The 54,751-nt window shown below is 61.7% G+C and carries 64 protein-coding genes and 2 tRNA genes (2 of these 66 running past the window's edge); 15 read left to right on the top strand and 51 right to left on the bottom strand.

The annotated features are described in order from the left end of the window. The 14 genes from ACX93L_RS09805 to flgB form a co-directional block, all read right to left on the bottom strand. Window positions 1–686, bottom strand: the 5' portion of a protein-coding gene (locus tag ACX93L_RS09805) for a flagellin N-terminal helical domain-containing protein (protein ID WP_459404673.1). The gene continues 280 nt to the left of window position 1, outside the view; only the first 686 of its 966 coding nucleotides appear in the window; its start codon is at window positions 684–686; its stop codon lies beyond the left edge, outside the window. Window positions 687–996: 310 nt separating this feature from the next. Further along, window positions 997–2,226, bottom strand: coding sequence for a flagellin N-terminal helical domain-containing protein (locus ACX93L_RS09800; protein WP_459404672.1), 1,230 nt, complete (start codon window positions 2,224–2,226; stop codon window positions 997–999). A 233-nt stretch (window positions 2,227–2,459) separates the two neighbouring features. Further along, a complete protein-coding gene (locus tag ACX93L_RS09795; RefSeq protein WP_459404671.1) occupies window positions 2,460–3,656 on the bottom strand; it encodes a flagellin N-terminal helical domain-containing protein in 1,197 nt (398 codons plus the stop codon). A gap of 310 nt (window positions 3,657–3,966) precedes the next feature. Continuing rightward, window positions 3,967–5,163 carry a flagellin N-terminal helical domain-containing protein gene (locus ACX93L_RS09790; protein ID WP_459404670.1) on the bottom strand — a complete coding sequence of 399 codons (1,197 nt, stop codon included), beginning with the start codon at window positions 5,161–5,163 and terminating at the stop codon, window positions 3,967–3,969. Window positions 5,164–5,402: 239 nt separating this feature from the next. Further along, the gene (gene fliP / locus ACX93L_RS09785; RefSeq protein ID WP_169590777.1) at window positions 5,403–6,140 is read right to left on the bottom strand and encodes a flagellar type III secretion system pore protein FliP; all 738 of its coding nucleotides are present in this window, start codon (window positions 6,138–6,140) and stop codon (window positions 5,403–5,405) included. Beyond that, window positions 6,137–6,661 carry a flagellar basal body-associated FliL family protein gene (locus ACX93L_RS09780; protein ID WP_169590779.1) on the bottom strand — a complete coding sequence of 175 codons (525 nt, stop codon included), beginning with the start codon at window positions 6,659–6,661 and terminating at the stop codon, window positions 6,137–6,139. Before ACX93L_RS09780 ends, fliP begins: the two co-directional genes overlap by 4 nt. Before the next feature lie 39 nt (window positions 6,662–6,700). Beyond that, window positions 6,701–7,414 (bottom strand): flagellar basal body L-ring protein FlgH, encoded by a 714-nt coding sequence (flgH, locus tag ACX93L_RS09775; protein ID WP_459404669.1) that lies wholly within the window; start codon window positions 7,412–7,414, stop codon window positions 6,701–6,703. Continuing rightward, entirely contained in the window at window positions 7,411–7,944 is a 534-nt protein-coding gene (locus ACX93L_RS09770) for a MotE family protein (protein WP_459404668.1), read from the bottom strand. Before ACX93L_RS09770 ends, flgH begins: the two co-directional genes overlap by 4 nt. After that, the gene (locus ACX93L_RS09765; protein ID WP_459404667.1) at window positions 7,941–9,062 is read right to left on the bottom strand and encodes a flagellar basal body P-ring protein FlgI; all 1,122 of its coding nucleotides are present in this window, start codon (window positions 9,060–9,062) and stop codon (window positions 7,941–7,943) included. The genes ACX93L_RS09770 and ACX93L_RS09765 overlap by 4 nt, the downstream gene beginning before the upstream one ends. Further along, window positions 9,059–9,541, bottom strand: a complete 483-nt coding sequence (gene flgA / locus ACX93L_RS09760; protein ID WP_459404666.1) for a flagellar basal body P-ring formation chaperone FlgA — start codon at window positions 9,539–9,541, stop codon at window positions 9,059–9,061. The genes ACX93L_RS09765 and flgA overlap by 4 nt, the downstream gene beginning before the upstream one ends. An 18-nt stretch (window positions 9,542–9,559) precedes the next feature. Further along, on the bottom strand, window positions 9,560–10,348 hold the full coding sequence (gene flgG / locus ACX93L_RS09755) for a flagellar basal-body rod protein FlgG (protein WP_169590789.1): 789 nt from the start codon (window positions 10,346–10,348) through the stop codon (window positions 9,560–9,562). A 19-nt stretch (window positions 10,349–10,367) separates the two neighbouring features. Further along, window positions 10,368–10,706: a flagellar hook-basal body complex protein FliE gene (locus ACX93L_RS09750; protein WP_459404665.1), complete on the bottom strand. Its 339-nt coding sequence runs from the start codon at window positions 10,704–10,706 to the stop codon at window positions 10,368–10,370. Continuing rightward, window positions 10,703–11,125: a flagellar basal body rod protein FlgC gene (gene flgC, locus ACX93L_RS09745; protein ID WP_169590794.1), complete on the bottom strand. Its 423-nt coding sequence runs from the start codon at window positions 11,123–11,125 to the stop codon at window positions 10,703–10,705. Before flgC ends, ACX93L_RS09750 begins: the two co-directional genes overlap by 4 nt. A gap of 2 nt (window positions 11,126–11,127) precedes the next feature. Continuing rightward, window positions 11,128–11,520: a flagellar basal body rod protein FlgB gene (flgB, locus tag ACX93L_RS09740; protein WP_459404664.1), complete on the bottom strand. Its 393-nt coding sequence runs from the start codon at window positions 11,518–11,520 to the stop codon at window positions 11,128–11,130. Window positions 11,521–11,636: 116 nt separating this feature from the next. Between flgB and ACX93L_RS09735 the strand changes: the two genes are divergently transcribed. Then, window positions 11,637–12,299 carry a phosphoribosyltransferase gene (locus ACX93L_RS09735; RefSeq protein ID WP_459404663.1) on the top strand — a complete coding sequence of 221 codons (663 nt, stop codon included), beginning with the start codon at window positions 11,637–11,639 and terminating at the stop codon, window positions 12,297–12,299. 21 nt (window positions 12,300–12,320) lie between these two features. Here the strand turns inward: ACX93L_RS09735 and ACX93L_RS09730 are convergent, their stop codons facing one another. Genes ACX93L_RS09730 through ACX93L_RS09715 form a run of 4 tightly spaced genes read right to left on the bottom strand, consistent with a single transcriptional unit; the run spans window position 12,321 to window position 15,822 of the window. Continuing rightward, window positions 12,321–12,890 carry a flagellar protein gene (locus ACX93L_RS09730; RefSeq protein ID WP_459404662.1) on the bottom strand — a complete coding sequence of 190 codons (570 nt, stop codon included), beginning with the start codon at window positions 12,888–12,890 and terminating at the stop codon, window positions 12,321–12,323. Between the two features lie 5 nt (window positions 12,891–12,895). Next, on the bottom strand, window positions 12,896–14,269 hold the full coding sequence (fliI, locus tag ACX93L_RS09725) for a flagellar protein export ATPase FliI (protein ID WP_459404661.1): 1,374 nt from the start codon (window positions 14,267–14,269) through the stop codon (window positions 12,896–12,898). 38 nt (window positions 14,270–14,307) lie between these two features. Beyond that, window positions 14,308–15,042, bottom strand: a complete 735-nt coding sequence (gene flgF, locus ACX93L_RS09720; RefSeq protein ID WP_169590806.1) for a flagellar basal-body rod protein FlgF — start codon at window positions 15,040–15,042, stop codon at window positions 14,308–14,310. Further along, window positions 15,043–15,822 (bottom strand): DUF1217 domain-containing protein, encoded by a 780-nt coding sequence (locus ACX93L_RS09715; protein ID WP_459404660.1) that lies wholly within the window; start codon window positions 15,820–15,822, stop codon window positions 15,043–15,045. Window positions 15,823–16,004: 182 nt separating this feature from the next. Between ACX93L_RS09715 and motA the strand changes: the two genes are divergently transcribed. The 6 genes from motA to ACX93L_RS09685 all read left to right on the top strand — a co-directional run bounded on the left by motA (window position 16,005) and on the right by ACX93L_RS09685 (window position 21,302). Beyond that, complete coding sequence (gene motA / locus ACX93L_RS09710; RefSeq protein WP_169590808.1) at window positions 16,005–16,883, top strand: flagellar motor stator protein MotA; 879 nt, start codon at window positions 16,005–16,007, stop codon at window positions 16,881–16,883. Then, a complete protein-coding gene (locus ACX93L_RS09705; protein ID WP_459404659.1) occupies window positions 16,880–17,830 on the top strand; it encodes a FliM/FliN family flagellar motor switch protein in 951 nt (316 codons plus the stop codon). Before motA ends, ACX93L_RS09705 begins: the two co-directional genes overlap by 4 nt. A 67-nt stretch (window positions 17,831–17,897) precedes the next feature. Next, entirely contained in the window at window positions 17,898–18,500 is a 603-nt protein-coding gene (gene fliN / locus ACX93L_RS09700; RefSeq protein WP_459404658.1) for a flagellar motor switch protein FliN, read from the top strand. Window positions 18,501–18,529: 29 nt separating this feature from the next. Next, a complete protein-coding gene (gene fliG, locus ACX93L_RS09695; protein WP_169590814.1) occupies window positions 18,530–19,567 on the top strand; it encodes a flagellar motor switch protein FliG in 1,038 nt (345 codons plus the stop codon). 206 nt (window positions 19,568–19,773) lie between these two features. Beyond that, the gene (flhB, locus tag ACX93L_RS09690; RefSeq protein WP_459404657.1) at window positions 19,774–20,856 is read left to right on the top strand and encodes a flagellar biosynthesis protein FlhB; all 1,083 of its coding nucleotides are present in this window, start codon (window positions 19,774–19,776) and stop codon (window positions 20,854–20,856) included. A gap of 5 nt (window positions 20,857–20,861) precedes the next feature. Then, window positions 20,862–21,302, top strand: a complete 441-nt coding sequence (locus tag ACX93L_RS09685; RefSeq protein WP_459404656.1) for a hypothetical protein — start codon at window positions 20,862–20,864, stop codon at window positions 21,300–21,302. A 15-nt stretch (window positions 21,303–21,317) separates the two neighbouring features. On the opposite strand, the gene visR is transcribed toward ACX93L_RS09685, so the two are convergent. The 15 genes from visR to ACX93L_RS09610 form a co-directional block, all read right to left on the bottom strand. Continuing rightward, window positions 21,318–22,067, bottom strand: a complete 750-nt coding sequence (visR, locus tag ACX93L_RS09680) for a transcriptional regulator VisR (RefSeq protein WP_459404655.1) — start codon at window positions 22,065–22,067, stop codon at window positions 21,318–21,320. 17 nt (window positions 22,068–22,084) lie between these two features. Continuing rightward, the gene (gene visN / locus ACX93L_RS09675; protein ID WP_459404654.1) at window positions 22,085–22,831 is read right to left on the bottom strand and encodes a transcriptional regulator VisN; all 747 of its coding nucleotides are present in this window, start codon (window positions 22,829–22,831) and stop codon (window positions 22,085–22,087) included. Window positions 22,832–23,182: 351 nt separating this feature from the next. Continuing rightward, window positions 23,183–24,868: a flagellar basal-body MS-ring/collar protein FliF gene (fliF, locus tag ACX93L_RS09670; protein WP_169590824.1), complete on the bottom strand. Its 1,686-nt coding sequence runs from the start codon at window positions 24,866–24,868 to the stop codon at window positions 23,183–23,185. A gap of 163 nt (window positions 24,869–25,031) precedes the next feature. Continuing rightward, window positions 25,032–25,421: a chemotaxis protein CheT gene (gene cheT / locus ACX93L_RS09665; protein ID WP_459404653.1), complete on the bottom strand. Its 390-nt coding sequence runs from the start codon at window positions 25,419–25,421 to the stop codon at window positions 25,032–25,034. A 14-nt stretch (window positions 25,422–25,435) separates the two neighbouring features. After that, entirely contained in the window at window positions 25,436–25,990 is a 555-nt protein-coding gene (cheD, locus tag ACX93L_RS09660) for a chemoreceptor glutamine deamidase CheD (protein WP_169590828.1), read from the bottom strand. Beyond that, entirely contained in the window at window positions 25,987–26,376 is a 390-nt protein-coding gene (locus ACX93L_RS09655; protein WP_169590830.1) for a response regulator, read from the bottom strand. The genes cheD and ACX93L_RS09655 overlap by 4 nt, the downstream gene beginning before the upstream one ends. Continuing rightward, complete coding sequence (gene cheB / locus ACX93L_RS09650) at window positions 26,377–27,426, bottom strand: protein-glutamate O-methylesterase CheB (RefSeq protein WP_459404652.1); 1,050 nt, start codon at window positions 27,424–27,426, stop codon at window positions 26,377–26,379. After that, window positions 27,426–28,331 carry a protein-glutamate O-methyltransferase CheR gene (gene cheR, locus ACX93L_RS09645; RefSeq protein ID WP_459404651.1) on the bottom strand — a complete coding sequence of 302 codons (906 nt, stop codon included), beginning with the start codon at window positions 28,329–28,331 and terminating at the stop codon, window positions 27,426–27,428. The genes cheB and cheR overlap by 1 nt, the downstream gene beginning before the upstream one ends. Beyond that, entirely contained in the window at window positions 28,328–28,795 is a 468-nt protein-coding gene (locus tag ACX93L_RS09640; RefSeq protein ID WP_169590837.1) for a chemotaxis protein CheW, read from the bottom strand. Before ACX93L_RS09640 ends, cheR begins: the two co-directional genes overlap by 4 nt. Window positions 28,796–28,799: 4 nt before the next feature. Continuing rightward, window positions 28,800–31,088 (bottom strand): chemotaxis protein CheA, encoded by a 2,289-nt coding sequence (locus ACX93L_RS09635; RefSeq protein WP_459404650.1) that lies wholly within the window; start codon window positions 31,086–31,088, stop codon window positions 28,800–28,802. Window positions 31,089–31,104: 16 nt separating this feature from the next. Further along, window positions 31,105–31,470 (bottom strand): chemotaxis response regulator CheY1, encoded by a 366-nt coding sequence (gene cheY1, locus ACX93L_RS09630; protein WP_136597829.1) that lies wholly within the window; start codon window positions 31,468–31,470, stop codon window positions 31,105–31,107. After that, window positions 31,467–31,766 (bottom strand): STAS domain-containing protein, encoded by a 300-nt coding sequence (locus ACX93L_RS09625; RefSeq protein ID WP_459404649.1) that lies wholly within the window; start codon window positions 31,764–31,766, stop codon window positions 31,467–31,469. Before ACX93L_RS09625 ends, cheY1 begins: the two co-directional genes overlap by 4 nt. Before the next feature lie 136 nt (window positions 31,767–31,902). Next, window positions 31,903–33,549, bottom strand: coding sequence for a globin-coupled sensor protein (locus tag ACX93L_RS09620; RefSeq protein WP_459404648.1), 1,647 nt, complete (start codon window positions 33,547–33,549; stop codon window positions 31,903–31,905). A 378-nt stretch (window positions 33,550–33,927) separates the two neighbouring features. Then, a complete protein-coding gene (locus ACX93L_RS09615) occupies window positions 33,928–35,295 on the bottom strand; it encodes an ATP-binding protein (RefSeq protein ID WP_459404647.1) in 1,368 nt (455 codons plus the stop codon). Beyond that, window positions 35,295–36,035: a response regulator gene (locus ACX93L_RS09610; RefSeq protein ID WP_459404646.1), complete on the bottom strand. Its 741-nt coding sequence runs from the start codon at window positions 36,033–36,035 to the stop codon at window positions 35,295–35,297. Before ACX93L_RS09610 ends, ACX93L_RS09615 begins: the two co-directional genes overlap by 1 nt. Window positions 36,036–36,215: 180 nt before the next feature. Here ACX93L_RS09610 and ACX93L_RS09605 point away from each other — a divergent pair, with 180 nt between their 5' ends. The 5 genes from ACX93L_RS09605 (at window position 36,216) to ACX93L_RS09585 (ending at window position 39,246) form a co-directional block, all read left to right on the top strand. Beyond that, window positions 36,216–36,524, top strand: a complete 309-nt coding sequence (locus ACX93L_RS09605) for a hypothetical protein (RefSeq protein WP_459404645.1) — start codon at window positions 36,216–36,218, stop codon at window positions 36,522–36,524. Window positions 36,525–36,622: 98 nt separating this feature from the next. Continuing rightward, window positions 36,623–36,913 (top strand): cysteine rich repeat-containing protein, encoded by a 291-nt coding sequence (locus ACX93L_RS09600; protein WP_459404644.1) that lies wholly within the window; start codon window positions 36,623–36,625, stop codon window positions 36,911–36,913. A gap of 147 nt (window positions 36,914–37,060) precedes the next feature. Beyond that, window positions 37,061–37,372, top strand: coding sequence for a DUF2934 domain-containing protein (locus ACX93L_RS09595; RefSeq protein WP_459405360.1), 312 nt, complete (start codon window positions 37,061–37,063; stop codon window positions 37,370–37,372). Between the two features lie 128 nt (window positions 37,373–37,500). Next, window positions 37,501–38,949, top strand: a complete 1,449-nt coding sequence (gene glgA / locus ACX93L_RS09590; RefSeq protein ID WP_459405359.1) for a glycogen synthase GlgA — start codon at window positions 37,501–37,503, stop codon at window positions 38,947–38,949. A gap of 21 nt (window positions 38,950–38,970) precedes the next feature. Next, complete coding sequence (locus ACX93L_RS09585; protein ID WP_459404643.1) at window positions 38,971–39,246, top strand: hypothetical protein; 276 nt, start codon at window positions 38,971–38,973, stop codon at window positions 39,244–39,246. 76 nt (window positions 39,247–39,322) lie between these two features. On the opposite strand, the gene ACX93L_RS09580 is transcribed toward ACX93L_RS09585, so the two are convergent. Beyond that, window positions 39,323–41,011 (bottom strand): HWE histidine kinase domain-containing protein, encoded by a 1,689-nt coding sequence (locus ACX93L_RS09580; protein ID WP_459404642.1) that lies wholly within the window; start codon window positions 41,009–41,011, stop codon window positions 39,323–39,325. 243 nt (window positions 41,012–41,254) lie between these two features. On the opposite strand from ACX93L_RS09580, the gene ACX93L_RS09575 reads away from it, so the two are divergent. Beyond that, window positions 41,255–41,521: a BON domain-containing protein gene (locus tag ACX93L_RS09575; RefSeq protein ID WP_459404641.1), complete on the top strand. Its 267-nt coding sequence runs from the start codon at window positions 41,255–41,257 to the stop codon at window positions 41,519–41,521. A 118-nt stretch (window positions 41,522–41,639) separates the two neighbouring features. On the opposite strand, the gene ACX93L_RS09570 is transcribed toward ACX93L_RS09575, so the two are convergent. From ACX93L_RS09570 to ACX93L_RS09495, 16 genes are all read right to left on the bottom strand, one after another. Then, complete coding sequence (locus ACX93L_RS09570) at window positions 41,640–41,894, bottom strand: hypothetical protein (protein WP_459404640.1); 255 nt, start codon at window positions 41,892–41,894, stop codon at window positions 41,640–41,642. A 101-nt stretch (window positions 41,895–41,995) separates the two neighbouring features. Next, a complete protein-coding gene (locus ACX93L_RS09565) occupies window positions 41,996–43,186 on the bottom strand; it encodes a hypothetical protein (protein ID WP_459404639.1) in 1,191 nt (396 codons plus the stop codon). Continuing rightward, complete coding sequence (locus ACX93L_RS09560; protein WP_459404638.1) at window positions 43,186–43,932, bottom strand: SDR family oxidoreductase; 747 nt, start codon at window positions 43,930–43,932, stop codon at window positions 43,186–43,188. The genes ACX93L_RS09565 and ACX93L_RS09560 overlap by 1 nt, the downstream gene beginning before the upstream one ends. 25 nt (window positions 43,933–43,957) lie before the next feature. Further along, window positions 43,958–45,295: an FAD-binding oxidoreductase gene (locus tag ACX93L_RS09555; RefSeq protein WP_459404637.1), complete on the bottom strand. Its 1,338-nt coding sequence runs from the start codon at window positions 45,293–45,295 to the stop codon at window positions 43,958–43,960. Then, window positions 45,288–45,707, bottom strand: coding sequence for a GtrA family protein (locus ACX93L_RS09550; protein WP_459404636.1), 420 nt, complete (start codon window positions 45,705–45,707; stop codon window positions 45,288–45,290). The genes ACX93L_RS09555 and ACX93L_RS09550 overlap by 8 nt, the downstream gene beginning before the upstream one ends. Further along, window positions 45,704–47,137: a UbiA family prenyltransferase gene (locus ACX93L_RS09545; RefSeq protein WP_459404635.1), complete on the bottom strand. Its 1,434-nt coding sequence runs from the start codon at window positions 47,135–47,137 to the stop codon at window positions 45,704–45,706. Before ACX93L_RS09545 ends, ACX93L_RS09550 begins: the two co-directional genes overlap by 4 nt. 278 nt (window positions 47,138–47,415) lie before the next feature. After that, window positions 47,416–47,491, bottom strand: a tRNA-Phe gene (locus ACX93L_RS09540). A gap of 200 nt (window positions 47,492–47,691) precedes the next feature. Then, window positions 47,692–47,904: a DNA gyrase inhibitor YacG gene (gene yacG / locus ACX93L_RS09535; protein WP_459404634.1), complete on the bottom strand. Its 213-nt coding sequence runs from the start codon at window positions 47,902–47,904 to the stop codon at window positions 47,692–47,694. Between the two features lie 2 nt (window positions 47,905–47,906). Continuing rightward, window positions 47,907–48,527, bottom strand: coding sequence for a Maf-like protein (locus tag ACX93L_RS09530; RefSeq protein ID WP_459404633.1), 621 nt, complete (start codon window positions 48,525–48,527; stop codon window positions 47,907–47,909). A 34-nt stretch (window positions 48,528–48,561) separates the two neighbouring features. Then, complete coding sequence (infA, locus tag ACX93L_RS09525) at window positions 48,562–48,780, bottom strand: translation initiation factor IF-1 (protein WP_004435948.1); 219 nt, start codon at window positions 48,778–48,780, stop codon at window positions 48,562–48,564. 133 nt (window positions 48,781–48,913) lie between these two features. After that, window positions 48,914–49,381 carry an arsenate-mycothiol transferase ArsC gene (locus tag ACX93L_RS09520; protein WP_459404632.1) on the bottom strand — a complete coding sequence of 156 codons (468 nt, stop codon included), beginning with the start codon at window positions 49,379–49,381 and terminating at the stop codon, window positions 48,914–48,916. A 4-nt stretch (window positions 49,382–49,385) separates the two neighbouring features. Continuing rightward, complete coding sequence (locus tag ACX93L_RS09515; RefSeq protein WP_459404631.1) at window positions 49,386–49,859, bottom strand: UPF0262 family protein; 474 nt, start codon at window positions 49,857–49,859, stop codon at window positions 49,386–49,388. Window positions 49,860–49,862: 3 nt separating this feature from the next. After that, entirely contained in the window at window positions 49,863–51,161 is a 1,299-nt protein-coding gene (gene hisD / locus ACX93L_RS09510) for a histidinol dehydrogenase (protein WP_459404630.1), read from the bottom strand. A gap of 51 nt (window positions 51,162–51,212) precedes the next feature. Next, the gene (locus ACX93L_RS09505) at window positions 51,213–51,650 is read right to left on the bottom strand and encodes a DUF2948 family protein (protein WP_459404629.1); all 438 of its coding nucleotides are present in this window, start codon (window positions 51,648–51,650) and stop codon (window positions 51,213–51,215) included. Between the two features lie 156 nt (window positions 51,651–51,806). Beyond that, complete coding sequence (gene murA, locus ACX93L_RS09500; RefSeq protein ID WP_459404628.1) at window positions 51,807–53,099, bottom strand: UDP-N-acetylglucosamine 1-carboxyvinyltransferase; 1,293 nt, start codon at window positions 53,097–53,099, stop codon at window positions 51,807–51,809. Between the two features lie 124 nt (window positions 53,100–53,223). Then, a complete protein-coding gene (locus tag ACX93L_RS09495) occupies window positions 53,224–53,496 on the bottom strand; it encodes a hypothetical protein (RefSeq protein ID WP_459404627.1) in 273 nt (90 codons plus the stop codon). A gap of 152 nt (window positions 53,497–53,648) precedes the next feature. Here ACX93L_RS09495 and ACX93L_RS09490 point away from each other — a divergent pair. Next, window positions 53,649–53,723 (top strand) — tRNA-Thr (locus ACX93L_RS09490). A 73-nt stretch (window positions 53,724–53,796) separates the two neighbouring features. After that, window positions 53,797–54,243, top strand: a complete 447-nt coding sequence (locus ACX93L_RS09485; protein ID WP_459404626.1) for a recombinase family protein — start codon at window positions 53,797–53,799, stop codon at window positions 54,241–54,243. Here the strand turns inward: ACX93L_RS09485 and ACX93L_RS09480 are convergent. Further along, window positions 54,183–54,751, bottom strand: the 3' portion of a protein-coding gene (locus ACX93L_RS09480; protein WP_459404625.1) for a hypothetical protein. Its footprint extends 586 nt past the window's final position; 569 of the gene's 1,155 nt are visible here — the last part of the coding sequence; its start codon lies beyond the right edge, outside the window; its stop codon occupies window positions 54,183–54,185. The two genes, ACX93L_RS09485 and ACX93L_RS09480, sit on opposite strands and share 61 nt — an antisense overlap.

The following is a 54,751-nucleotide window of genomic DNA, read 5'->3' as shown; positions in this document are numbered from 1 at the left end:
TCGGCAGTCGTCGCCATGCTGATCTCGATCTCGGTGCCGGTCGCCGGCGTGGTCGAGGAAATATCGAGGAGGTAGTAGTTGCGGGCGGTGCCTGTCGGGGTCGACATCAGGGCATCCGCATCGATATCCTTTGTCAGGAACCCGCGCCCCGCATCAACGCTGTCGAGCAGCACGGACTCGGCGGTATCGAAGTTCAGGGTCGTGACCTCGACGGAACCATCGGCGCCACGAACAAACGACGAGACGACCTGCTTGGTGCCGAGCGCTGCAGCATTGGTGTTGTAAAGCCAGTTCTCACCGGAAAAGGATGCCGATTGCGCCGAGGAAACCAGCTGGTTTTTCAGCTGTTTCATTTCCTCGTTGATCTTATCCTTGTCGACGCCGGGTTCGCTTGCAGCAACCAGCTTGGCCTTGATCTGCGTCATCACGTCGATGACGTTGTCGAGCGCCGTGTAGGCCGTGTCGACGGTCGCGGCGCCAAGGCCCAGCGCGTCGGCAACAGTCGAGAGTGCCGCATTGTCAGAACGCATGGTGGTAGCGATCGACCAGTAACCCGCGTTGTCCGCCGCGGTCTCGACGCGGTAGCCGGACGACACCCGCCGCTGCGTGGTCTCCAGATTCGTGTCGATCGAGCGAAGCGTCTGGAGCGCGGCCATCGCCGCAGCATTGGTCATAATACTGGTCATCTGATGCCCCAATTCTCAATGAAATCACATCCGGCAGACGTGCCGGAGGCGACAGGAGGGCATCATGCTGACAAGACGCAAAGCTGCGTCGTCCCCGTCACCGTTAACAAATCGTTAACGGTTGCAGTTAACAAATCGTTGCTTTCATTGGCAAGTCCAGAACGTGCTAACGATAGCAAAATCGGAAACACGTACAGTTTCGCGCAAGCCAAAAAAGGAAAACCCGCGCCCTTTCGAGGCGCGGGTCTCACCGAACACATCCGACATGTCAGCCCGGGACGAAGTCGCCCTTAGCCGAGGGCGCCGGTTACTAACGGAAGAGCGTCAGGATGTTTTCGGAAGCGGTGTTGGCGATCGACAGCGACTGGATGGCGAGCTGCTGCTGGGTCTGCAGGGCCTTCAGGCGGGTCGATTCCTCGTTCATGTCGGCATCGACGAGACGGCCGATACCGGAGTCAATCGAGTCGGTCAGCGAGGCGACGAACTCTTCCTGCATGCCGATGCGCATGGCGATCGAACCGAGATCGGAGCTCGCGCTGATCACCGTTTCGAGCGCGCGGTCGACTGCGCTGACCATGACGTCGAGTTCGTCGTTGGTGAGGGTCGTGATGTCCACCGTGTCGATCGAATTCGGCGCCGGGATGTTCGTGGCCGGCAGATTTGCCGTATCAACACCATAGTAGACGCCAGCCTCGTCGTGCAGGGCTTCCTGGCCGGTACCAGTCACGTCCGTGGCGAGGACCCAGGTGTCTGCGTCGGCCTGAACGAAGTAGCTGCCGTTGGTGATGACCGTGACGCCTCCGACGATCAGGTCGGCGGTTGCCTGGGCAAGCTGGGTCGTCGTGCTGCCAACGGTGTTGGTGGTGAAGGTTGCAGCCGAACCGATCAGCTGGTCGATGGTGTAAGCCGCTACCGTCTGGGAGGTGACGACACCATTGGTGTTGACATCCAGCGTGACGGCGTTCTGGGAAACGTTGTAGGTGCGGTCGAGGATGCCGGTGTCGCCGACGGTGTCGAAGAGCACGGTATCGCCATTGAGTTCGTAGTCAATCTTCTTGACCGAGACCGAGCCGTCTTCAGCGCGAACGAAGGAACCGACGACATTCTTGTAGACCGAACCGCCGGAGAGGTCCGCCTGGAGCCAGTTCTCACCGGAGAACGAGGCGGCGGAGGAGATGGTGCGCAGCTGTTCCTGCAGCTGGGCGATCTCTTCCTGGATCTTGGAGCGGTCAACGCCTTCTTCGGTGGCGGCGACCATCTTGGCCTTGATTTCCTTGACCACTTCAACTGCGGTTTCCATCGCAGAGTAGGCGGTGTCGACCTTTGCTGCGCCGAGGCCGAGGGCGTCCTGGACGGCGGAGAGCGCCATGTTGTCGGAACGCATGGTGGTCGCGATCGACCAGTAGGCGGCGTTGTCGGAAGCGGTACCGACGCGCAGGCCGGACGATACCCGTGCCTGGGTGCGTTCCATGCTGTCGTCGATCGAGCGGAGTGTCTGCAGTGCCGCCATTGCGGCGTTGTTCGTCAAAATGCTGGTCATGATATTGCCCCTGAAATTGGCTAGATAGAGGGACATCCCGGATCAGCCGGGAACGATGGGGAGGCCTTATGCCGTTAACCGTTTCTTCGTCTAGGTTAACCCATCGTTTCGATGGTTGCAGTTAAGACGGTGTTGGTTAACAAACCTTAAACGAGCATACAAAAAGATTACCGGAAAACAAAAAGGGCCGCGCCCCGGAGGGCGCGACCCGAATTCGGCTCGATACGCTAGGATTAGCGGAAGAGCGACAGAATGACTTCCGAAGAAGAGTTGGCGATCGACAGCGACTGGATGGCGAGCTGCTGCTGGGTCTGCAGGGCCTTCAGGCGGGTCGATTCTTCGTTCAGGTCTGCATCGACGAGGCGACCAACACCCTTGTCGATCGAGTCCGAGAGCGAGTTGACGAACTCGGTCTGCATGTCGATACGCATGCCGATCGAACCAAGGTCGGCAGCGGCGCTGGTCATGTCGGTCAGCGCTGCGTCAACACCCGAAATCAGGGCATCGAGGTCAGCATTGGCCATGCCGACGATGTCGATGTCCTTGATGGACGACGGTACAGCGATTGCGGCAGCCGGGCCAGCAGTTGTGTCGACACCGTAGTAGGTACCGCCTTCGTCGTGAACGGCTTCCTGGCCGGTACCGGTGACGTCAATGGCTTCAACCCAGTTGGTGTCGTCAACCTTGACATAGAAGGTACCAGCAACGTCTGCCAGCTGGGTGGTGGAGCTGCCGACGGTGTTGGTCGTAAAGGTCGCGTTCTGGGCGATCAGTTCGTCGACCGTGTAGGCGGCCACCTCCACTTCGGAAGCAACGCCATCCGTATTGACACTGAGCGTCACGCTCTTCTGCGAGACGGTGTAGGTCTTGTCGAGAATGCCAAGGTTGCTGCCCGAGGTGTCGAACAGAACGTTGTTGTTGGCGGCGGACAGGTCATAGTTGACCTTCTTGACCGAGACGCTGCCGTCGTCGGCGCGAACGAAGGAAGCAACAACGGATTTGGTCGTGGTTACGGTGAGGTCGGCCTGCAGCCAGTTTTCACCCGAGAACGAAGCAGCCGAAGCGATCGAGGTCAGCTGATCCTTGAGCTGGTCGAGTTCTTCCTGGATCTTGGCCTTGTCGACGCCGTCTTCGGTGGCGGCAACGAGCTTGGCCTTGATTTCCTTGACGACTTCGATGGCCGAGTCCATGCCGGAATAGGCGGTGTCAACCTTTGCAGCGCCGAGGCCGAGAGCGTCCGAAACGGCCGAGAGAGCCATGTTGTCGGACTTCATCGTGGTGGCGATCGACCAGTAGGCGGCGTTGTCCGAAGCGGAACCGACGCGCTGACCAGAGGAGACGCGGGCCTGGGTTTCTTCCATGCCGGAAGCGATCGAACGGAGAGTGGACAGAGCAGCCATTGCTGCGACATTGGTCAAAATGCTAGTCATAGTTGTATTGCCCCTATTGGCTTACTGTGAAGGGACATTCCGGCTTCACCGGAAACGGCGCACAGCGTCATGCTTATCAACCCGTTAATTTTTCAGGTTAACTCGCCGTTTCTATGGAGCCAGTAAACGGCAGTAAGGTTAATGAAGCGCTAAACGAAACAAGAATTTTCGCGAGCCGGAGAAAAATGGCAACACAGCCTTAGCGGGTACGCGCGCGTAACATGGAAGACTTAAAACAATGATAAAGCCGCACCCGTTTCCGGGTGCGGCTTCTTTTCTCAGGACCAGAAAGTTGGCCGACTCCGCGCGATTAGCGGAAGAGCGACAGGACGTTCTGCGTGTCGGAGTTGGCGATCGACAGGGCCTGGATGGCGAGCTGCTGCTGGGTCTGCAGTGCCTTCAGGCGGGTCGATTCTTCGTTCAGGTCTGCATCGACGAGGCGACCAACACCCTTGTCGATCGAGTCGGACAGCGAGTTCACGAACTCGTTCTGCATGTCGATACGCGAAGAGATCGAACCGAGCGTCGCAGCGGCGCTGGTCATGTCGGTCAGCGCTGCGTCAACACCCGAAATCAGTGCAGAGAGGTCAGCATTGGCCATGCCGACGATGTCGATGTCCTTGATGGACGACGGTACAGCGATTGCGGCAGCCGGGCCAGCAGTTGTGTCGACACCGTAGTAGGTACCGCCTTCGTCGTGAACGGCTTCCTGGCCGGTACCGGTGACGTCAATGGCTTCAACCCAGTTGGTGTCGTCAACCTTGACATAGAAGGTACCAGCAACGTCTGCCAGCTGGGTGGTGGAGCTGCCGACGGTGTTGGTCGTAAAGGTCGCGTTCTGGGCGATCAGTTCGTCGACCGTGTAGGCGGCCACCTCCACTTCGGAAGCAACGCCATCCGTATTGACACTGAGCGTCACGCTCTTCTGCGAGACGGTGTAGGTCTTGTCGAGAATGCCAAGGTTGCTGCCCGAGGTGTCGAACAGAACGTTGTTGTTGGCGGCGGACAGGTCATAGTTGACCTTCTTGACCGAGACGCTGCCGTCGTCGGCGCGAACGAAGGAAGCAACAACGGATTTGGTCGTGGTTACGGTGAGGTCGGACTGCAACCAGTTTTCGCCCGAGAACGAAGCGGCCGAAGCGATCGAGGTCAGCTGATCCTTGAGCTGGGTGATTTCTTCCTGGATCTTGGCCTTGTCGACGCCGTCTTCGGTGGCGGCAACGAGCTTGGCCTTGATTTCCTTGACGACTTCGATGGCCGAGTCCATGCCGGAATAGGCGGTATCAACCTTTGCAGCGCCGAGGCCGAGAGCGTCCGAAACGGCCGAGAGAGCCATGTTGTCGGACTTCATCGTGGTGGCGATCGACCAGTAGGCGGCGTTGTCCGAAGCGGAACCGACGCGCAGACCGGAGGAGACGCGTGCCTGGGTGTCTTCCATGCCGGAAGCGATAGAGCGGAGGGTGGACAGCGCAGCCATTGCGCTGCTGTTGGTGAGAATGCTGGTCATTAGTTTGTCCCTTAAAAACGAGATACAGAGGGGGACATACCGGGCTAAAAAAACTACCGGTCACGACAGTTCGGCATCATGCCATTCGGTAACTTTTTCTTGGGCTACCAGACCTGTTGTACGAGGATCAAACTCGCAGCCAATTATTGCCAAGACCTTAACCGGCCGGGGATCGGTAAACTTGGACAAATCTATGGTAAACAAGGAAGAAACGATTTCGCGGAGGGTGTTCCAACCCGTCAGGAAAAGGAGCGCACGAGGCTTCCGACCAGGAGATTCCAGCCGTCGATCAGGACGAAGAAGAGGATCTTGAAGGGCAGCGAGATCGAGGTCGGCGGCAGCATCATCATACCCATGGCCATGGTAATCGTCGCGACGATCATGTCGATGACCAGGAAGGGCAGGATGATCAGGAAGCCGATTTCGAAACCGCGGCGGATCTCCGACAGCATGAAGGCGGGAACGAGCACGCGATAGTCGATCTTGTCATCGGAAATCGTCGCCTGACCACGTTCGTTGGCGATGTCGACGAAGAGCTTCAGATCCTTGTCGCGCGTGTTTGCAGCCATGAAGGTGCGGAACGGTTCGGCGATCGCCTTCACGGAGTCCGCCTCGCTCATGCGGTTCTCGAGCAGAGGCTGCACGCCATCCGTCCATGCCCGGTCCATGGTCGGCGCCATGACGTAGAACGTCATGAACAGCGCCATGCTGGTCAGGATCATGTTGGACGGGGTGGAGGCGAGACCCATGCCAGAGCGCAGGATCGAGAAGGCGATGACGAAGCGCGGGAAGCTCGTCACCATGATGAGGATGCCGGGGGCAACCGAGAGGACCGTCAGAAGACCGAAGGTACGGATGATCCATGCAGCGACCGAACCGTCGATCGGCGCATTGAGAAGATCCGTGGGCAGTTGCTGCGCGGCAGCAAGCCCTGGCGCCATCGTCATGACGGCAAGAAGAAGGAGGAACCGAATCATTCGATCACAAAAGTCCTGAACATCACCTTCGATACGCGTCCTTCGGATCGAAGGTCAACACGCTCCTGGATGTCATCCTTCAAATACTGGAAGCCGCGCGGGCCCTCGATCTGCTGGAGGGAAACGGTGCGCAGGTAGGCAAGGATATCCTGGTGAACGTCCTCGGCGATCTTGACGTCCGGGGCGCCGTTGAAGAGCAGCGCGACCTCGAGCCGGATCCAGTTTTCTGAGGGATAGGCGAGATTGGTGGTGATCGGCTCGAGTTGGACGATGCCGTTCGCCTCGGTGGCGATGTGAGGAAGCCCCTCCTCGGCCTTGCCCTCGCCATGCGCGCCGGCCGCCTTGGCGGCTTCCGCCTCTGCCGCCTTGTTGGCATCCTCGACGGCCTTGATCTTCGGCGCGAGCATGGAGCCGATCACCCAGCCCCCTCCCCCGCCGACGAGCGTCAGCACGGCGATCGCGGCAATCAGCATCACCGTGCCGGACTTCTTTTTCGGTTCCGTCGCTTCGGCCTGTTCCATGTGCCTTGCCGTCCCTTCCAGCTTGCCTTGTTGCGCGCGTCAGAGCGGCGAGAAAAGATCGACGACCTGCTGACCGACCGGCGGCTGCTGGACTTCCGTCAGGCGACCGCGTCCGCCGTAGGAGATACGGGCTTCGGCGATGCGCTCGTAGGAGATGGTGTTTTCGGCATCGACGTCCTGCGGACGGACAATACCGGCAACGTTCAGGATCCGGATCTCGTGGTTGACCCTGACTTCCTGGGAGCCGCTGATCAACAGGTTTCCGTTCTCCAGGATGCCCGTGACCACGGCCGCGACGAGCAGGGTGAGCTTTTCCGAGCGCTCGGTGGAGCCCTTACCCTTTGTGCTGGTGTCCGAACCGGAGCTCAGGTCACCAGTCGTTGCCGGGACTTCGGTGCCGAAGAGGTTCGCCGCAGTCGACCAGGAAATCCCGCTCGAATTGTTACGACTGCGGTCCGTCTCGTTGTTGAAGGACGCCTTGTCGTTGATCTGGATGTTGACCGTCAGGATATCGCCGACGTTCAAGGCGCGCGCGTCCTTGAACAGTGCTGATTGGTTGTCGCTCCAGAGAGAATAGCCGCTCGCCACCGCACGCGGCTGCTTCGGATAAAGCGCCATCTGCGGGGTCTGGCTGTAACGCAGACCGCTGCCGATCGGCGACATGGACGGCGCGTTGCCGATTTCCTTCAGGGTCTGGCTCTGGCAACCGGCCAGAAACAGAACGGCCAGAATTGCCGGGAAACGCTTAATCATGACGGGTCCTTCGAAGTGGTCGGATCGCCGGCACTCGACATGATGGCCGCGACCATGGCGGCCTTGTCGGCCTTCATTTCGCTGAGGATGAGGCTCGACTGGCGGGCCGGGAGCTTCATGATGATTGCCGCGGCGAGGATCGTGTCGATCTCCTGCAGCTGGGGGGCGGCCGCGTCGGGCTTCATCTTCTTGTAGATCTCGACGAGGTTGCCTTCCGCCTGCTTCATGAAGGCGTTGCGGCGGGACAGCCAGTCTTCGTATTCCTCGCGCCGCTTTTCGAGCACGGCGATACGCGCGTCGACGTCGGCCTGCAGTTTTTCGAGTTCCTGCTTCTGCAGGAGGTAGCGCTGGTCGCGCGCCGAGTCGGCAATGCTGCTGCAGAACTGCTGGATCTCGTCCTGCGTCGCCTTGCCTGGAGCGGCCTGTTCCTGTGCACTTCCCGACGCCAACGGCAGGGCGGCGAGCGCACCAACGAGAAGGACATTGCGGGCGAACGACTTGATCATGAGCGAAGGTCTTGTGGTGGTCATTGCAGTACGAGCTCCGCCTGCAGGGCGCCGGCCGATTTGATACCCTGGAGTATCGCGATGATGCCGTCTGGTTTGACGCCGATGTTGTTGAGGCCGGCGACGAGGGTCCGAAGATCCGGACCTTCGACGATGGCGATCTTGTCTCCGGTCTTCGCGGCCATGATGTCGGTCTGGTCCTGGATCGCGGTCTGGCCGCGCGAGAAGGGTTCGGGCTGGATGACCTGCGGCGTCTCGGTGACCTGGACGGTCAGTGTTCCGTAGCTGACGGCGACCTTGGAAACCCGCACGTCCGCGCCGATGACGATCGTGCCTGTGCGTTCGTTGATGACGACCTTGGCCGGAGAATCGGTCTCGACCTGCAGGTTCTCGATATCGGCCATCAGACGCGCAAGATCAGCCGTTCGCGGCTTCTGGACCACGACTTCCTGGCTGTCGCGCGACTCGGCGATCGGCCCGCCATAGGTCGCCTTGGCATAAGCGTTTACAGTATCGGCGATGCGGATGGCGGTGGTGAAGTCGGGGTTACGAAGCTGCAGGACGAGATTGACCGAATCCTTGAACTTCGACGGCAGCTCGCGCTCGATGATGGCACCATTGGGCACGCGGCCAGAAGTCGTGATGCCCTCCTGAACGCTTGCTGCCTGGCCCTGGGCATTGAAGCCGGAAACGATGACGGATCCTTGAGCGACCGCGTAAATCTGGCCATCGGCACCGGTCAGCGAAGTCATGACGAGGGTGCCGCCGCGCAGCGACGTCGCGTCGCCAAGCGAGCTGACCGTCGCGTCGATGCGGCTGCCGGGGCTGGAGAACGGAGGTAGGTTGGCCGTGACCATGACGGCCGCCACGTTCTTGGCATTGGACTGGCCACCCTGTGTCGAGATGCCGAGGTTCTGCAGCATCGCACGCATCGACTGCTCGGTGAACGGCGAGGAGCGCAGACTGTCGCCGGTCCCCTGGAGACCAACGATCAGGCCATAGCCGATCAGCTGGTTGTCACGGCCGGACTGCAGCGAGGCGATATCCTTGATACGCGAGCCTGCGGCCTCGGCGCCGAGAACGGGCCAGAGGAACGCCGCGAACGCGACGAGCGCTATCCGGGACCAACGGAAAGTCTTCATTTCGCCATCACCTGTACTGTTCCGTCCGCCAGCACGGTGCCGGTGACGATTACGCCCGAATCGAGATTGCGAACCTTGATGACCTCGCCGATCGAGGCATCCGTGAGCGGCGTGCCCGATGCGGAGATGGTCATGTTTCCGATGGTGAAGGTCAGCCTGATGTTGGCACCGCGATTGATTGCGTAGGGCGGGCGCAGGCTGGCGACCGGGATGGTCCGGCCCGGCAGCAGCGTCCGCTTGGAAACCATGCCCTCGACCTCGGAGATCGACTGCGCATAACCTCCGGCCAGGTTCGGATTGGTGACCTTTACCTCTTCCAGTTGGGATGCGGACACGGTTTCGCCAGGATAGATGGTCTGTGTCGGCACGACCGCAAAGCCCTGCGCAAGCGCGGCGCCGGTCGTCGTAAGCACCGACGCAGCAACGGCCAAGGGGGCCGCCACGCGTGCCAAGTATCTGATCATCTGGCGAAACGTCATGTTTGCCCGCCTCCGTTCTTACTTCAGGTTCTTGCTGACGATCTGAGCCATTTCATCAGCGGTCTGGATGACCTTGGAGTTCATTTCGTAAGCGCGCTGGGCCGAGATCATGTCCGTGATTTCCTTGACGGAATCGACGTTCGACGACTCGAGGTAACCCTGCTTGATGTAGCCGAAGCCCGGATCTTCCGGCGCCGCCACGATGGCTTCGCCCGATGCCGCGGTTTCGGCGAACAGGTTGTCGCCGAGCGGCTTCAGGCCGGCCTCGTTGACGAAGTTCGCGATCGTCAGCTGACCGAGTTCGGTATAGTCGGAGCTGTTGCCGATGCGGGCCGAAACTTGACCGGTACGGGATACGACGACTTCGCTGGCGTCCTGCGGAATGGTGATGCCCGGGACGACAGCATAGCCATCGATCGTCACTAGCTGGCCGTCGGCATTGGTGTTGAAGGCACCGGAGCGGCTGTAAAGCGTCGTGCCATCCGGCGATTCGATCTGGAACCAACCACGACCGACGAGGGCCATGTCGAGTTCGTTCGACGTCTGTGCGAGCTCGCCCTGGGTGTGAATGTTACGGACAGCAGCCGTCTGAACACCAAGACCGATATTGGCCCCTTCCGGCACAATCGCCTGGTTGGCGCGGTTCGGCACGCCCTGGGCCCGCTCGGTCTGGTAGAGCAGATCGGCGAATTCGGCGCGGGCGCGCTTGTAGCCGGTCGTGTTGATGTTGGCGATGTTGTTCGCAATGACCTCGAGATTGGTCTGCTGTGCATCCATGCCGGTAGCTGCGATGGCGAGCGCTCTCATATGTTCGTCCTCAAATCCGCTAGATCTGCATCTTCGTTATTTCGAGATAGGCCGAGACAATCTTGTCCCGGAGCGCGATCGCCGTTTGCAGCGACTGTTCTGCTGCGAGGACCGCATCGACGACCTCGCGAGGGTTGGCCTTGCCGGAAATCCCGTCAAAGGACGTGGCCTCCGCCTGCTTCAGATTGTTGACGGCGCCGGTCGCCATCTCTCCCAGAACGCTGGCGAAACTCACGCCGGTCTGCGTGCCGGGGGTCGTGCCAACGGCGGACGAAGAGGAACTGACGGCATCCGTGGTTACGGTGCCGAGCCCTGCGGCCTTGGCCAGCGAACTTACGGTGTTGATTTGATCGATCATTGTGAGGCCTTCAGAAGGGCGATGGTCTGCGAAATCAGGTCGCGTGTCTGTTTGACGGTCTGGAGATTGGCTTCGTAGGTGCGGTTTGCTTCCCGCATGTCGCCCATCTCGATGAGCATGTTGACGTTCGGCATCTTGACGACGCCGTTCGCGTCGGCTGCCGGATGACCAGGTTCGTATTCCTCGATGAAGTCGGAATCATCGACGCCGAGCGTCTTGACCTTGACCAGATCGACGCCGCTTGCGCGGTCCAGCTCGGTACCGAAGGTCACCGTCTTGCGGCGATAGGGATCGGCACCGGGCGTGTCGCCGGTCGAACGGGCGTTGGCGATGTTTTCCGAAACGACGCGCAGGCGGGTGGACTGGACTTCCAGGCCGCTGCCGGCAATCTTCAGGGCGGATGACAAGGGATCAGTCATTTTTATCTCTTCACCGTCATAAGCATCATGCGATGGAAGGAAGCGACGAGCGACGTATTGAGTTCGCTCTGACGCTTGATTTCGCCGGTCTTGGTCAGTTCCTCGGCGATCGAAACGGAGTTGCCGGATTCCTGCATGCCGATTTCGTTGTTCAGTTCGGCCTCTTCGACGGCGATGTTTTCGTCGGTCAGGTCGCTCGCGGCCATATGGCCGGGCTGGGTCCGCGCCATCTGCGTCATGGTCGTGGTATCCAGGACCGCGCTGAAGGGCGTAATATCCTTGGCCAGATATTTCGGGGTGTTGGCATTGGCAATGTTGCCCGCCACGACCTCCTGGCGCACGGCGAGCCATTCGGCCTGCCTGGATGCCACGCTGAATAACTGGATGGGGTTCATAGACTTTACTCCGCCATTTTCTGTCCTGAACCTAGGGCGGTAAACTTGCGTGGGACTTACGGAAGAAGAAGCCTGGCATTCGACCGTCGAAAGCTTGCGAAGGAGGCGCGTGGACAATGTCGTTCAAGGACAGGATCGAAGCCGGGGAACGGCTTGCGGACGCACTCGAGCGCTTCCGGAACGAAGACGCGGTGGTCATCGCGCTGCCACGCGGCGGGGTGGACGTCGCCCTGCCAGTCGCCCGCCGGCTTGCCGCGCCGTTGACCCTGCTGCTGGTGAGAAAGATCGGCCTACCGGAGCAACCCGAACTCGCGATGGGGGCAATCGTCGACGGAGACCGGCCGATAACCGTCAGGAACGAGAGCGTAATCGGATTTTCGGGGGTGGATGATGCCACATTCGACGCGGTCGCCGAGCGCGAGCTGGCGGAAATCCATCGTCGCCACACACTCTATCTCGGCGGCCGCAAACCCGTGCCGGTCGCCGGACGCCTGGCAATCGTCGTCGACGACGGCATTGCCACAGGCGCAACCGTCCGTGCGGCGACCAAAGGCCTCAAGGCTCGAAAACCGAGGAAGATCGTGCTTGCAGTGCCCGTCGCGTCGGACGACGCGCTCACGCTACTGCGGGACGACGTGGACGAAATCGTCCGCCTCGAGCCGATGCACAGGTTGGGGGCGATCGGCTTCAGCTACCGGCATTTTCCGCAACTCACCGATGCCGATGTCATTGCCGCCCTGGATGCGGCGGAAGCCGAGCGGGATAGGCCGCAGACATGAAGGCCCCAAGGGGCCCTCCCATCAATTGTTCTCGTAAACCTCACCGGTCGAGGTCACGATCACCCACTTGCCATCACGCTGTTCAAGCGTCGCGACGCGACTGTTGTCCGGCAGGATCGAGCCGACACGCACCATATACATGCCCGATGTGTCCTCGATCAGCGCCCGACCGTTGGCAACATGCAGCAGCCGGAAGCCACTACGGCCAGGAAACGGTTGCGCTTCCGGGTTCTCGGGGCCTTTCAGCTTTTCCTCGCCGAGTTTCGACACGGTCGCGGTGACCAGCGGGTCGACCTGAGCGCCGGTTTCGCCCGGCGTGCCGTTGTCGTCCTTGTCGACGAGGGCAAGCGGCGAGACGCTGAAGACATTGCGGCCCGGGCCCTCCGGGAGGTCGCGCGTGCGTTCCCAGTTAGCGACGCGGACGCCGAACTTCTCCTCGTTGAAGAAAACGTACCAGGGGAAGAAGGCGGCCGCGCAAGCGAGCGCCACGCCAGTGGCGCCCAGAATGCGGTCCGTCAGCGAAGTCCGGCCACGTTCTTGCGGTACAGGCCTCAGCGGTGCTACGGGTTCGTCGGCTTCGATTTCGGTCACGATATTCACCTCGTTCTTCCTGCCGCCGCCGCATTACCGCCGAGGGCGGCCTTCAAGGCATTGGCGAGATCGGCATAGGCATCTGCCGCCGGCTTGTCGCTCGGCGTCTGTTTCAGTACGTCATAGATCACCGGCACCTGCCGGATCGCCATGTCGAGATCGGGATCGCTACCAGCGCGATAACCGCCGATGAGACGGAGATCGCGGGTTTCCTCGAAACGATGGATCAGCGTCTTGAGGCGGGAGACGAGCTTTTCCTGCTCGCCGTTCCAGGCCTTGCGCGCCAGTCGCGAAATCGAGGTGAGAGGATTGATCGGCGGATAGCGCCCTTCGTCGGCGAGACTGCGCTCGAGCACGATATGGCCGTCGAGAATACCGCGCACGGAGTCGGCGATCGGATCATTGTGGTTGTCACCGTCGACCAGGATCGAGATGATCGCGGTAATCGTCCCCGCTCCCTCCTCCCCCGGGCCTGCGCGCTCCAGCAGCCGCGGCAGTTCGGTGAAGACGGAAGCAGGATAACCGCGGGCAATCGGTGCCTCGCCGGCAGCGGTCGCGACCTCGCGAATTGCGTGGGCAAATCGCGTCACGCTGTCAGCGATGAACAACACGTTTTCCCCGCGATCGCGGAAGTGCTCGGCGATCGTCATCGCGGTCAGCGGCGCCATCTTGCGCAGCATTGGGCTCTCGTCGCTGGTGGCGACGACGGCAACCGACTTGGCCATGTTCGAACCGAGCGTATCCTCGATGAATTCACGCACTTCGCGGCCACGTTCGCCGACCAGCGCGATCACGACCTTGTCGAAGGCATCGGCCCGCGCAAGCATCGACAGGAGCGTCGACTTGCCGACACCCGAACCGGCGAAAATGCCGAGACGCTGGCCGAGGCAGAGCGGCGAGAAGATGTCGATCGCGCGAACGCCCGTACGAAAACCCTGCTCGACTCGCCGGCGCGTCATCGACGACGGGGCGCTGTTGGCAATGGCACGGCGCATGTCGCCTGGAGCGAGCGGACCGAGACCATCGATGGGATCACCCAGAGCATTGATGGTGCGCCCGCACCAACTGTCATCCGGCGCCACCCGGAAGGCACCCTTGCGGATGACCACGTCATGGATGCCGATCGGCTCACCCGGTTCGATAGGGCAGACATAGGCAAGGTCCGGCTCGACGCGGACAACCTCGCCGAGATGGATGCCGGTGCGGCTGCGATGGGCGACGAACTCGCCGAGCCGAACGTGACGGGAAAGGCCCGTCACAGTGTAGTGGCCGGCCGCGATGGTGCGTACGTGACCGCCATGGGTCACGGAGAATTCCGGACTGGCATAGCGGGCGGCAAGGCCTGCCATCTGGGCCAGTTTCGGGGATAGCACAGGCATCTGCGACATCTCTTCCGCCATTTTTCAAAGCCTCAAGGTCAGTTCGAGCCGCCGAGTACCTTGATGGCCTCGCTCAACGAGCTTTCGCTGTCGCGCATCAAAGAGCTGATGCTCTCGAAGGCGCGGTTCACCTGGATGAGTTGCGTCATCTCGCCTATGCCGTTGACATTGGAGTTCTCCAGATAGCCCTGCAGGACGGAGACTTCCGGATTGTCGACGACGGGTTGCGGTTCGTCGACGGTGGTCACGCCGCTATTGTCGTGGCGGATGAAACCCTTGCTGATATCGGCCGTGAAAAGGCCCAGAGATGCGACTTGGCGATCGTCCTGGAGGATCTTGCCGTCGGCGCCGACGACCGGCGTGCCGCCGCCACGGTTGAGCTGGATCGGGGCGCCGCCCGCGTCGAGCACCGGGTAACCGCGAACCGAGACGAGTTCGCCGGTATCCTTGATGGTAAAACGGCCGTCGCGGGTGAGAACCTGGCCTTCCGGCGTCTCGAGGGCGAACCATGCGTCACCCTTGATTGCGAAGTCGAGCGTATTGCCGGTGTTGGCCAGCTCGCCCGTCTTGGTCGACAGGTAGTCGTTACCCTGGTTGACGAAGGCGATCTTGGCGTTGATGTCGTTCTGCGTCTTGCTCAACACCTCGTCGAACTTGACCTCGGTGGAGCGAAAGCCAACCGTGTTGAGGTTGGCCATGTTGTCGGCGATGGTCGTCAGGCGACGTTCCAGAGCGATTTGGGACGAGAGGGATACGTATAGTCCGGATTGCACTCAACTGCCTCCGAGTTTCAGGGAATTGATGGAAATGAGCAGGTCCGCGGAAATGCCGTGGCCGGACGAAGCCCCGAACACCGCGAGCGGGTCGTAGGTCTCCGAAGGATTGTCCAGCTCCCACATCGCGGTGAAGCGCTCGAGGAATTTTCCGGTCTTCTCCGGATCCTGGAAGTCCTCGATGTTGAGGGCCTTTTCCAGGTATGCCGCCTGGCCATCGATGTCCGAGGCGGCGAAACCTTCCGGCAGTCCGAGCGTGGTGCGAACGACTTCGGCGAGCGCGTCGTCGGCGAGGATGTCCATGGCGGAACTGATCTTGGAGGCGCTGCGCTCGAAATAGAGCGCCAGCCGGACGCCGGTATTGTCGTTGCCTGCATCCTGTTCGAGCGTTTGGCGCATGAAGAGGTCGACGACGCCCTGGCGGGCTGCCTCGGACGACGTCGCCGCCTCGCCTTCTGCTGCGAAGTTGAACGTCTTCGCAAGATCGGCGTAACGGTTGTCGCTGAGCTGATTGGCAAAGGCATCCTCGCTCGCGACGCCTTCGGTCAGAACCTTGCGGATGAGCGCCTTGGCGTAGCCCATGTCCTCGAGGCCGTGCGCCTTCAGCGCGTAATTATAAAGACGGGTGTCCGCCATGAAATCATCGACCGACTTCACGTTGCCGATGTTCGCCAGATAGTATTCGGTCTCGCGCGCAACGTCCGGAGCTTCGGCGACGCGCTCGATCGATTTGTCAATGTTCTGCGTAATCAGCTTGTAGCTCGTATAGGTCGTCGTCACGGTCGTTGCGCCTTTCGATATGGACAATCGGAAAATGCGTCCGTTATCGCTCTTCTTGGGGCAAAAGGCTTGCGCGAAGCTGTCTGTAGGTTCACAAACCGTGAAGGCTCGGGGTTCAGCCTCACGCAAGGAAGCGCCCGTATCGCTTAGTCTGAAAAGCAACGTTCAGATGCGGGCACGAAATGAATATCATTATTGGATTTGTCATAACCGTCGGCTGTGTCCTCGGTGGCTTCATGGCCATGGGCGGCCATGTCGACGTTCTCGTGCAGCCCTTCGAGCTGATGATCATCGGCGGTGCCGGCGTCGGCGGCTTCATCATGGCCAACCCGATGAAGGTAGTTAAGGACTCCGGCAAGGCGCTGGGTGAGGCCTTCAAGCACGCCGTCCCGAAGGAGCGCGCCTATCTCGACGTTCTCGGCGTTCTCTATTCGCTGATGCGCGATCTCAGGACCAAGTCGCGCAACGAGATCGAAGCCCACATCGACAACCCGGACGAATCCACGATCTTCCAGGCCGCACCGACGGTGCTGAAGAACAAGGAACTTACCGCGTTCATCTGCGACTATGTGCGCCTCATCATCATCGGCAACGCCCGCAGCCATGAGATAGAGGCCCTGATGGACGAGGAAATCAACACCATCCTCTACGACAAGATGAAGCCGTATCACGCGATTACCGCGATGGGCGACAGCTTCCCGGCCATCGGTATCGTCGCGGCCGTTCTCGGGGTTATCAAGGCGATGAGCAAGATCAACGAATCGCCGGAAGTGCTCGGCGGTCTGATCGGTGCCGCACTCGTCGGCACCATGCTCGGCATCTTCCTGTCCTACTGCCTCTGCAACCCCCTGATCTCGCAGATCAAGGTGGTCCGCACGAAGCAGCATCGACTCTACATCATCGTGAAGCAGACGCTGCTTGCCTACATGAACGGCTCCGTTCCGCAGGTGGCTCTCGAATACGGCCGCAAGACGATCTCCGCCTATGAGCGGCCTTCGATCGACGCGGTCGAGCAGGAAATGATGAATCCCGGCGGCGGTGGCGACAGCAAGGCGGCATGACGATGACGGAACCCAAAACGAAAACCCCGGCGATCGATCCGGCGCTGCTTGCGCGGCTCACCGGGGCGCTTGGCGACCGAGCGACGCTCGAAAAGCTCTGCTCGGAGTTCGGCGATCTCTACACCGAATTCCTGCCGGACATCTTTCACAGCGAAACCGGTCTCACCATGGAAGTGAGCTATGCGGGCCACGATACCGGGCTGATGAACGACCTGATCGCCGATCTCGGCGACAACGTCGTTCTCGCCGACACCCAGCTGCGCAACTGGTGCCCGCGCTTTGCCCTTGCCTGCGGCAACAGCTTCGTCATCACCCTGATGGAAAACCTGCTCGGCGCCCTTCCCGAGACGATCGAGGAGCCGATTCATCGGCCGCTCTCACGCATCGAACTCGACCTGGCGGCGATGATCTTCGACAAGATCGGCAACGTACTGCGTTCCGGCGTAAACGCCGCCGGCGGCTTCGAGCCGCTGATCGAACGTCCGCACAACGCCGAAGACAGGCCGAAGCCCGAACCGGATCACGTCGACGAATTCGCCGCGACGATCAAGCTCAAGATCGAGCTCGGCAACGTGGCTTCCGAATTCTACCTGGTCGTGCCGCAGAAGGCGCTTCTGAAGACCACGGTCACCGTGCCGAAGTCGAAGAGCCAGATGTCGCGGAACAAGAAGGAATGGGCCGAGCAGATCGCCGAGCAGGTTCGCCGCTCGCAGATCACCCTCGAGGCGAAGATCCGTCTTCAGACCTTGACGCTCAACACCATCTCGCGCCTCGCCGCCGGCGACGTCATCGCCTTTCGCGACAAGGGCGATGTGATGGTCAATGTCAGCGCCAACGGGAAGGACATGTATCGCTGCGAATTCGGCCGCGCCGGCGACCACTACACGGTTCGGGTGAAGGACAACATCAGCAGCGAAGATGAAATTCTAAAACATTTGATGGGGTAGGCCCCCTCAACCGAGCCATTCACGGCAAGGCAGGTTGAGGCAAGTTTCAACGGGAATAATCAAATCCATGGCTACGAAGAAGACACCCATTATCGAAGACGACGCGCTGGCGATGCCCGGCAGCGGCACCGATTTCGACCAGGCGATCGACGATCTGCGTGGCGTGCTGAAGAATGATGCCGAAGGCACGCTGCCGGATCTCGGATCGGACTTCGGTGGCGGCCTCGGCGACGACTTCGCCATGCCCAGCGCCGGCTCGGATGCCCTTTCGTCCTTCGAAAGCGATTTCGGCGGCGGCGCGATCGGCGGCCCGACCACCGACTTTGGTTCGGACAGCTTCGGCGGTTCGAGCTTCGGCGACACCTCGTTCGGATCGAGCAGCGCGTCGGCCAGCCCGGAACCGGGCAGCGCGCTGACCGCCAATCTCGACCTGATCATGGACATTCCGATCGACGTTCAGATCGTGCTCGGCTCCAGCCGCATGCAGGTCTCCGGCTTGATGAATCTTGAGGAAGGCGCCATCATCGCGCTCGACAAGAAGATCGGCGAACCGGTTGAAATCATGGTGAACGGCCGACGCATCGCGCGCGGCGAGATTACCGTACTGGAGAATGACGACACGCGCTTCGGCGTAAAGCTGATCGAAGTAATGGGTAGCAAGATGTCCTGACCCCACCCCAGGGCCAGAGAGGAAAGACCATGATGGACTTTGACGATTTCGGCGGCCCGATGACGGGCAAGCCGCTTTCCCAGGCAGACAAGGCGGCCGCCGTCCTGCTTGCCATGGGAAAGGGCGTGGCCGGAAAGCTGCTGAAATACTTTACCCAGGCTGAGCTGCAGACGATCATCGCATCGGCTCAGACGCTCAGGACCATTCCGCCGGATGAACTCCTTCAGCTCGTCAATGAATTCGAGGACCTGTTCACCGAAGGTGCGGGCCTCATGGACAATGCCAAGGCCATCGAAAGCATCCTCGAAGAGGGGCTGACCCCGGAAGAAGTCGACGGCCTGCTCGGCCGTCGCACCGCCTTCCAGGCCTATGAGTCGTCGATCTGGGACCGCCTGCAGGACGCAGATCCGGATTTCATCGCCAAATTCCTGATGCGCGAGCATCCGCAGACCGTCGCCTACATCCTTTCCATGCTGCCGTCGTCCTTCGGCGCCAAGGTGCTGCTGAAGCTGCCGGAAAGCCGTCGGGCCGACATCATGAACCGTACCGTCAACCTGAAGGGCGTCAGCCCCAAGGCGGCGCAGATCATCGAGAACCGGGTCCACGACCTGATTGCCGAGATCGAGGCCGAACGCAACTCGACGGGTTCGGCGAAGGTGGCGGAACTGATGAACGAGCTGGAAAAGCCGGAAGTCGATACCCTGCTCAACTCGCTCGAGTCGATCAGCAAGGACGCCGTCAACAAGGTCCGTCCGAAGATCTTCCTGTTCGAGGACCTGCTCGCCATGCCGCAGCGCAGCCGTGTCATGCTGCTCAACGACATCTCCGGCGATATCCTCACCATGGCGCTGCGTGGCGCCAGCGCCGAGATCAAGGAATGCGTGCTCTCGGCCATCAGCCCGCGCGCACGCCGCATGATCGAATCGGATCTCTCGACGGGCACGACCGGCATCAACCCGCGCGAAATCGCGATCGCCCGTCGCGCCGTCGCACAGGAAGCGATCCGTCTCGCCAATGCCGGCCAGATCCAGCTCAAGGAAGCCGAAGGCGACCAGCAGGCCGCCTGAGCCCGCTCCGCTGTTGAAAACCCGCTCTCTGCCGCGCCCGCCGATTGAATGACAATCGGCGGGCGTCTAGCGTTTTTGGCACAGATGACGGGTGCCATACCGAATGAACGGACGGCGCCCGAACCGGGATCCGGGCGAAGCCTACGGAGTGCAGGACGGCAAAGGCGGTGCCTTGCCGTGCATTCCTGACCAAAGGGGAAGAAGGCGTGTCCGACGATCAGGACAAGGACAGCAAAACAGAAGACCCGACAGAGAAAAAACTTCGCGACGCGGCGGAGAAAGGCAACACGCCGTCATCACGCGAAGTCCCGATCTTTGCTTCCGCCCTGGCCTTCTACTTCTATCTGGTCTTCTTCCTGCCGTCCGGCATGGCGCGACTTGGCGAGACCTTGCGCGACCTTTTCGAGCAGCCAGACCAATGGAAAATCGCCACCGCGACCGACGTGATCTCGCTCTTCACCCATCTCGGCTGGGAGGCGAGCGCCCTTCTGCTTCCGGCGGTGGCGCTGTTCATGCTGTTCGGCGTCGGCTCGAATGTCATTCAACACATGCCGGGCTTCGTGCTTGAGCGAATCAAGCCGCAGGCTTCGCGCATTTCTTTGGTGAAGGGCTGGGAGCGCCTTTTCAGCCTTCCGGGCCTCGTCGAGTTCGGCAAGTCGGTGTTCAAGATCGTCATCGTCTCGATCATCATGGTCTTCGCGCTGAAATCCGAATATTTCGGCACGCTCGACGCGATGTTCTCCGATCCGCAGGTCATCTTCGTCAAGTTCGCGGCGATCCTGAAGAAGATCATGATCGTAATCCTGATGGCGACCGCCGTGCTCGCCGTCATCGACTTCTTCTGGACGCGGCACCACTGGTACACCCAGCTGCGCATGACGAAGCAGGAAATCAAGGACGAATACAAGCAGGCGCAGGGCGACCCGATCGTGAAATCGCGCCAGCGCTCGATCGCGCGCGACCGCGCCCGCCGTCGCATGATCAACAACGTACCGCGAGCAACCCTGGTGATCACCAACCCGACTCACTACGCGGTTGCACTGCGGTACGTCCGCGAGGAGAACGAGGCACCGGTCGTCGTCGCAAAAGGACAAGACCTTGTCGCCCTCAAGATACGAGAGATCGCCCGAGAGAACGATATCCCCATTTTCGAGGATCCGCCGCTTGCACGCTCCATGTTTGCGCAAGTCTCGGTGGATAGTGTCATCCCGTCGGTATTTTACAAAGCCGTCGCGGAACTCGTGCATCGGGTCTACGCGGCAAAGACAAAGAAGAGACGGGTACGCTAGCTGCGATGAAGAAATGCCCCTACACCACTCAGCGTGAACGCATCGTGGCCGAGGCGATCAGCCCGGTCGCCAGCGAATTGCGGTTGCTCGATGCGGCAGACCTGATCTCCCTGTTGCGGTTCGAGCTCTACGGCAACATCTCCGACCTGGTTTCATCGGCGGCGGAGCTCTATTTCCATCCGGGCACCGTCAACTTCGGCGCCGGTGGCGAATACCGCCTCGAATGGGGTGGCCCGCCGGAGGTCATCCTCGACCTCGAAATCAAACCGAAGGGCATCACGATCTATGCGCAGCTTTCGCTGGCGCGCGACCATGCAGGTCTCGAGATCAATCACATTGCCTTCCAGAATTCATCCGGCGACCCCGACGAGAACACGCGCATTCTGGAACGGCGCCTGCGCGAAGCGCGCTTCGTGAAATCGAACTCTGACGCGCTCTATTCCTGACAGAAACGGATTGTTTCAGGTGATGTAGCCGAGGCGAATAGCCTTGGCGATCGCCTGAATTCGATTCACGGAATCAAGCTTGATGGTCGCCGAGCCGAGATAGGCGTTGACGGTGTGCACCGAGAGCTTCAGCCTTTCAGCGATCTCCTCGCTGATCCGACCGTCACCGGCAAGTTGCAGACAAGCGATTTCGCGATCGCTCAGCGTCTCCGACGGCATCGAGCGTCGCTCCTCGAGCGACAGGATATCCATCATGACCGAGCAGCAACGGCCGTGCACGTCGAGGATCACCTCGCCGGGCAAGTCCACGGCACCCGTCGTCGCGAAGACAATGTAACCGTTGCCGACCGCCCCGAGCCGAACCGGGAAGGCCACACCCGAGTAGTCCAGCACCCGCGATTCCAGCTGCACCACGAACGGCACGAAATCGGAGGCCTCGGCGAAGCTGGCACTATCCTCGGCACTCCAGAGAACCGGCAGGAGCGAGGACTCGATGTGATTGATCAGGGTCTCGCCATAGGCTGCTATGAAGGGTTCACATCCCGTGCCCAGTGCGGCCGCCCAGTTTTCATATTCCGCGACGAGACGGCGCTTCGACGGCATTCCACCGCCGGCGACCTTCAGGACCGCAAAGCTGCGCGCATTGAGTGCGCGCTGAAGGGACACGAGCTTCGGGAAGATATCCGAACGGGACGTCACCTTGCGAGCGGAAGACGGTCTGCTTTCCTCCCGCGTGGTATCGAACGGCCCTTCCGTAGACGCCATGCCCCTTTTCCCTTTCCCTAGACGAGGTTGTTGCGGACCGCGTAGGCGATCGCTTCCGAGCGTGTCTTGGTCGCAGTCTTGCGCATGACGCTGGTGATGTAATTATTGATCGTGTTGCGCGAAATGCCGAGAATGGTGGCGATCTCGTCGCTGGTCTTGCCTTCCGCTATCCAGAAGAGGCATTCAAGCTCACGCTCCGTGAGGTCGAATTCGCGATCGCTCTTCTGTGCCGTACCGGTCGAGAGGCTGACACAGTAGCCCGTCAGCAAAGCAACTTCTCGCAACCTTTCCGGCGACAACACGAAATTCTCGTCAAATAGCAGCATCAACGACAGGCGTGTCCGGCCGACACTCACCGTGAGCGAACAGTATTGCCGACCAATACCGGCCGGGACAGACGCGTCGTCCGGCAGAAGATCGAATTTTGGCTGCAGCACCGAAAGACATTTTTCCAGCTCGGTGGAGCGGGAATAGGTCGCGGCAATTTCGCTCTCCAGACGCCGAACCAGATCGAAAGGCCAATTGGAGGAAACGACGAAATCCAGGCCGTGTTCCTGAACCAGGTCATAGCGCGCGAGCAGGTAGTGGGACGCCCCGACATATTCGCCGAGTATCGCGAGACTGGCACTCATATGTCCCGCCTGCGACACTGTCGCCAGGCGGCGAATAAGCTGGTCCCTCGAAGAAAGCCGTTCGGAGGCGTCGGCCGCCACAAGGGGCGCCCTCCGGCTTCCGGCTTTGTCCTCGGATAGCTCCGCATCCATTTAATTGCCCCCTTGAGGACATGCGCGTCGATGGCCCCGACCGCATCGATATCCGGATTTTCCGCCGCCCGAATATCGCCCCGTTTTGTTCCCACCGCTAACGAATCACAGTCACTCCCGAAGATAAAGAGCCAAAGATCACAGTTGCGGGTCATCACCTTCCGCTACGGAAGAATTCCCCAACATTCGAATCAAGGCGGGTCCACGGGGGCTTTGTGAGCGAATTCTCACATTCTAGACCCACCCCGCGGGCGCGTACACCCGTAACGTTCGTTGTAGTTCCTTCGTGGGACAGAAAAACCGCGCCGGAAACCGGCGCGGTCCATATTCTGCCTTGGCTTTCTGTCCTGCTCAGGCGGCCTTGTCGACGGCCCACTTGCGCAGGATCTTGGCGGCGCGCTCTTCCGAAATCTCCACCATGCGCGAGAGGCGGCGTTCCGGGCCTTCCTTGACGCGGCGGTTGAAGCCGCCATTGGCATCGTCGTCCATGGTGAGCAGGTCGTCGGTGCTGTCGAAGCCGAAGTCCGATCCGAAGCCGTCCATGAGCGCGCCTCCGGTCGAGGCGCCTAGGGCGGGAGAGAAGTCCGGCAGCTCGAGGCCGGCGCCTTCTTCGACACCGCCGGCGATCGCTGCGGACCCGCCGCCTGCAGCGCGGACCATCGGACGGATGCCCATCCAGACGATCAGGAATGCCACGGCAACGAAGGCGAGCGAGTTGATGATGCCACCGAGGTTGCGGCTGAACGTTTCCATGATGCCAGGGCCGGCTGCCGCTTCTTCGAGAAGCTGGTTTTCCAGGAAGTCCATGGCAGTCAGCGTGACCATGTCGCCACGAGCGGTGTCGAGACCGGCTGCGGTGGAGACGATCTTCTGCATCTCGGCAAGATAGGCGTCGATCTTGGCCTGATCGACCGGTTCGCCAACCATCTTGGCGATACGACCCTTGTTGACGACCACAGCGACCGAGACCTTCTCGACGGTGTAGCTGTTCTTGACCGTGGCTACCGTCTTGCTGTTGATCTCGTAGTTGGTCTGCTCTTCCTTCTTGTCCTGCTCGTCGGACGATTCCGGTCCCGGGGTGGCGCCCTGAACGTCACCCTGCGGGATGTTCTGTTCGACGGTGGCGGCCGAGTCGGACTGCTTGCTCTGGGACTTCTGGTTTTCCTTGGTCACACGAACCGAACGTTCGACACGTGATTCGGGATCGTAGGTCGTCTCCTGGATCTGTTGGGTATCGGTATTGAGCTGGGCCGTGACCGACGAACGGAAGTTGTCCATGCCAAGGAAGGGCGCCAGCGCCTTGTCGATGTTCTGTTCGATTTCCTGCTGGACAGACTGGACGACGCCGAGCGAACGGGTCGCGGCACCACCGGTTTCGTCGCCTGAAGCGAGAAGCTGGCCGGTCGAATCAAGAATCGTCACGTCCTCGACATCGAGGCCCGGGACGGACGATGCGACCAGATGACGGATGGAGGCGGCGGCCTTGCGACCCGTCTCGGTCGATGCGCGGACCATGACGGATGCGGTGGGCTTCTGCTCGCCACGACGGAAGTTGCCGACGTCGGGCATGACGATGTGAACGCGGGCGGCCGCGATGCCGCTGATCTGCTGGATGGTGCGTGCGACTTCACCTTCCAGAGCGCGGACCCGGGTCACCTCCTGCATGAACGAGGTCAAGCCAAGCGAACCAACGTTGTCGAAGAGCTCATAGCCGGCATTGGCGCTGTTCGGCAGGCCGCGCTCGGCGAGGAGCAGACGGGCCTTGCCGGTCATGCCGACAGGCACCTTCACGCTCTTGCCATCGGTGCCCACTTCGAAGTCGATACCGGCTTCGGCAAGGGCGATGCTGACCTGATTGAGATCGGTTGTTTCGAGACCTACGTAAAGGGTTTCGTAGGCTGGCTTGTTGACAAAAATCGCAGCGGCGATGATGAGCGCGAAGGAAACGACGGTGATGCCACCAATGGCCAGCAATCGCGTCTGGCCTAGTGACGCCATGTTCTTAAAGAACTGAAGTAATTGATTTAACAGATTCATTCTGTCTCGCACCATCAACAACAAGGGTTTTCGGGCATTTGCCCTTGGCGCGACAATAGAAATCGAAACTTGTGCGAACGTTTCGTAGCTGGAGAAATGCCGATGTCATTTCGGCACGTCGTCCCAGACATAAGCCCTGATCAGCGGGCTTGCGGAAGGGAAATCAGAAGAAGTCGAAGTCGCCGGCCGCCTTGCTCAGCGGCTGGGAATGGCCGTGACGCAGGCCAGCACCGAGCGCCTTCTGCATTTCGGCAAGCTTGACCAGGCTCAATGCCGTGGTCATGTCTACAACCCAGTCGGACGGGATGGAGCCCGTGATGGTGTCGATGAATTCGGCCAGGCCACGCGTCTTCTGCACGGCAAGGTCGATGCCCTGCAATACCTTCAGGCTGTCGGGATGCTCGAGAACGCTGTTGCCACCCAGTTCCAAGAGCTGCGGCTCGATGCGTTCGATCAGGTAGGCGACGTCGTGCAACTCGGTCACGATGCGCATCATGATCTCCGGCAGTGCCTCTTCCGCGACAGCCTTGTCTGCTTCGATTTCTTTTAGCATCCGGTTTCCAATACTTAGAAAAATTCGATTGAGCTTTCCACGGGCTTCGACACGGGAGCCGGACGCTGCTCGAGCGCGACGGTCTTCTGCGTTTCCGCCCCTGTCAGGGGATATTGCCTTGCCCGACCGCTGACCGGCCAGAATTCCAGTTTGCGGCCATGCTCTCCGCCCGTGGACGAGCCGACCACTTTAATGCCTTCGTCTCGCAGGAACTGCATGGCGAAGGCGGCATTCTGTTCGCCGACGTTCGAGAACGTTGCGATCGTCTTCGCTCCGCCGAAGACCTTTGCCTCGAGGCGGTCTCGGCGGGCCCCCTGCTTCAAGAGTCCGTTGATCAGGAGTTCCATCAGATGAACCCCATAGCGGGTAGCGTCGCCGCCCCCCGAACCCGGATTGGCAGAACCCGGCAGGAGGAAGTGATTCATCCCCCCGACGCCCGCAACCGGATCACGCAGACAGGCAGCTACGCACGAACCAAGGATGGTCGACAGAACGACATTCGGGTCATTGATGACCTTGTACTCACCTTGAATAATATGGACGCGCCTAGCTGCACTGTCGTCGATCATTTCAACGCTCCGAATACCGCTTCGATGGCGGCCTTCATCTTTTCGATGGTGAAGGGCTTGGCGAGAACGTTGTTCGCCCCGAGCTGGGCGGCCTTCTGCACCAGCGCGCGGTCGCCCTGCGCGGTCAGAATGATGAAGGCGGCCTTCTTGGTGTTGGGGTTGGTGCGCACGTGCTGCAGGAAGACCAGCCCGTCCATCTTCGGCATGTTGAAGTCGGAGATGACCAGATGATGCGGCTGCTCGGTCATGATCTTCATACCCTGCTCACCATCGCCGGCGGCGGTGATCTGCTTGAAGCCGAGCTGGGTCAAGGCATCACTCAGGAGCAGACGGCTCGTGACCTGATCGTCCACGATCAGAACTTTGATTTTTTCGGCTAGAGACATTTAATCGATACCTTCTTTTCGGGCGGCAGTAAGTTTGAGGATTTCCTCCCCAATGGAACCAAGCGGCAGTTGCTGCTCGACGGCGCCTAGTTCATGGGCGACGCGGGGCATCCCATAGACAACGCAGGTCTTCTCGTTCTGACCGATCGTGCGCGCACCAGCGTGGCGCATCTTCAGCAGTCCGGAAGCCCCATCGCGGCCCATGCCGGTCAGGATGACCCCCACAGCATTGCGTCCCGCCAATTCCGCAACCGAATCGAACAGCACATCCACCGAAGGACGGTGCCCGTTGACCGGCGGTCGTTCGACCAGCCGGCAGCTCGGAGCGGAGGCATTGACCACCTGCAAATGGCGGTCGCCGCCCGGGGCGAGATAGATCTTGCCGATCTCAAGTCTGGCTCCATCGGTCGCTTCTTCCACGACCGGGGCGCAGAGACGATTAAGCCTTTCTGCGAAACTTTTCGTAAACGTCGGCGGCATGTGCTGCGTAATCACCGTGGGAGGGCAATTTCGCGGGAATTTTTGCAGAACTGTGATTAACGCTTCCACGCCACCGGTCGACGACCCGATGGCGACGATCTTGCGACCGACGCGGAAATCCGTGGCCGGGGTCGGCGCCGGCGGTGCAGCAGCGGTCGCACCGTTGTTGAAACGATGCATCGAACGGGCGGCGGCCTTGACCTTATCGGCGAGGTCACCGAAGGGCCGGGCGTCACCGGGAATCGGCTTGCCGACGCAGTCGAACGCGCCGATCTCAAGCGCCGCCAAGGTCGCTTCCGCGCCGCGATGGGTCATGGTCGACACCATGATGACCGGCATGGGCCTGAGCTTCATGATCTTGTCGAGAAATTCGAGGCCGTTCATGTTCGGCATCTCGATGTCGAGCGTGACGACATCGGGATTGAGCTGCTTGATGGCGGCGCGGGCCTCCATCGCATCGCCGGCCTGGCCGACGACGCTGACTTCGGGATCGGCATTCAACACAGCCGTGATCAGGCCGCGCATGGTCGGGCTGTCATCGACGACGAGAACGCGTGCAGGCGCCGGCATTATTTGCGCCCTCCCTGCTTGCCCAGGTAGCGGTAGGTGGTGATGCCGATATTGTCGAAGTCGTTCTTCGAGTCGCCCGACACGCGTTCGGAATGACCGATGTAGAGATGACCGCCTACCGGAAGAAGATCGGCAAAACGGGTCCAGATGCGCATCTGGGTCGGCTCGTCGAAATAGATGACGACGTTACGGCAGAAGATGACGTCGAACTTGCCCTTGAACGGCCACTGGGCCATCAGGTTGAGCTCGTTGTAGGTGATGAGACGCTTCAGGCGATCGTCCACCTGGAACTTGCGACGTCCGCCGATTTCCGTTTCCTTGAACCACTGCTTGCGCATCGCCGGCGACACGGTTTCGAGTGCCTGTTCGTCATAGGCGCCCTGGCGGGCGATCGCGAGGATCTTCGGATCGATATCGGTGGCGAGGATCTTGAAGTCGTAGTCCAGCACGTTCGGGAAGGCCTGGAACACGGTCAGCGCGATCGAATAGGGTTCCTGACCGTCCGAGCTCGCAGCGGACCAGATACGGACGCGGCCACCCGACTTGGCACGGGCGATCAGACCCGGCAGGACCTCGTCGCGCAGGTGCTCGAAGTGATGGTTCTCGCGGAAGAAACGGGTGAAGTTCGTCGTCAGGTGCGACAGCATCTCACGACGCTCGGGTGCGCCCTCGGGCGACGAGACGAGCTGGCAATAGGCGCGAAAGCCCGAAAGGCCGAGATTGCGGATATGCTTCGACAGGCGCGAATAGACGAGCGAAGCCTTCGATTCGTTCAGGGAGATACCGGCGTCCGAGTAGATCATCGCCGCAATCTCGTTGAGGTCGCGGCGGGTCAACGGATATTCGCCGCTGGCCAGGACCTCGTCATCCGAGTGGCGGGAAGATGTATTGAGGGCAACCGTCATGCGGCCTCGCTTTCGGATTCAGGGAACAGGGCACCGAGTTCGACGAGGCAGATCATCCGCTTGTCGATCGCGAGAATCCCGCGTGCATACTGCTTTTCGAGGTCGGAGGAGATCTCCGGCACCGGCTGGATGTTTTCTTCGGTGACAGTCAGGATGTCGGATACGGCTTCGACCAGCAGGCCGACGACCTTTGTCTTGACCTGAGCCACAATGATGACATGGCGGGCGGTCGGCTCGGCCGGCTTCATGCCGAGCCGGACCGAGAGATCGATGATCGGCAGAACCGCGCCGCGCAAATTGATCACGCCGATGACGTAGGATGGCGAATGCGGAAGCGGGGTCGCGGGTGTCCATCCCCGGATCTCGCGAACCGACATGATGTTCACGCAGAACTCCTGATCGCCAATGCGAAAGGCGATGAGTTCGCGTCCTCCCTCGACCAGGTTTTTCACCGCATACGACATGACACTATCCTGCGACTGCCAACGACATTTCCTGCTTGAGCGACTGGCCACGCGAGGCGGCGACGACAGCATCGACGTCGAGAATGAGCGCTACGCGGCCATCCCCGAGGATCGTTGCAGCGGCGATGCCGGGCACGTGGGTGTAGTTTGCCTCGAGGCTCTTGATGACGACCTGGCGCTGGCCCTGGATCGCATCGACCATGAGGGCGCGCTGGCCGCCGCCTTCCGATTCGACCAGCAGCGCAACACCGTCGATCGGATTGGCCTGCGTGCCACGGAAGTTCAGGATCCGGCCGACATCGACCAGTGGGCAGAACGAATTGCGGATCGAGATGAGCCGCTGGTTGGCGCCGAAGGAGTGGATGTTCTGCGCTTCGGGCTGCAGCGTCTCGACGATCGCGGTCAGCGGAACAACGAGGGTCTGGCCGGCCACCGTGACCACCATGCCATCGAGAACGGCGAGCGTCAGCGGAAGGCTCATGGTGAAGGTCGAGCCGAGGCCCGGACGCGAGGTGATCGAGATACGACCGCCGAGAGCCTGGATCGAGCGCTTGACGACGTCCATGCCGACGCCGCGGCCGGAAATGTCGGAGATCTTGTCGGCCGTGGAGAAACCGGGCGCGAAGATCAGGTTGTCGATCTCTTCGTCCGTCAGATTGGCATCGGCAGCGATCAGCTCGTTGTCGATCGCCTTCTGCTTCACGCGTTCGCGGTTGATGCCGGCGCCGTCATCGACCAGTTCGATGACGATACGGCCTGAACGATGCTTCGCCGTCAGCTTGATCGTGCCTTCCGGCTCCTTGCCTGCGGCCGCACGCTTTTCCGGGCTTTCGATACCGTGGTCGACGGCATTGCGGATCATGTGGGTCAGCGGCTCGGCCAGCTTGTCGATGACCGTCTTGTCGACTTCGGTGTTTTCACCTTCGGTGACGAGGCGGATCGACTTTCCGACCATGTCGGCCACTTCGCGAACGATACGCGACATGCGCTGGAAGACCGGCTTCACGGGCTGTGCGCGGATCGCCATAACCGAGTCCTGGATCTCGCGGGTGAGCTGCTGCAGCTCCTCGAGGCCCATGTTGACGGCGGAGGTACCGTTGTTGTCGTTTTCGATGACGCTCTGCGAGAGCATCGCCTGATTGATGACGAGCTCGCCGACGAGGTTGATCAGGCGGTCGACGCGATCGAGGTCGACGCGGATCGTCTGGCCGGCGGCGGCGTTGTTCTGGGCGGCAGCCGCAGCCGCGGCAGCAGCGGCCGCGGGCGACTCTTTCTTTTCCTTGGCACCACCGGCTGCGAGCTTCACGACGTTGCTTGCGGTCTCGGCTGCTTCGACGGCGGCAGCGACGGTCGCATCGCTTCCATGCTCATCGGCATGGGCTCCTTCGGAGGCGTCGCTGGAGTCGTCAAGGATGGAAAGGTCAAAGGGAACGGGAACCATCGGCGGCTCTTCGCCGGCGGCGGACTCGTTCTTCTCCTCGTGCAGTTTGATTTCGAGGTCGCAGTCCCATTCGGCGAATTCGAAGACGCTGCGGATGCCTTCTTCACCCTTCTCGGTGGTGATCTGGATCTTCCAGGCGAAATAGGCTTCCTCTGCATCCATGTCGTCCAGCGACGGCAGGCTGTCCATGTCACAGTGGATGCTCATCTCGCCGATGCGCGACAGGTCGCGCAGCAGCAGTGCGGCTTCATTGCCCTTGGCATAGAGATCGCGGCGCGGCTTGAAGGAGACGTCATAGGTCGATGCAGCAGCCGCCGGTTCTTCGTCGCCCATATCGTCGAAGGAAAACGGGATCGGCTGGAAGCCGCTGTCATCCGTCGGGGCAGGCGCGGCAGCCACCGGAGCGGCGGCGGCCTTTGCGGCAGGCTTCGGTGCCGGGGCCGGGGCAGGAGCGGATGCCGACGGCAGTTCGCCGTTGGCGAGCGCTTCGAGTTCCTTGACCAGGCCGCTCGACCGCGAAGGATCGACGCTGCCGCCGTCACGAGAGGCGCTGACCAGGTCGGCCAGCACGTCGGCCGACTTCAGCATGACCTTCATGACTTCCGGGCCAGGTTCAAGCTTGTTGGATCGAACGCAATCGAGAGTCGTCTCAAAGACGTGTGCGAAGGCTACCAGGTCGTCGAGACCGAAGGCGCCAGCACCGCCCTTGATGGAATGCACGGCGCGGAAAACAGCGTTGACTGTTTCCGGGTCGCGATCCCCGTCATTCATTTTCAGAAGACCGGATTCCAGTTCGGCGAGCTGCTCCTCGCATTCCTGGAAAAAGATCTCTTTGATTTCGTTCATATCCATAGGAGAAATTCCCGGCTTAGGCGGTTACACGCTCGATGGCATCAATCAGCTTGGTCGGATCGAAAGGCTTTACGATCCAGCCGGTGGCACCAGCCTGGCGAGCGCGGTTCTTCTTTTCCGCATCGCTTTCGGTGGTCAGGACCAGGATCGGCACGGCACGATACTTGTCGTTCTTGCGGACGCCTTCGATGAAGCCGAAGCCGTCGAGACGCGGCATGTTGATGTCCGTGACAATCACGTCCGGATTGCATTCTTCGAGAACTTCGAGGCCCTCGACGCCGTCTTCCGCCTGGATGGTTTCGAAGCCGGCATTGTTGAGGGTGACCAGAAGCATGTTGCGGATGGTTCTGGAGTCATCCACGGTAAGTACTTTTTTCTTCACTGCCGGATCTCCTTAGCGAGCAGATGGTCTACATTTACGCCGATGAGTTGAAGCGTCTTGAGGAAGGCATCGGAGGCCTTGACGAAGGAGAACGGCTTCTTGTCCGCTTCCCACGCCTTTGCCCCGGCCATCAGGATCTGCACGCACTGCGCGCCAACCCGCTCGACACCAGAAGCGTCGATCGCCAAACTGCCGCCCCGCAGGGACATGAGATTAGCCTTCAGGTTGGAGGCCTCGTTCAGGTCCAGTACGGCGGGCAGTTTCAAGCTTTTCTGTTCGCTTTTCTTTGCTGCCATCAGTTCTTTCCTTGTCTTGCGAGCTCATGGCAATTTGTCCGTTCCTTGCCGAGCCAGGACCCTTGATCCATCGCCCGAACGGTCGCACTGCCCGCCCCAATGACCCATTTGTATCTGAAGTTGGTAAACAATCCCCTCAACCTCCGAGCCCCGCAATGTGCACCGGGAAGCCGAAATCCTCGTCGAATGCGGGGGGGGCGAGCTCCATCGGCTCATGGACGGCGTGAGTGCGGACTGGCGCCGGCACGGCGCCCGAAATGCGCATTTCGGGGCGGGACGAGCGGGTGGCACCCGTCTGCCGTTCGTAGTGGAATTCACGCACGGTCCGGCCAAGTTCAAGGATAACCGTGTGGAGATCGTCCGTGCCGCCACTCGACTGGCGTGCAAGAGCGGCGCTTTCGAAGAGCTCTCCGCCGAGGGCGGAGACATTGCCCGAGACGACCTCGAGTTCGCCGACATGGCCGCCGGCCTCGCGCGCAAGATCGGACACCGTTCCGCTGATGCCGCCGACCTGCTCGACAATGTCACCGATCGCCTTCTGCGTCCGCCCGACGATTTCGACCCCGGCCTCGACCTGAGACTTGGTGGTCGCAACCAGCGTCTTGATTTCGCGCGCGGCATCGGCCGAGCGCTGGGCGAGTGCACGCACTTCCTGGGCAACGACAGCAAAGCCGCGACCGCTGTCGCCGGCACGTGCAGCTTCGATGCCCGCGTTCAGTGCCAGGAGATTGGTCTGGAAGGCGATTTCGTCGATCGCCCCGATGATCTGGCCGATCTGCTCGGCCGAGGCCTCGATATCCGACATGGCCGAGATCGCCTGGCCGGCAACCGTTCCACTCGCTTCGACGGACTTCTGCGTCGCGGCGACATGGCCTTCGGCTTCACGGGTCTTTCGGGCGCTGTCGCGCACACCCGACGTCAGAGCTTCGAGTTGCTGTGCCGCATTGCCGAGACGGCTGGCCTGGTTCTCCGCCCGATCAGCAAGCCCGCCGGTCGAGGTGGCAAATGACGATGTCGACGTCTCTGCGCGTGTCAGGTGCTCCTCCGCAGCAAGCACGGTCGACTGCATGTGTTCGACGGCAGCATTCAGATCAGCTGCAAGCGCCGCATAGTGCTCCGGGACGTCTTCGGCGACGCGGACTGTCAGGTCCTTCTCCGCCAGCCCGCGCAGGACAGGGCCGAAGATTTCCTCGACCTCTCGGTGGTCCTTGTCGCGCTGGGCGACGAGATCACGATGGTGCTTGACCCGCAGTTCGTTAAAGCGCAGCGAAACGGCGATTTCGACATCGACCATGATGAGCCGGACGATCGCGCCGACGAGATCGGCAATCTCGCGGGTGCGCTTGCGACCTGTCCCGAGCAGATTGCGACTGCCAAGGTCGGCCATGACCGCATGCAGCAGGTGCTCCATGACAACGGCATGGCCGGCAATGTGCCAGCGCGGGTCGAGCCCCATGCGGCTCTCGGTATCGGAGAGAACCTTGACGCGTTCTGCATAGAGCGCGTCGAAGCGTGCGTCTGTCAGCACATCCCAGTGGGAGGCGAGCAGATCATGGAGACGATCGAACTGCCGCTCGCTGGTGAAGTTGCGCGCCGCATCGGGAAAGGTCTGCAGGCGCTGAAAGAGATCGCGCAGGCCGGTCTTGAGATTGGGTTCCAGCACATGACGGTACTGGCGCAGGAGATCGCAATCGGCATCGTTCAGGCCGGCAAAGCGGAGACGGTCGCGCAGGCTGCCTGCCTGTGCGTTCGTCGCCCTGTCTGTCGGCGAAACCTGCCCCACTGCCTATCCCCATAGACGACCGACCCATGACGAGCCCGTCAGTTGAAAAATGCCCTCGGGATCCGATCGGGACTGCAGAACAGGAAGATGGCATGAGGGTCATGACCGCCTGTCCGCACTCACCGAAGGTTTCTTCCGGAACCGCTTCAATGAATTCATACCGGACCAAGACCGGTGCGACGGGATGGCGTCATGCCCGACGGGAAACTCACCAAGCGGCAAGTCCCACTCCGACGTGTGCTTCAATCTTTATGGTTAATTCCTTGCCTGAAGGTTAATAAATCTTCAATCGCAAGCACAATCGCGCGTCTAAACAGCACATTCGACAACGGCAAACAGGGAACGCGCAACCCAAGGAAAGCGCATCACAATTTCCTGCTACCGGCCAGTGTCCCCCATAAGGAACAACGGAAACAAGACAACAAAGCGCGCGCCTCCGCCGGGGGCTTCCGTCACGGCTATCGATCCCGAATGCGCCTCGACAAGATTTCGGACGACGGCGAGCCCCAGGCCGGCTCCTCCGGTCTTTCGGGCCCGCGAGGGGTCCAGTCGAACGAAGGGCTCGAACAGACTGTCGCGGTTCTCCTGCGCGATGCCCGGACCTTCGTCATCGACCGTCAGGACAATCGACGAACCCTCGACATCCAGCGACACATGCGCGACGCGTCCGTACTTGACGGCATTGCCGACGAGGTTGGCGACGATGCGGCGGAGCGCCAGCCGGTCCCCGATCAGCATGGCCTTGCGGGCAGCGAGCGAGATCGACAGTGTGCGCGACGATGCCGGGATCTCGCCTTCGAGGACCTCCGTCTCGACGATGGAGGCAAGTTCAAGCAGTTCCTCGTCGAGCGAGCCGACACCGGCTCGGCCGGCCAGCAAGGCATTGTCGAGCAGCATGATCATATCGCCGATGTCGGCAACGGCACGCTCGCGTTCTGCCTCATCGTGAATTTGCTCCACGCGCAGGCGAAGCCGGGTGGCGAAGGTGCGAACGTCGTGCTGGATGCCGCCGATCAGGGCGAAGCGCGCGGCGATCACCGAATGGAGACGGTTCTGCAGGCGTTCGAAGGCGCGGACCAGGGTACGTGTTTCGGGCGCGGAAAAACGGACATCCGGGACGGGCACCGGAGCCGCAGCCGGATCCATCTGGTCGACGGCGGCGGCAAGGCGCCTCAGGGGCTTCAGCTCCCGGTGCAGCATGAGGATCGCGACCAATGCGGCCAGCGTGCCGAAAAGACCGGCGCCGAGACCGGCGGGCAGGCCGTTCGATGCAACGAGAAACGGTGTGCGGGTCTCCAGGATCAGCACGGTGGTTCCTTCAAGCGCCACAGTGAATTCGACGGGATTGTTCGGGCCGCCGAACAAGCGCGGCAGGGAAGAACGTTCGCCGTTGCGTGCCAGAAGCGTGACCGCCAGAAGCCGGTCCCCCAGCAGGTCGCGATAGGGCGCGAAGCGATCCTCCGACATCACGTCCACGTCGATCCCCGCTCCTGAATACGTCAGATCGTCTTCGATACGCAGGTCGAGAATGGCGGAGTTGAAGGCAGCCAGGAGCGCGGGGCGCCGCCCGACCTCGGTCTCCCGCACCACCGACGCGATCGCTGCCACCTGTTGCGGAGCAGGCAGCGCCGCGGCCCGGCGCAGACCGTTCGAAAGGTAGTAAGACGAGAGCAGGATGATCCAGACAGCCAGAAGCGCCGTGACCACGATAGCCGCGAGCCGGGCCGAGAGGCTGAGGTTCGGCATCACGACACCTGCCGGACCGGCGCCGTCAGCAGATAGCCGTTGTTGCGCACAGTGGTGATCAGCGCCGAACCGGGGCTTGCTGCATCGAGCTTCTTACGCAGGCGTGAGACGAGCAGGTCGACGGTGCGATCGAACGGATCGGAAAGCCGCCCGTGGGTCCAATCGAGGATCTGGTCGCGGGAGAGAACACGACGCGGGCGCGTCACGAAACAGGCGAGAAGATCGAATTCACTGCTGGTCAGCGAGACCGGCCGACCGTCCTCGAGGTTGACGAGGCGCGCATCGAGATCGACGACGAAGCGATCGAAGGCAAACCGGCGCGACGGCGCCGATCGCGGCTGCGCGCCAGCGCGGCGCAGCAGTGCCCGGATGCGGGCCAGCAGTTCGCGCGGACCGAAAGGCTTCACAAGGTAGTCGTCGGCGCCTAGTTCCAGACCGACCACACGATCCGTCTCGTCACCCTTGGCGGTGAGCATCAGGATCGGCGTGTCGGCGTCGGCCCGAATGCGGCGGCAGATGCTCAGGCCGTCCTCTCCCGGCAGCATCAGATCGAGAACGACCAGATCAGCGGGAACACGACGCAGGACGTCGTCGAATTCCGAACCGTCTCCGGCAAGCTCGACCCGATATCCCTCGCGCCTCAGGAGATCGGCAACCAGACGGCGGATTTCGACGTCGTCGTCAACGATCAGGATGGTCTGGGCTTGGGTGGTCGAGTGAACGGACATGAGTCTCAGCATGCGAGCAAGCGCGCGGCGGATCAAGCGGCCTGGGGCGTTTGCTACAAATTGCTACAGTCGGGCGACAGGTCGCCACAAAACGACACCTGGCCGCCACAAGGGCCCGACATCCGAGGGCTAGCTTCGGGTCGTCATCGCCAGTCGATGAAGAGATCAACACGGACCGACGAGGATCACCCCATGATGAAGCAGATCGCGACCGGATTGCTCGCGGCAACGGTTACAGTCATCGCCGTATCGGAAGCCAATGCCTGGAGCCGCAACCGCACGGTAACCACCAATCGCGGCACCCATTCGCTCAGTGCCAGCGGCTCCTGCGCCAACAACACCTGCACACGCAATGCAACACGGACCGGTGTTTACGGCGGTACTGCGACGCGGTCGGGGTCGGTCACCTGCGACCCGGCGTCCAACTCCTGCAGCGGGTCTCGTACAACGACCGGCCCGAACGGCGGGACGATCTATCGTGAAGGCGAAGTCCATTGGTGACGCCCCCACCGCCTTCATGATGGCCGGCGGCGGGTACTCTCCACCTAGACCCGCCGCCGGCCTCGCGAACAGCCAACGACAATGCCGAGGAACCGACGATGACCACGCATACCCGCTCAACCACAGCCCTGATGTTCGGCGGACTTCTCGCCCTGCCCTTCCTTGCGATCAGCGCCCATGCGCAGACGGCGAACCAATCGCAGTTTCAAGCCACCCCCGAAATGCGCGCCAAGGTCTACAAAGTCGCTCGGGCCTGCAAGGCCGACATCAAGCAGTACTGCAAGGGGATCGAGTACGGCGGCGGCCGCATCGCAAGCTGCCTGAAGACCAATGAGACCGCGATCTCCGAGGGATGCAGGACGGCGATGATCGAAGCGATGGTCCGCTAGGACCGCAATGGGCGTCTCCCCGACCTATCTTTCGCGGTTTGCGGCGGCAGGTTCAAATTGCTGTCGTCTCCCTTTGTCAAACTGGTGTCATGGCTTTTGCCGCCGGCTTCCTGCGAGATCGAATTTCGACGGCCAGTGAAGGAACAGATGGTCCGCCATCGGCGTTTCTGCTGCGGCGACGAGGGAGAAGCAAACATGGTAGAAAGAGACGAGGACTGGATAGCCAAGCGGGCTTATGCTCTCTGGGAGGAGGAAGGCAGGCCCGACGGCCGTCACGAATCCCATTGGCAAGAGGCTGCACGCGCCTGGGAGGCGCTTCACGTGAGCGCAAGCCAAACAAGCGCCAATGCGGTCCGGCGTATCCGGAGTGCCAAGATCATTGCGGAACAGGAGGGACTGCCGCCACAGCCCGCCCCGATCCCCACCCCACGTCGGCCCCGCGCGCCCAAAAAGGGCTGAGGCTGATGGGCACCTTGAGGCTCTCTCCGGCCTATCAAAGGCTTCACCTTCTTCAGCGTGTGCGGGAAACCGTCACGCCCTTGGTCACCCGCCCTGCAAATACAAATAGAATCGCCGCGAGACCGCAGATCAGGGTCCTGGCTGCGACTTCCGAGATCTATCCCTTGATCAAGACCGGCGGCCTTGCGGATGTGACCGGCGCACTGCCGAAGGCACTGGCCGGATTCGACATCGAGACGCACACGCTGGTTCCCGGGTATCCTGCGCTCCTGACGGCCGCGCGCCTGTGCCCGCCCCTGATGGAATTCGACAACCTTCTCGGCGAACGGGCAACCCTTCGTCACCTCCTGGTCGAAGATCTCAGTCTCCTTGTGCTGGACGCGCCGGCACTCTACGAGCGGGGCGGCGGGCCCTACGTCGACCAGGATGGCAACGATCACCCCGACAACTGGAAAAGGTTTGCCGTCCTCTCCCTAGCGGCGGCCGAGATTGCCGCGGGCGTCCTGCCCGGCTGGCAACCTGACCTCGTGCACACCCATGACTGGCAGACTGCATTGACCTCGGTCTACATGCGCAGCATGGACTGCCGACTACCGGTGGTCCTGACGATCCACAACATTGCTTTCCAGGGGCAGTTCTCCCCCGCGATCCTGCCGGAAATCGGGCTACCGCCGGATGCGTACACGCCGGAATGCATGGAATATTATGGTGATGTCAGTTTCCTCAAGGGCGGCCTGGCAACTGCCGACCATATCACTGTGGTCAGTCCGACATATGCACGCGAAATCCTGTCAAGACGCTTCGGGATGGGGCTGGATGGCGTGCTGCGCAGCAAGCTCGACCGCCTTCAGGGGATCGTCAACGGGATCGACACCGATGTCTGGGATCCGGCAAGCGATCCCGCTCTTCCCTTTCCGTACGATGCAAGATCGCCCGGCAACAAGAAACGGAACAGGGAAGTGCTCCTCGATCGGTTTGGCCTCACGGACGGCAAGGGTCCGCTCTTCTCGGTCGTCAGCCGCCTGACCTGGCAGAAGGGCATGGACATGCTGGCGGATGTCGTCGACGAGGTCTTCGCGGCCGACGGACGGCTGATCGTTCTGGGTCAGGGTGACCACGACATCGAGCAGGCGCTGACCGCCAAGGCCTCACACCATCCGGGTCTCATGGCAGTCTCCATCGGCTATGACGAAGCGACGGCCCACCTGATCCACGGCGGCTCCGACGCCATCATCCAGCCTTCCCGCTTCGAGCCTTGCGGGCTGACGCAACTCTACGGGCTGCGCTACGGCTGCATTCCCGTCGTCTCGCGCACCGGCGGGCTCTCCGAGACCATCATCGACGCCAATGATGCGGCGGTTTCGGCGCGTGTCGCCACCGGCTTCCAGTTCCATCCAGTCCATTCGGACGGACTGCGCCACGCCATCCGACGGGCATGCCAGGCCTATCGCGACAAGCGAAAATGGACGAGGATGCAGTCACAGGCGATGCGTGCCGACTATTCCTGGGACCGAAGTGCGTCGAGCTACGCGGCGGTCTATGCCGGTCTTGTCAAGGCAGCCGCTACCGACGGGTAACACCGAAAGGAGGAGACCGCCATGACCCAAACCGCCCTCCAGGAGATCGAAGGCAAGCTCAATGCGCACCGGGAGCTGCTTGTGGCCCTGCTCGCAGCAGCCTTGCTCGATCCGGAAAGCGTGTCGCGAACAGTGCAGAACCTCGAACAAGAACTTTTGTCCGGGGATGGGTCGGAAGATCCGGGGGCAACACCCTCGGCCGGTTTTGCACGCGGCGCCGAAAAGTCGGAAGAGATCCGCACAATTCTCGCGCAAGCCCGCGAGCGAGCCGCCGGCATGGCGCGGATGCGAAGCTGACACCGGCAAGCACGCCGGGGGCCGTCATGAAGCTAGGGGGTAGCGGACGCAGCCTCGATCAGCATGCCGGGCCGGGCTACTGCTCGCCATGAACATTCGGATTTTCGAAGGCCGCGAGGGGTGCCGTCAGCACCCAGCGCAGGCCGCGGCTGTCGAAATCGACGGCCACCTTGCCGCCGAACGCGGCCGCGGCGTGGCGTTCGATCACCGTGGAGCCGAAGCCCCGGCGGCGTGGTTCGACAACCGGCGGGCCACCACTCTCCGACCAGCTCAGCCTGAGCGCGGCCGTGTCCTCGGGATCATCCGCCTGAAGGACCTGCCATTCGATCAGAATGCGGCCTTCGGGTGCGGACAGCGCGCCGTATTTCACGGAGTTGGTGGCTAGCTCGTAGAAGACCAGCCCGAGGTTCTGCACCGCGTTGGCATTGGCGAGGAAATCCTTTCCGCGCAATTCCACCCGTCCGGTCGATCCCGTTACCGTCGAAAGCTGCATCTCGATCATGGACGAGAGAGGAATACCGCCCCATTGCTGCTTCGCCAGCGCCTCGATCGACTGGGCAAGCCCGGCAAGACGCCCGCCGACAGCCTTCTGCAATTCATCGACGCTGTCCGTTCCACGGGCCAGCTGGCGGATCATGGCCTGGACCAGCGAGAGGATGTTCTTGGTGCGATGGACAAGTTCCTGCAGGATGAAGTGGACCCTCTCTTCCGCCTCGGCGCGGTCGAAGGACGCATTGGACAGCGCGACGGCGACCTGATTGGCCTCGATCACCTTGGTGAGCTCCGGCGACACGATCTCGCCGCGGCCGATCCGCTCCGCCATGCCGGCGATCTGGCGGATCGAGCGTCGCAACTGATGGGCGGCGGCAAGCACGATGGCGAGGCTGAGGGCAAGAAGCACGAGACTGCCGTAGAGGAAATTCTGCCAGGTGCTGGCGAGGGTGGCCTGCGCGGAGGCGACCGGTCCCCAGACGGCCACGCGCCAGGGCCAATCCGCCACCCGGGCATACCCCATCATGATCTCCTGCCCACCATGACCGGAGACCGCACTGCTGTTCGAGCCGACAATCAGGCCGCGAAGATCGTCCGGATAGGACAAACCGGACGCCATATTTTCCGGGCCGCTGGAGACGATGACCTTGCCCTCGGCATCGATGATGGCCGCCGACCAGCCGGGCGGCAGGATGTCGGTGGCCGTCAAACCGGCCAGGTCACCGGCATTCTGGGTCAGCACAAGGGCTGAGCCGGAGGCGGCGAGCTCTTTCGGAAGCGGCATTATGACGTTGAAAACCCATTGCTGGCTGGTCGCACCGAAGAAGACACCGGAGGCCTGGGTCTCGCCGGTGCCGAGCACCTTTTCCAGCGTGGCGATATCGGACATTCGGCGCAGAGGCGTGCCGAAGGGCACGCGGGTGTTGAGCCGCTGCGTGCCGTCGCGGTCGACGAGCAGGACATAGAGCGATCCCGCGCCCAGGCTCGAAGCGGTCCGTTCATGGAAGGCCGCGAGGTCGCCAGCCGCCAGTTCGGCGGCTCCTCCGAGCAGCCGAAGGGTGGTGGACATGTCTTCCAGTTCGCGCTCGACATTGCGTCCGATCGTCTGGGCGTCCTGCGCGGCTTCCCGCCGCAAGGCATCGTATTCGCTGCGCTCGAGTTCGCTCAGCAGGAATACGACGAAGATGAGCAGCGGCAACATGGCAAGGATCGCCATCGCCACCAGATAGACGCCGAGCGAGGCGGTCGGGAACAGACGTGAAAGCCTATCCATCTGCGCCTGCAGCCCGGGCCGGAACCGTGGACAAGGGATAACCGTCGCCGGATGTCATTGGCCGCCCTTCCAATTCCCGATGTTGTCTCCACGATTGATAACGCAGCTTAATCCCCCTGCCAACCGGTTGCGACTGGAACAGACGTTTCGTGCCCTCGGCGGCGAAGCAGAAATATTTCGGGCGGCTGTGAACCAAATCCCGGCTGGCGCGTTCTGAGGCATCAAGCCGGAGAGGAGAGGCCCATGATTTTCAAACCACAGAGCTTTCACGGGGAGCCACCGGTCGTGGAAACCGAAAACCGAAACGAGGAACCGCTGGAAACGGCAGTCGCCCGGGCGCTTGCCGTTTCGCAAGGGATTGATGCCACACGCATCACCGTGACCGCCTCGGAGAATACGATATTCCTGTCCGGGAGCCTGTCGACCCAAGAGGAAATCGACCGTGCGCTCGAGATAACGCTCGCTATCCCGGGCGTAGAACGGATCACGCACGATCTGCATGTCGACTGACATCGAAGCCGCTCTTGCTGTCTCATAAGGTTTCGTTCCGGGAAGGGAAGTTTCTGCCCTGCCCGGAAGTGGTATGTCGTCGAACCAGCGTTTTCGCGCGGGCATGCCAGAACGTCGTTCAGCGTGAGTCCCCGACGCCCCGCAGACCCGTCGGCTGGTAAGATTCGGCCAACGCCGTGATCTTCAACATGCGGCCCTTGAGATCCTGCTGTCGCAGAACCGTCGACGCGTTGCCTCCACCGACGTCGTCCAGATGCCGCCGGGCAGCCTCTACGGCCAGATGGTAACTCGGATAGGACGGCGACCGCACGCCTCCGGAAATGAAAACCCAGCCTCTCGCATGCGGTAGGATATCGCAGAATACCTCTGTCATGACGAACTCCTCCTGATCCGAAAAACGCGCGGGCGGCCGGAAGGTTCCCGACCTGCAGAAGAATTTCGGGGGAGCCTCAATTCAAGATACTGGAGGCCTGTCTAGGCGCGGACAAAGAACCCGATCATCGCATTGAAGATCTTGGCCAAGAACCCGCCCTGCCGCGCATCGGCCCCCATGTGGCTGAAGCCGAAGACAAGGGAGCCGAGGATAAGGAGCTTGCGCAGCCGCTCGTCGAGCGACCGTGCGGGTTCGGGGGCGTGACCCGAAGCGCGCATGATGAGCAAGACGAAGGTCGCCGATGTCACATGGAAGTCGAGCCAGCGCCCCCAGTCGATCGCGACCACGTAAAGTGGCAGGAACGGCAGACCGATGACCAGCAGCAATGCCGCCAGCCGCCAGTTGGTGTTGCGACCATCGGCAAGGTAGGTCGCGAGACCGGCAAAGGCGAAGAGCACGGAAGGCGCCAGCCAGAGGAGACCGTTGGCCGCGACGATTTCGGCGGAGAGGCCCATCTCGTAGCTGAGCGCGTGGGTCAGCGCCTCCACCGAACCATCACAAAACTGAACGGGAAAGCCCCGCCGCAGAAGCGGTTCGCAGACCGGGGCCACGTCCGAAAGCCTGGTTGCCGTGAGATTGACGAGGAAAGGTATCGCAAGGGCAACCGAGATCGTCAGATAGAGGCTGATCCTCCATCGCAACCCGGGGCCGCCGTCCCTCTCGTCCGCAAAGGTGAAGTGGAGTGCGGCGAGGAAGGCCGGCAAGAAGAAGATCATTCCTTCGTGGGCGAGCACTGCGACACCCATCAGGACTATCGACAGCGGAATTGCCAATGCACGTTTCCAGACGCCCGTCGCAGCCAGCGCCAGGGTCGCAAGAGCAAGATAGACGATCATCTCCTTGCGCAGGCTACCCTGCGGATCGGCTGCCCAGAACAGGACGAAGAAACCAGGGGAAAGAAGAAGCAGGAGCACGCGATCGGTCAGACCGGACCGGCGGGCTGCGACGATGGTCGCCCCGATCAGCGCAAGCATCAGGATCGCCTGAAGCGCGCCGACCAGCAACAGCGGCTTCAGCGCCAAAAGATCGGAAAGGCGCAACAGCCCGGAGCCGAAGAGACCGCGGCGGACGAAGACTTCCTCGCTGTTGACCAGCCAGTCCGCCTGCTTCCAGGAGTTGCCTCCCGTAAGCATGTCGCGCAGGAGATTGGCGAGCAGCAAGCTCGTCGCCAGGAAGTATGTGGCGCCGAGGACCCGGCCGTTGCGCTGGCGGAGAAAGAAGGAACCGATCATCAGAGTTTCGTTCGCTTGAACAGGAATTCCGGAAGGGCGGTAATGATCAGCATAATCCAGCGCCACATCCAGCGGACATAGACGACATCCTTTCCGCGCTCGACGGCCCGGACGATGGTTTCGGCCACTTCGGACGGGGCAGCCGTCAGGGCGCCGGGCAGAGCCATGCCCTCGGTCATTCGGGTCCGCACAAATCCCGGCTTGACGGTAATGACGCGGACGCCCTTGGCAAAAAGCCGATTGCGAAGACCGGAGAGAAAGCCCGTAAAGCCCGCCTTGGCGGCGCCGTAGACATAGTTCGAGGCGCGGCCACGATCCCCTGCGACGGACGAAATGCCGATGATCGTGCCGCTTCCACGCTGCTCGAAACGTTCCGCGATCAGCCCAAGCAGGAGGCTCGGACCCTCAAAATTCGTGCGCATCACCCGCTGGGCCTCGGCCGGATCCCGTTCGCTGACGGCCTGGTCACCGAGTGTGCCCACGGCACAGAGCACGGCCTGCGGAAGGACGCCGAGCCCGTCGAGAAATCCGGTAAAACTCGGTGTGTCGAGGATGTCGAGCGTCGCGGCAACGGCGGAGCCCGCTGGAGCCCGCAACGCAAGATCGCGGGCCTGTGCCTCGAGCGCGTCTCGGTCGCGCCCCGCGAGGACTACGTGCCAGCCCTTTCCGGCAAAAGCGATGGCAGTCGCCCTTGCCATGTCGGATGAGCCGCCAATCACCAGCAATGTACTCTTGTCAGTGGTCATTCAAATCCCCGGAAGTGTCTGGTGGCTAAAGGCCAAGACGCATGGATTGGAGGGAGGCGAAGTGGCTGTCCGCCCCGGCGGCCCGCCGGAAAGCCCGCATGTCTGCGATCCGGCCATCCGCCTTTTCGAAGGTCGAGGCGCTCATCCGCGCATCCTTCGCCAGATAGAAGCGCCCCCCGTGATCGAGCGTGATCGCATCCAACCGCTCGAGGAGAGCCAGGTTCGCGGTGCCGACGGGGAAATCGAGTGCCAGCGTGTAACCTTCCATGGGAAAGGAAAAGGCGCTCGCCTGAGGACCAAGGCGCTTCAGCACGGCGAGAAACGATCCCTGACCGGCCGCGGAGATCGTGCGGAGCAGTTCGGCCATGCCGGCACGCGCCGAGGCGAGCGGAATGACGCACTGGAACTGCGCAAAGCCGCGGCGGCCGTAAATGCGGTTCCAGCCGTGAATGGCGTCCAGCGGGTAGAAGTAGCTGTCCCAATCGACAAGACTCATGCCCGGACTTGCCTTGCCTTTCCGATAATAGAGGGCGTTGAAGGCACGGACCGCATAGCGATTGAGCGCAAAACCGGGCGCATCGACCGGCACTGTCAGCCTGCGCTTCGGCGGCGTGGCGAAGGGTGCGGCACGGCGCCGGAAATCAAGGTCCGCCAATCGGGCATGCTCGCCGAGCATCACCAGAGACCGCCCCAGATTGGTGCCGGTGGCCAGGCAATCGATCCAGGCGACGGAATAGGTCCATTCGCTCGCCTCCTCGAAATGGGCGATCGCCTGATCGAGGCCCGCGGCGGGAAGCATCTTCTGGCGGATCCAGGCGGTCTCTACAGGAATAAGGCGGAAGGCGGCTCTCAGGATGACGCCGGTCAGGCCCATGCCGCCGATCGTGAAACGGAAGAGATCGGCATTGTCATCAGCGGAACAGCGCCGCACCGCGCCATCAGCGCAGAGCAGATCGAACCACGCGACGAAGCCACCGAAGGAACCGTCGCGATGGTGGTTCTTGCCATGCACGTCGGCCGCAATCATACCGCCGACCGTGACGAACTTGGTACCGGGCGTGACCGGCGGGAACCAACCGCGCGGCAGGAAGGCCTCGACGATGTCACCGAGCAGCACACCGGCTTCCACCGTCAGCACGCCGGTCTGCGAGTCAAAATCCAGCATGTGATCGAAGCCCGTCATGTCGAGCGTCGCATCCCGGTTCAGGGCGCTGTCCCCATAAGCCCGGCCGTTGCCTCTCGCGATCATGACGGAGCCCGATGCGACGACGGCCTTCAGCGCCGCTTCGGTTCGAGGCCGCTCGACCCGGCAATCGGCAGTGGGATATCGGCCCCAACCCGACAGAAGTTCGGTACTAGTCATGGCTGCGCCTGTCCTCGAACACAAAGCGGCGGTCGAGATGGTACTTCACGACATAGCCGATGCCGAGACCGACGAGGGCACCGACCTCACGCATGGCCTCCGTGCGCCATGCGAGCCAGAAGCCCGTTTCCATCCCCCAGAATATCAGCGTGGTGACGATGCCCATGACGGTGTAGAGGCCGAATTTCCTGCCGTGGGCCGCCATGCCGGCGGAGGTGTCGAAGAAAATCCAGTTCTTGTCGAGCCAGTATTTTGCCACGAGACCGGTCGCCGTGCCGGCAAGCAACGCCAGAGTGAAGCCGACGGCATCCGGCGGCAGGACAGCCAGCACGAGGCGTTGTGTCGCGAGATTGATCAGGGTCGCGATCAGGGCGAACGCGACATAGCGCAGGATCAGGCTTGGCGTGCTCATGCGATCTTCACCGTTGCCGCCAGAACGACGAGAAGCACAGCCACGCCGCAGAAGCGGCTGGTCTGGTCGCGGACGGCAAAAACGATCGGGTCATCATGCATGCCACCGCGATGGGCGATCAGGGCCATCCTGCTGATCCAGTAGAGCAGCACCGGGCAGACACCCCAGAGCAGGAGCGGATGCGCATAAAGTTCACCGACGGCCATACTGTCGAGATAGAGTGCCATGACGAGCACCGAGACATACCCGGCGGCAATCGCCATCATGGTCACGATCGGCAGATCCTCGGCATGATAGCCGCGTCCCGAGGCCGAAAGGCGGCCTGACTTCATCACGTCCACCAACTCGGCCTGCCGCTTGACCGCTGCGAGCGACAGGAACAGGAAGATCGAAAACGCCAGAAGCCAGACTGAAAGCGGAATGTCGGCGGCTGCCGCTCCGGCCAGAACGCGCACGGTGTAAAGTCCGGCAAGGACGCAGATGTCGATCACCGGCCGACGCTTCAAATGAAGCGAATAGGCCATGGTGACGACCATGTAGAGAAACAGCACGCCAAGGAACTCGATCCGACCGGTCAGCGCACCGACTGCAATGCCGCCGAGGAACAGGAGAGGTGCGAGCAACGTGCCGTGTTCCAGTGGAACTGCGCCGGAGGCGAGCGGGCGATTGCGCTTGCGGGGATGAGCCCGATCGGCGGCGAGATCCAACAGGTCGTTCAGCAGATAGACGCCCGATGCAACGAGCGAGAAGGAGACGAAGGCGAGGCCGGCGGCCAGCCAGGCGGACACCGAATGCGCATGGGCGGCGACAAGCGGCAGAAAGACCAGCAGGTTCTTCAGCCACTGGTGGGGGCGAAGCGCCCGCAGGTAGACCCGTGGCTCGAATGTCGGCAGAACCAACGCCTCCACGTCTCCCGAACGGCTGGTGATCCTTCGCGCCAGCGAGGACGGGACACCAACGCTCAAGGCACGCCGCGCAGCCTGCCAAACCGGCAGATCGGCACTCGAATCCCCGACATAATCGAAGTTGCCGGCGCCGAACCTGTCCGTCAAGAACGCCGCCTTCGCGCTCCCCTTCAGGTTCCGTGTCCCATCGGAGCCATGGACCTCGTCGAAAAGGCCGAGATGTTCGGCAATCGCGCTCGCGACGCGCTGGTCCGTCGCTGTGACCAACACAGTGCGTCCGCCGGCATCACGCCAGTGGCGCACATAATCGATGACCGCCTGATTGTATTTGAGCGTCACGGGGTCGACCACAGCGTGGCGCGACAGGCTCGCCTTGAAGGCGGCCTTGCCACGAAGGAGGGCCAACAGGGCAATGGAGACGCGCCAGATGCTGGCAGCGGCCAGCGCCCAGAAGGACTCGTAGAGGATATCCGATTTGATCAGGGTCCGATCGAGATCAACCGCAAGAACCACGTCATCTGCCATTCCACCTTGCCCCACTTGCCTTCCACCGCATTCATTCCCTTTTCCTGTGTGCGACGCAAACAAATCCGCCCGCCATGGTTAAACCGCGCGGCAAACGAGGGCGGCCCGGATCCGTTGCGATCCGGCGCTTGTCGTGATCGTTCATTCGGTTGCCCATAGCAGGAACGCCAGGGCGAATTCGACGGTAGGGAAGCAGGCCGATCGAATGGGAAGACCGCAGACAGCAAGGGGAAGCTGCGGCACAGCAGAAAATCAAGATAGCATTTCTTGAAGAAAAATGGTGCCCGGAGGCGGATTTGAACCACCGACACGCGGATTTTCAATCCGCTGCTCTACCAACTGAGCTATCCGGGCATCAGGCCTTTTTCAAAGCCGTCCGGCGGAGTTTCCGACCGGCGGGGGAGAAGTATCCCCCGGAAGCGAGGGCGTTATAGCATCTTGTTTCGGCATGTCCAGCGCCTTTCGGCACTTTTTTGACAGCTTTGCAAAACAATGAAAAAAACCAATCAAAAGAACGGGTTCCGAGAACGCCCGGGCGACGACGGGCGGTAAGTTCAATCGCGGCCGTCTTCATCGGCCCTGGATTCGTCCTCCGTCACCGGGATCGCATAGGATCCCTTCAGCCAGCGGGAGAGATCCAGGTTGCGGCAGCGATCCGAGCAGAACGGGTAGTGCTCGCGCTGCGAGGGGCGTTTGCATTCCGGGCAGGGCCGCGTCTTGCGCAGGGGCTCGATCTTGGCGCCTCGGCCGCTTTCGTCGGCGGCCATTCTCAACCCTCCGTCCAGCCGGACTGGACGCGGAAGCCCTCGCCCTGCAGCATCTGCAAGGTCTCGAAGAGCGGCAGCCCGACGACGTTGGTGTAGGAGCCGACGAGCTTCTGGACGAACGAGCCGGCAATGCCCTGGATCGCGTAGGCGCCTGCCTTGCCACGCCACTGGCCGGAGGCGAGATAGCTTTCGATGTCGAGACCGGAGAGCCGCTTGAAGCGCACCTTGGTCTCAACGACCTTCTGGCGTAGCGTGCCCTCGGGGGTGATCAGGCAGACACCGGTAAAAACCCAGTGGCTGCGGCCCGACAGCAGATGCAGCGCGGAGGAAGCCTCCTCCAGATATTCGGCCTTGGGAAGGATGCGGCGTCCAACCGCGACCACGGTATCGGCGGCCACGATGAAGCTATCGTTCCAGGCCGGATCACGACGGATTTCGCCATAGGCGGCGCGCGCCTTGTCGCTCGACAGGCGGCGGGCAAGCGAACGCGGATGCTCGGATTTCTTCGGCGTCTCGTCGAGATCCATCGGCATCAGGCGCGCGGGCTCAATGCCGACCTGCTTGAACAGGTCGAGGCGGCGCGGCGACCCGGAGGCCAAAATCAGCTTCTGTCTCAGTTCCATCGGCCCTCTCGCTGCGCTCGTCGACAGCCGGCGATTACTTGAAGCGATAGGTGATGCGGCCCTTGGTCAGGTCGTAAGGGGTCATTTCCACCAGGACCTTGTCACCTGCGAGAACGCGGATGCGGTTCTTGCGCATGCGGCCGGCCGTGTGGGCGATGATCTCGTGCTCGTTTTCCAGCTTGACCCGGAACGTCGCATTGGGAAGCAATTCCGTGACGACGCCGGGAAATTCGAGGACTTCTTCTTTTGCCATTGAGCGATTGTCTTTCTCAGGAGTTGGTCGGAATGCGCCTATGCGCCCCGAAAATGTGGGCGGAAACTACACAATCACCAAGGATTTGTGAACCTTGTAGATCGGGCTTTTCGAATTTGTTTCGATGCGCGAACTATGCTCTTTCGCCGCGTTTCGCAAGTCGGTCGACGATCAGGCGCTTCAACCGGTCACGGACCTCCCGATAGGCGCTGAGAATCTGCTCGCGCGTGCCGGTTGCGACCGTCGGATCGGGCATCGGCCAATAGACCACTTCGACGGCGGAGGAGCGGGTGAGTTCGAGGGCCGCGTGATGTGCCTCGGGTGCGAGCGTCACGACCATGTCGAAATAGTCGTCCTCCAGATCGTCCAGGGTCTGCGGCTGGCGCCTGCCGAGGGTAAGACCGATCTCGTCGAGCACGGCATCGACGAAGGGGTCGCGTTCCCCCGCCCTCACCCCGGCCGAGGCCACATAGGTGCCCGGCGGCAGGCAATCTCGAGCGATCACTTCCGCCATCGGCGAACGGATCGCATTCATGCCGCAGACGAACAGGATCGACCCCGGCAAACGCCCCTCGGTGCCGAACTCCTCCTCCGCGGTCATCGGGTCAGCCGCGCCAATAGAGGACGCAGACCAGTGTGAACAGCCGGCGCGCGGTGTCGAAGTCGAGCTTGATCTTGCCCGACAGGCGGTCCATCAGCGTCTGCGAGCCCTCGTTGTGAATGCCGCGGCGTCCCATGTCGATCGCCTCGATCTGCGACGGCGTCGAGGAACGGATCGCCTCGTAGTAGCTCTCGCAGATCATGAAGTAGTCCTTGATGATCCGGCGGAAGGGGGTCAGCGACAGGATATGGGTTGCAACCGCATCATCGCCCTCGGTTCGGATCGAGAAGACCAGCTTACTGTCGACCAGCGACAGGAGCAGCTTGTAGGGGCCGCCGGAATGGCCGACCGGCTCGAAGGTGTTTTCCTCGATCAGATCGAAGATGGCGACGGCGCGTTCATGCTCGACATCGGGCGTCGAGCGACCGATCGTCTCGTCGAGCACAACATCGCAGAGCCGGAAATCGCCCTTTGCCATCGATCAACCTTCGAGATTGAGCCGGATCGCGACCGAGCGCGCATGGGCGTCGAGCCCCTCACTCTTCGCCAGAGCAATCGCCGCCGGAGCAAGCTTGCGCAGCTGCTCCGGTCCAAGCCTCAGGATCGAGGTGCGCTTGACGAAATCGAGGACCGAAAGACCGGACGAGAAGCGCGCCGAGCGGGCGGTGGGCAGCACGTGGTTCGAGCCGCCGACGTAGTCGCCGATCACTTCCGGGGTGTGACGTCCGACGAAGATCGCGCCGGCATTGCGAACGCCAGCCATCAGGGCGTCCGGGTCATCGACAGCCAGTTCGAGATGTTCGGCGGCGATGCGGTTGGCAAGCGGGATGGCGTCGGCGAGCGACTTGACGAGAATGACGGCGCCGAAATCGCGCCAGCTTGCGGTCGCCGTTTCCGAGCGGCCGAGCGACTTGAGCTGCCGTTCGACGGCCGCCTCGACGGCCTTGCCGAGTTCGGCGTCATCGGTGATCAGGATCGACTGGGCGCCCGGATCATGCTCGGCCTGGGCCAGAAGATCGGCGGCGAGCCAGTCCGGATTGTTGTTGCGGTCGGCGATCACCAGCACCTCGGAGGGGCCGGCGATCATGTCAATGCCGACGGTCCCGAAGACCTGGCGCTTGGCGGCGGCCACATAGGCATTGCCCGGTCCGACGATCTTGGCGACCGGAGCAATCGTCTCTGTCCCATAGGCAAGCGCTGCTACCGCCTGGGCGCCGCCGATCCGGTAGATCTCCTCGACGCCGGCGATCCGCGCAGCCGCGAGAACCGTCGGATTGATCTCACCACCCGACGCCGGCACCACCATGACGATACGCTCGACCCCGGCGACCTTCGCCGGCACGGCGTTCATCAGCACCGAGCTCGGATAGCTCGCGGTGCCGCCCGGAACGTAAAGCCCGACCGCTTCCACTGCCGTCCAACGGGAGCCGAGGCCGACGCCGATCGCATCTTCGTAGATGTCGTCCTTCGGCATCTGGCGGGCATGGTGTTTCTTGATGCGTTCGGCGGCGAGGCGCAACGCGTCCAGAACCTCCGGCGAGACGAGGGATGCGGCTGCGTCGATTTCGGCTGCCGTCACACGCATCGGTACTTGCGAAAAATCGATGCCGTCGAAACGGCGGGAGTAGTCGGAGAGCGCCGCATCGCCCCGTTCACGGACATCGGCGATTATCTTGCGTACGACATCGTTCACGTCGTCCGACACTTCGCGTTTCGTCGTCAAGAAGGCCGCAAATTTTTCGCCGAAACCTTCAGAAGCCTGATCCAACCAGATCGCCACGTCCCCTACTTCCCTCTTCCCCGGTCCGGAGCGCCTATGCTCCGGCGCCGGTCAATCGCCCGGATGACCGGGCTTCAGGCTGGTTTCCCACGCCCCGCCGGTATCTGCAAGCTGTGCTTCAATACATTCAACGTCGAGGGCGATCATGCCGCCGCCCGACAGGACAAGTTCCACGACGCCCTCGGGGCCTTCGCCCTCGACTCGGTAGCGGATGGCCAGCAGCGAGAGCACCTCGTCGCCGCGCCGGCGATCGAAACCGATCGAGCGGACCGCCTCGACACGCTTGAAGGAAAGAGCCGAGCGGCGGCGCTCGAAGCTCTTGCGCTTTTCGGCGCTTGCCTCCCAGACGAACCGATTGACCGCGAGGGTAAAGAGGCCCGATCGAGGCACGAAGGCCATGTCGGCAACCTTGAAGACCGCATCCTGCATGTGCGCGGAAATGACCGAAAGATCGTCGGGATCAAGGGCAAGTAGCTTCAGGCTCGTCATGTCACCGCAGTCCGGTTGGCAGGTGGATCATCCGTGCCGCCAGGAAGATTGCCGTTTGCCCGCCAATCTCCGCCGTCGCCACATTTCATCCATTCGACATAGGTCGCCGCATTGCAATAGGCAACAGGTCGCAGCCCGCTGTCATCGACAGGACACTTAATCGCTGATGCGTTCGACCACAGCGCCGCAGCGCGTCAGCTTCTCTTCCAGTCGCTCGAAGCCGCGATCGAGATGATAGACGCGGGAGACCATGGTCTCACCTTCGGCGGCAAGCCCGGCGATGACCAGCGACACCGAGGCGCGCAGGTCGGTCGCCATCACCGGCGCACCACGCAGACGGCTTACCCCTTCGATCCGCGCCGTCTGGCCGGACAGCGTGATGCGGGCGCCGAGGCGGGCGAGTTCCTGCACATGCATGAAACGGTTCTCGAAGATCGTCTCGGTCACATGCGACACGCCGTTGGCGCGCGTCATCAGACCCATGAACTGGGCCTGCAGGTCGGTCGGGAAGCCCGGATAGGGTTCGGTCACCACGTCGACCGGACGGATCGCCTCGCCATGGCCGACGATGCGGATGCCCGACGGCGTGCTCGTCACTTCGGCGCCGGCGCGGCGGATCGCCTCGAGCGCCGTTTCGAGCAGGGCAGCGTCGGTCCCCTCGAGCGTCACGTCGCCGCCGGTCATGGCAACCGCCATGGCATAGGTGCCGGTCTCGATGCGGTCGGGAAGGACCCGGTGGCGCGCGCCTGACAGGCTGTGCACCCCTTCGATGGTGATCGTCGCGGTGCCGGCACCGGAAATCTTCGCGCCCATGGCGTTCAGGCAGTTGGCGAGATCCACCACTTCCGGCTCGCGCGCCGCATTGTTGATGATGGTCGTGCCGCGGGCCAGCGACGCCGCCATCAGCATCACGTGGGTCGCGCCGACGGAAACCTTCGGGAAGGTATAGGTGCCACCGATCAGGCCGCCCTTCGGCGCCGTCGCGTTGATGTAGCCGCCGTCGATTTCCATGGTCGCGCCGAGCGCGGTGAGCCCCTCGATGAAGAGGTCGACCGGACGCGTGCCGATCGCGCAGCCGCCCGGCAACGAGACGCGCGCCCTGCCCTCGCGGGCGAGCAGCGGACCGATGACCCAGAAGCTGGCGCGCATCTTCGAGACAAGCTCGTAAGGCGCCGTCGTGTCGACGATGGTGCGGCAGGTGAAATGAATGGTGCGGGAATAGCCCTCGCCCTGGCGCTCGCGCCGGCCGTTGACGGAAACGTCCACACCGTGGTTGCCGAGGATGCGCAGCAGAAGCTCGACGTCGGCGAGATGGGGCACGTTTTCGAGGGTCAGCGTGTCGCTGGTCAGCAGCGAGGCGATCATCAGGGGAAGCGCGGCATTCTTGGCGCCGGAGATCGGGATCACCCCGTTAAGCTGGTTGCCGCCGACAATCCTGATACGATCCATGTGCGCCTACGATACGGGCTTTGCGCCCGCCTTTCCTGATCAAGGGTGGAAAAACCGCCACCCGGCCGGGTGGGCTCTTTAGACGAAAAGCCGGGCGGGTTCAATTCGCCCCGTTCAGCAACGGTTAATCATCGCGATTCGGCGAATTTGCGGCAGGCAGCCCCTCGGCCTCGTCGGCCTGCCCCTGGCGGCGGGCGCGCTGCTGCTGCTTGCGCCGCATGAGGTTCTCGCGCAGCTTGTCAGCCGCCCGCGCCTTGCGCCGGGCGGCCGCGACATCGGCATGTCGCAGGCGATCGGCAGCGGCGTCGCGGTCACCCTCCGGAACCGTCGCCGTGCGCCGATCCTCGGCATCGCCGGCACCTGCTGCGGGCCGCTCTTCATTCCGTTCTTCGCTCATGCGGGCGTGATAGCGGAAAAGCCGGATTTGCGGAAGAGTTCGCGTGCCGAGACGGATTTCTTCCGACGAAGTTCGTTTTGCGGCTTGCATCCCCCCCGAAGCTGTGGCAATAGGCGCCTCGTTCCGGGCGACACACGCTTCGCCCGCCGGATGCTGCTATAGCTCAGGGGTAGAGCACTCCCTTGGTAAGGGAGAGGCCGAGAGTTCAAATCTCTCTAGCAGCACCAGTTTTCCCTTGGATTTGCATAACATATTGGATTTGTCTTGATGGTTAATCGGCTTGGCCTCTTGGCCAGATCGTTGACCGACCGCCATGCCATCACGACGGAGCTGCAGGCGAAGGGCGTCGATCTCATCGTGACGGAACAACACATCGACACCAGCACCCCCACAGGACGGCTAATTTTCACGATGCTCGGCGCAATTGCTGAGTTCGAAACCGATCTGAGGAAGGAACGGCAGCTTGAAGGTATCGCCAAGGCGAAGGAGGAAGGCCGCTACAAGGGCCGTCCCGTTACCGCAAATGGTGATGACATCAGAGCGGCAATCAAGGCCGGGGATAGGCCCGCTGAGGTCGCGAAGCGATTCAACGTGGCTCGTTCGACCGTCTACTGCATCGTAGCAGAGGGACGCATTTCGCAGACTCCCTTGTTCGTCGGGGTGTCTATTGCTTTTCAAAAGGTGCCTCAAGCCTCAGTCAGTGGGGGATCGTCAGGAAAGAGGGAGCCGAACTCAAGCTGCGGATAGGTGCTGAAATCGGATGCGGTATTCGGTGCGCCCGCAATTCCGGCAACGGCTATCTTCTCACGAGACAAATCATGAAAATCCATGAAGACGCCAAGCAGAGATCGAGCCTCTATGCTGAGGCTATCAAAGTGCGCCATCTTCTCACTGTATGCGTTCCACTCTAGCTCGCGCGCAACCGTGAAGAGACTGTCCGCGCTAGAGACGCGGGTCAGATAATCTGCAATCGTTTCGGCTGGTACCTGATTGGCCCTCTCTTCGAATCCTCTCTCAACCATCTTCGCCAACCCATTCCCATTTGTGGTGTGCTGCCGAATCAAAGCGACGGCAGCCCGAACCGTGGAGAGAGCTTCGCGAGGATCTGTGTTGCCGTACCGAATGCCACTAACAAGAGCATCCCTGCGCTCATCTCGGGACCGAAATGCAAGGTCTGCGAGCACTTGGTCAAGGGCGACTGCGGCGAGCGCGCAAGTGGAATAGAAGCCGCGTAGCGCCACTTGGGCCTGTGGAG

The organism is Rhizobium sp. CAU 1783, assembly GCF_054551725.1.
This window is presented reverse-complemented; position numbering and strand designations above follow the sequence as displayed.

Bases quoted from the DNA above. Each gene is read 5' to 3' on its own strand.
- flgC (WP_169590794.1), bottom strand. From the start codon at position 11,125: ATGACTGATCCCTTGTCATCCGCCCTGAAGATTGCCGGCAGCGGCCTG.
- ACX93L_RS09595 (WP_459405360.1), top strand. From the start codon at position 37,061: ATGGTCCGCCATCGGCGTTTCTGCTGCGGCGACGAGGGAGAAGCAAAC.
- ACX93L_RS09790 (WP_459404670.1), bottom strand. From the start codon at position 5,163: ATGACCAGCATTCTCACCAACAGCAGCGCAATGGCTGCGCTGTCCACC.
- ACX93L_RS09515 (WP_459404631.1), bottom strand. From the start codon at position 49,859: ATGGCAAAGGGCGATTTCCGGCTCTGCGATGTTGTGCTCGACGAGACG.
- ACX93L_RS09705 (WP_459404659.1), top strand. From the start codon at position 16,880: ATGACGATGACGGAACCCAAAACGAAAACCCCGGCGATCGATCCGGCG.
- ACX93L_RS09635 (WP_459404650.1), bottom strand. From the start codon at position 31,088: ATGGATATGAACGAAATCAAAGAGATCTTTTTCCAGGAATGCGAGGAG.
- murA (WP_459404628.1), bottom strand. From the start codon at position 53,099: ATGGATCGTATCAGGATTGTCGGCGGCAACCAGCTTAACGGGGTGATC.
- ACX93L_RS09685 (WP_459404656.1), top strand. From the start codon at position 20,862: ATGAAGAAATGCCCCTACACCACTCAGCGTGAACGCATCGTGGCCGAG.
- cheB (WP_459404652.1), bottom strand. From the start codon at position 27,426: ATGCCGGCGCCTGCACGCGTTCTCGTCGTCGATGACAGCCCGACCATG.
- motA (WP_169590808.1), top strand. From the start codon at position 16,005: ATGAATATCATTATTGGATTTGTCATAACCGTCGGCTGTGTCCTCGGT.
- ACX93L_RS09495 (WP_459404627.1), bottom strand. From the start codon at position 53,496: ATGAGCGAAGAACGGAATGAAGAGCGGCCCGCAGCAGGTGCCGGCGAT.
- ACX93L_RS09565 (WP_459404639.1), bottom strand. From the start codon at position 43,186: ATGATCGGTTCCTTCTTTCTCCGCCAGCGCAACGGCCGGGTCCTCGGC.
- ACX93L_RS09580 (WP_459404642.1), bottom strand. From the start codon at position 41,011: ATGGATAGGCTTTCACGTCTGTTCCCGACCGCCTCGCTCGGCGTCTAT.
- ACX93L_RS09555 (WP_459404637.1), bottom strand. From the start codon at position 45,295: ATGACTAGTACCGAACTTCTGTCGGGTTGGGGCCGATATCCCACTGCC.
- ACX93L_RS09770 (WP_459404668.1), bottom strand. From the start codon at position 7,944: ATGACCACCACAAGACCTTCGCTCATGATCAAGTCGTTCGCCCGCAAT.
- fliG (WP_169590814.1), top strand. From the start codon at position 18,530: ATGATGGACTTTGACGATTTCGGCGGCCCGATGACGGGCAAGCCGCTT.
- visN (WP_459404654.1), bottom strand. From the start codon at position 22,831: ATGGATGCGGAGCTATCCGAGGACAAAGCCGGAAGCCGGAGGGCGCCC.
- ACX93L_RS09640 (WP_169590837.1), bottom strand. From the start codon at position 28,795: ATGTCGTATGCGGTGAAAAACCTGGTCGAGGGAGGACGCGAACTCATC.
- fliI (WP_459404661.1), bottom strand. From the start codon at position 14,269: ATGCCTGTGCTATCCCCGAAACTGGCCCAGATGGCAGGCCTTGCCGCC.
- ACX93L_RS09560 (WP_459404638.1), bottom strand. From the start codon at position 43,932: ATGACCACTGACAAGAGTACATTGCTGGTGATTGGCGGCTCATCCGAC.
- fliP (WP_169590777.1), bottom strand. From the start codon at position 6,140: ATGATTCGGTTCCTCCTTCTTCTTGCCGTCATGACGATGGCGCCAGGG.
- fliF (WP_169590824.1), bottom strand. From the start codon at position 24,868: ATGAATCTGTTAAATCAATTACTTCAGTTCTTTAAGAACATGGCGTCA.
- ACX93L_RS09585 (WP_459404643.1), top strand. From the start codon at position 38,971: ATGACCCAAACCGCCCTCCAGGAGATCGAAGGCAAGCTCAATGCGCAC.
- ACX93L_RS09780 (WP_169590779.1), bottom strand. From the start codon at position 6,661: ATGGAACAGGCCGAAGCGACGGAACCGAAAAAGAAGTCCGGCACGGTG.
- ACX93L_RS09550 (WP_459404636.1), bottom strand. From the start codon at position 45,707: ATGAGCACGCCAAGCCTGATCCTGCGCTATGTCGCGTTCGCCCTGATC.
- ACX93L_RS09605 (WP_459404645.1), top strand. From the start codon at position 36,216: ATGATGAAGCAGATCGCGACCGGATTGCTCGCGGCAACGGTTACAGTC.
- ACX93L_RS09505 (WP_459404629.1), bottom strand. From the start codon at position 51,650: ATGACGAGCCTGAAGCTACTTGCCCTTGATCCCGACGATCTTTCGGTC.
- ACX93L_RS09545 (WP_459404635.1), bottom strand. From the start codon at position 47,137: ATGGCAGATGACGTGGTTCTTGCGGTTGATCTCGATCGGACCCTGATC.
- ACX93L_RS09615 (WP_459404647.1), bottom strand. From the start codon at position 35,295: ATGCCGAACCTCAGCCTCTCGGCCCGGCTCGCGGCTATCGTGGTCACG.
- ACX93L_RS09575 (WP_459404641.1), top strand. From the start codon at position 41,255: ATGATTTTCAAACCACAGAGCTTTCACGGGGAGCCACCGGTCGTGGAA.
- fliN (WP_459404658.1), top strand. From the start codon at position 17,898: ATGGCTACGAAGAAGACACCCATTATCGAAGACGACGCGCTGGCGATG.
- ACX93L_RS09625 (WP_459404649.1), bottom strand. From the start codon at position 31,766: ATGGCAGCAAAGAAAAGCGAACAGAAAAGCTTGAAACTGCCCGCCGTA.
- flgH (WP_459404669.1), bottom strand. From the start codon at position 7,414: ATGATTAAGCGTTTCCCGGCAATTCTGGCCGTTCTGTTTCTGGCCGGT.
- visR (WP_459404655.1), bottom strand. From the start codon at position 22,067: ATGGCGTCTACGGAAGGGCCGTTCGATACCACGCGGGAGGAAAGCAGA.
- ACX93L_RS09800 (WP_459404672.1), bottom strand. From the start codon at position 2,226: ATGACCAGCATTTTGACGAACAACGCCGCAATGGCGGCACTGCAGACA.
- ACX93L_RS09520 (WP_459404632.1), bottom strand. From the start codon at position 49,381: ATGACCGCGGAGGAGGAGTTCGGCACCGAGGGGCGTTTGCCGGGGTCG.
- ACX93L_RS09600 (WP_459404644.1), top strand. From the start codon at position 36,623: ATGACCACGCATACCCGCTCAACCACAGCCCTGATGTTCGGCGGACTT.
- cheR (WP_459404651.1), bottom strand. From the start codon at position 28,331: ATGACGGTTGCCCTCAATACATCTTCCCGCCACTCGGATGACGAGGTC.
- flgB (WP_459404664.1), bottom strand. From the start codon at position 11,520: ATGAACCCCATCCAGTTATTCAGCGTGGCATCCAGGCAGGCCGAATGG.
- cheD (WP_169590828.1), bottom strand. From the start codon at position 25,990: ATGATCGACGACAGTGCAGCTAGGCGCGTCCATATTATTCAAGGTGAG.
- yacG (WP_459404634.1), bottom strand. From the start codon at position 47,904: ATGGCCGCCGACGAAAGCGGCCGAGGCGCCAAGATCGAGCCCCTGCGC.
- ACX93L_RS09750 (WP_459404665.1), bottom strand. From the start codon at position 10,706: ATGATCGATCAAATCAACACCGTAAGTTCGCTGGCCAAGGCCGCAGGG.
- cheT (WP_459404653.1), bottom strand. From the start codon at position 25,421: ATGCTAAAAGAAATCGAAGCAGACAAGGCTGTCGCGGAAGAGGCACTG.
- flgG (WP_169590789.1), bottom strand. From the start codon at position 10,348: ATGAGAGCGCTCGCCATCGCAGCTACCGGCATGGATGCACAGCAGACC.
- ACX93L_RS09610 (WP_459404646.1), bottom strand. From the start codon at position 36,035: ATGCTGAGACTCATGTCCGTTCACTCGACCACCCAAGCCCAGACCATC.
- ACX93L_RS09655 (WP_169590830.1), bottom strand. From the start codon at position 26,376: ATGTCTCTAGCCGAAAAAATCAAAGTTCTGATCGTGGACGATCAGGTC.
- ACX93L_RS09735 (WP_459404663.1), top strand. From the start codon at position 11,637: ATGTCGTTCAAGGACAGGATCGAAGCCGGGGAACGGCTTGCGGACGCA.
- ACX93L_RS09570 (WP_459404640.1), bottom strand. From the start codon at position 41,894: ATGACAGAGGTATTCTGCGATATCCTACCGCATGCGAGAGGCTGGGTT.
- infA (WP_004435948.1), bottom strand. From the start codon at position 48,780: ATGGCAAAAGAAGAAGTCCTCGAATTTCCCGGCGTCGTCACGGAATTG.
- ACX93L_RS09765 (WP_459404667.1), bottom strand. From the start codon at position 9,062: ATGAAGACTTTCCGTTGGTCCCGGATAGCGCTCGTCGCGTTCGCGGCG.
- ACX93L_RS09795 (WP_459404671.1), bottom strand. From the start codon at position 3,656: ATGACTAGCATTTTGACCAATGTCGCAGCAATGGCTGCTCTGTCCACT.
- flgA (WP_459404666.1), bottom strand. From the start codon at position 9,541: ATGACGTTTCGCCAGATGATCAGATACTTGGCACGCGTGGCGGCCCCC.
- ACX93L_RS09530 (WP_459404633.1), bottom strand. From the start codon at position 48,527: ATGGAACTGAGACAGAAGCTGATTTTGGCCTCCGGGTCGCCGCGCCGC.